This is a genomic window from Crossiella sp. CA198 (assembly GCF_052078295.1).
Lineage (GTDB): Bacteria > Actinomycetota > Actinomycetes > Mycobacteriales > Pseudonocardiaceae > Crossiella.
This window is the reverse complement of sequence record NZ_JBQJIM010000045.1, coordinates 1-47,481: the sequence shown is the minus strand read 5'-3', so window position 1 is coordinate 47,481 and position 47,481 is coordinate 1. Positions and strand designations below refer to the sequence as shown.

Below are 47,481 nucleotides of genomic sequence, written 5' to 3'. Positions count from 1 at the left end.
ACTGGCACGCCAGCGTCGATCATCCTCAGCAGCGTGTCACGGTGCTGGTGAAGGTCCTCCGAAAACGACATGGTCGTTGCAACCCCTCAGATCGAGGTGTTGCAACGACCACGTGAACCCGCCCTGCGCTCGGGGCCGTTGTGTGTTCCGGGTGCGGGCGGGTCAGTGCTGCCCGTCGGCGTTCTTCAGGCGCTCGTAGGAGCGGACGACCTCGGCCTCGGCCTCGGTGCGGCCGACCCAGGAGGCGCCCTCCACGCTCTTGCCCGGCTCAAGGTCCTTGTAGACCTCGAAGAAGTGCTGGATCTCCAGGCGGTGGTACTCGGCGAGGTGGTGGATGTCGCGCAGGTGCTCCGAGCGCGGGTCCGCCGCCGGGACGCAGAGCAGCTTGTCGTCGCCGCCCTTCTCATCGGTCATCCGGAACATGCCGATGGTGCGGGCCCGGATGAGGCAGCCGGGGAAGGTCGGCTCCTGCACGAGCACCAGCGCGTCCAGCGGGTCGCCGTCCTCGCCGAGCGTGTTGTCCACGAAGCCGTAGTCCGCCGGGTACTGGGTGGCGGTGAACAGGGTGCGGTCCAGCTTGATGCGCCCTGTCTCGTGGTCCATCTCGTACTTGTTCCGCACACCCTTGGGGATCTCGATGGTGACGTCGAACTCCACGCGGTTCCTCGCTCGTTCTTCGGATCGGCACGTGCCCCGGCTAGCAGGCGCAGCCGAGCTGTGTCTAGACCCGTCTAGTGTGGACCAAGAGTCGCGCCGAAACCGCTCCGAGCGGGCCTGGGACGGTGTGACATTGACCGAGTTCAGAAGTTCCTTTCTCCATCCGCCGCAGGAGGACACGCGTGACCGGAGGCGAGCAGCCGCACGGCAACGGCCCGGTGCCACCGCCGCAGCAGGGCGCATCACCGCAGGTCAACCCGGGCCTGGACCAGGTGACGGTGCGGCTGCCGGTGCCCGGTGCGGCCCCCGCGCAGCCGGTCAGGGTCGGACCGCCGCCGCCCGCGGCCGCCACCGCAGCCGCGGCGCCACCCAAACCGGGGAAACGTGGCAGGAAACTTCTGCTGCTCGCCGCCGTGCTGGTGCTGGTGGCCGGGCTCGGCGTGGGCGGGGTGCTCGGCGGGCCCTGGATCGCCCAGCAACTCGGCCTCAGCGGTGAAGGCGGGGCAGGCACCCAGCCGCCGCCCGCGCCGCTGAACCCGCAGGCCGCGCTGCGCGCGCTGCCCGCACAAGCCCCCACCCCCAGCCCGAAGGGCGTGGCCGCCGCGCTGGACCCCCTCGCGGGCAACGCCGCGCTGGGTGAGCTGACCGGCAGCGTGCTCGACGCGAGCACCGGCAACGTGCTGTGGGAACGCGGCGCGGGCACCGCGCGCACCCCGGCCTCCACCGGCAAGCTGGTCACCGCGGCCGCGGCGCTGCTCGCCCTGGACCACCAGACCCGGCTCAGCACCACCGTGCTGGAAGGTCCGGAACCGGGCACCGTGGTGCTCGTCGGCGGCGGCGACACCACGCTGTCCGCGCTGCCCGCCACCAAGCCCACCTACTTCTACCCGGACGCCGCGCGCCTGGACGACCTCGCCGAGCAGGTCAAGGCCAAGGCGGGCGGACCGGTCAAGAAGATCGTCATCGACGTGGACCGGTACGCCGGTCCGCCGCTGGCCCCCGGCTGGCTGGCGGTGGACATCGCGGGCGGGCACGTCGCGCCGATGGTGCCGCTGATGGTCGACGCGGCCCGCCGCGACCCGCTGACCTCCACCACCCCGCGTACCGACAAACCGGCTCAGGCGGCAGCCAGCGAGCTGGCCAAACGGCTCGGCGGCAACCCGGCCACCGAGGTCGGCTCCGCGCCCAAGGGCGCGAAGGTGCTGGCCAAGGTCGACTCGCCGCCGCTGCCCCGGCTGGTCGCGGCCTTCCTGTCCACCTCGGACAACATCCTGGCCGAGGCGGTGGCCAGGGAGACCGCCCGCGGCACCGGCAACGAGCCCTCCTTCGCCGGTGCCAGCAAGGCCGCGCTGGATGTGCTCTCCCGCAACGGTTTCGACCTGGCCGGGGTGAAGATGTCCGACGGCAGCGGCCTGTCCACCGAGGACCGGGTGCCTGCCAAGTTCCTCAGCTCGCTGCTGGCCGCGGCCGCCGGCACCGACGCCAAGGCGGCCAAACTGCGCCCGCTGCTCACCGGCCTGCCGGTGGCCGGCGGCACCGGCACCCTGGCCAAGCGGTACGAGAAGGGCCAGAACGCCACCGGCCGCGGCTGGGTGCGGGCCAAGACCGGCACCCTGGACGGGGTGAACAGCCTGGCAGGCGTCGTCACCACCAACGACGGTCGCCTGCTGGCCTTCTCCTTCATGGCCACCGGCGCGGCCAGCGATCCGGCGCGGGACGCGCTCGACTCGCTGGCCGCGGCGTTGCGGCGCTGTGGTTGTGGCTAACTGAACGGCACCGGCCGCGGGTTGGGCGCGCATTCCGCGTCCGCCCGCACCCCCGGCTGCCTGGCAGGCAGCTCACCGCGCAGCAGGAAGGCGTTCAGCGCGGCGTTCACGCAGGCGTTGCCGTTGGGCGTGACGCCGTTGCTGGTGCCGCCCGGCTGGGCCAGCAACGCCGAATTGGGCCAGCGGGACCGGGTTTCCAGGCTGCCGGTGAACGGGCTCTCCGCGTCCAGCGTCTCGGCCAGCAACAGCGTGCGGGTCTGGCCGCCGGTGTTCACCTGCGCGGAAGCCTCCACCGGCCAGCGCAGGCAGGGCGCGTTGAACCACACGTTGCCCCAGGTGGTGTCCGGGGCGACGGTGTGCAGCGCCTGGGCATCCCGGCGCCAGCCGGGGAAGTCGGCTGGCATCTGCGCGTCGGTGCAGATCTGGGCCAGCAGCGCGGCGTAGACGTTGTCGTTGCCGCGGTGCATGACCTGGGTGAACAGCGCCTTGAGCGGTTCGGCCTCACCGGTGCGTACCCAGTCGGCCAGCGCCTGGCCGAACACCGGCCAGCTCGCCTGGTTGTAGGCGGGCACCAGGAAGAAGTCGAGCAGCTCCGACGGCCCGATCGCGCCACCGGCCGGCTGCTCGCTCACCTCGCGGATCTTATTGTCCCACAACGCCTTCAGCTCACCCCGGGTCCGCCCGAGGTGGTAGCTCGCGTCGTGCTCGGCCAGCCAGTCGAACCAGAGCAGGAAGTTGCGCTGCAACGGCTGGGCCAGGTCCACGTTGTTCGCGCCGTACCAGACCCGGCGTGGGTCGGTGCTGCTGTCCAGCACCATCCGGCCCAGCCGGAACGGGTACCGGGTGGCGTAGACCTGGGCCTGGTAGCTGCCGTGTGTCTGGCCGAACAGCGACACCGTCTGCCTGCCGAGCGCCTCCCGCACGTAATCCATGTCCGCGGCCACGTCCACCGCCCGCATGTGCGGCAGCAGCGCCTTGGCCTCCTGGTTGGCGCAGGCCTGCGCGTAGGACCTGGTCCGGTCCAGCCACACCTGCTCGTCCGCGGCCGAGGCAGGCACGTACTTCGGGCGGTTGAAGTCGTGGTAGTCCGGCACACAGCTCAGCGCCGGGCTGCTCGGGGCGAGCCCGCGCCGGGCGAAGCCGACCCAGTCGTAGGCCGCGCCCGCGCCGGGCAGTCTGGCCGCGGTCAGCGGGAACAGGTAACCGCCGCCGGTGAAGGCGTCCGGGGCGACCAGCAGCACCCCGAGGTACGCACTTTCAGGCACCGAATGCTTCACCCGCGATACGGCCAGACTGATTCTGGGGCCGCCGGGGTTCGCGTGGTCCAGCGGCACCGCGAGGTCGGTGCACTCGGCCCCCGCGGCGGCCAGCTGGGCCTCCGCACACGGCTTCCAGCTGATCAACGGCGTGGCGGCGGCGGTGGGCACGGTCAGGACGGACAACAGCATCGCTGCCGCGACCGAGCCTCTGAGCAGTCGTTTCACCCGGATTCCTCTCAGTGAGTCAGGGTCTCGATCGCGACCGTAACCATGCTGTTCACCGGCTGGCCGATGACGATCACGGGGGCTGCCAGGTAGCGTCCTAGGGGTGAACGCGGGATCGGCCGCACGGCCGCTGGATCCGGCTGAGGGGCCGGGGCCTGTCGACTGGGGTGTCGCCACGGCGACCGCTCAGCGGCTGCTCCGCCCTGGGCCCGTCATCGCCCGCGACGCCGCCCAGGCGGCCGTGCGCGGGATGCGGGAACTCTCCGTCGCCGCGGAGAGCCACGTCCGCGAGATCACCGGCCTCGGCGCGGGACTGCCGTTGCTGCCCGGCGATGTGGTCGACCGCCCGGACTGGGTGCGGGCCGCCGTGGACGGCCTGGCCGCGCTCACCGATCACGCGCTGCCCCGTGGCGCAGGCGGCTGGCGCGGTGGTGTGCTGGCCGGGACCGCCGGGGTGCAGGCCGGGATGGTGCTGGCCTACCTGAGCACCAGGGTGCTCGGGCAGTACGACCCCTTCGGCGGCGCGGACGGCGCGGGCAGGCTGCTGCTGGTCGCGCCGAACATCGTGGCCGCGCAACAGGCCCTGCGGGTGCCGGAGGCGGACTTCTGGATGTGGGTGTGCCTGCACGAGTCCACCCACCGGCTCCAGTTCACCGCGGTGCCCTGGCTGCGCGAGCACTTCGCCGCCCAGGTCGGCACCCTGCTCTCCACCATGGACGACGCCACCGCCGGACTGCTCTCCAGGGCCGGTGAGGCACTGCGCTCGGCCCGCCGCAAGGACACCGAGGAACCACCGGTCGCACTGGTCGAGCTGTTGCAGACGCCGAAGCAGCGGGCCGTGCTGGACCGGATCATCGCGCTGTCCACCCTGCTGGAGGGGCACGCCGACCACGTGATGGACGCGGCCGGACCGGCCGTGGTGCCCAGCGTGGCCACCATCCGTTCCCGGTTCACCGTGCGCCGCAACCCGCGCGGGCTGGCCGACCGGGTGCTGCGCGCGCTGCTCGGGGTGGACGCCAAGATCCGCCAGTACGCCCAGGGCTCGGCCTTCACCGGGCACGTGGTCGACCGGGTCGGCATGACCGAGTTCAACCGGGTGTGGACCTCGCCGGAGACCTTGCCCAGCCGGGCCGAGATCGCCGATCCGGACGCCTGGATCCGCCGCGTGCTCGGCTGAGTCGTTGTCCGCGCCCGATCCGGCGGTCTCGCAGGTCCGCACCGCGCTGCGCCGTTTCCTGGACCGCCACCAGGTCACCGGCCAGATCGCGGTGGCCTGCTCCGGCGGCGCGGACTCGCTGGCGCTGGCCGCCGCGACCGTCCACTGTGGACGAAAGCGTGCTCTCGACGTGCACGGCCTGGTGGTCGACCACCGGCTCCAGCCCGGTTCGGCCGAGGTCGCCGAAAGGGCCGCCGGGCAGCTCCGCGAACTGGGCGCCTCGGCCAGGGTGCTCACCGTCGAGGTCACCGGACCTGGCGGGCCGGAGGCGGCCGCCCGCCGGGCCCGCTACGCCGCCCTGCGCGCGGCCGCGCCGCAGGGCGCGCTGGTGCTGCTCGGGCACACCAGGGACGACCAGGCCGAGACCGTGCTGCTCGGCCTTGGCCGCGGCTCCGGGCCGCGCTCGATCGCCGGAATGGCCGAACTGGACCCGCCGTGGGGCCGCCCGCTGCTCGGCCTGTCCAGGGCGAGCACCGCGGCCGCCTGCGCCGCGCTCGGCCTGGTCACCTGGTCCGATCCGCACAACCTCGACCCGGCCTACACCCGCGTCCGGCTGCGCCGGGAGGTGCTGCCGCTGCTGGAGGAGGTGCTCCAGGGCGGGGTGGCCGCCGCGCTGGCCCGCACCGCCGCCCAGCTCCGCGAGGACACCCAGGCCCTGGACGAACTGGCCGCCGCCCTGCTGGCCCAGGCCCGCGACGGCGACGGCCTGGCCGTCGGCGCGCTCAAGGCGGCACCCGCCGCGCTGCGCCGCCGGGTGCTGCGGAGCTGGCTGCTCGGCGCGGGTGTGAGCGAACTCACCGACCCCCAGTTGCGGGCTGTGGACGCCCTGGTGGCGCATTGGCGTGGTCAAGGGGGTGTCGCGCTGCCCGGCGGGTTGGTGGCCGGGCGCGCGCATGACAGGCTGGTCCTCGACCGATCGTTGTGACTGAGGGGAAGCCGCGCCGTGTACGAGGGCGACATTGCCTCCGTGCTCGTTTCCGAGCAGCAGATCCAGGACAAGACCGCCGAGCTGGCGAAGAAGATCGCCGCTGACTACCCGACCGACGGACGCTCCTCGGACCTGCTGATGGTCGGCGTCCTCAAGGGCGCGGTGATGTTCATGGCCGATGTGGCCAGGGCGTTGCCCGTGCCGGTGCAACTGGACTTCATGGCCGTCAGCTCCTACGGCTCCGCGACCTCCTCCTCCGGGGTGGTCCGCATCCTCAAGGACCTGGACCGGGACATCGCCGGGCGGGACGTGCTGATCGTCGAGGACATCATCGACTCCGGCCTGACCCTGTCCTGGCTGCTGAAGAACCTGGCCTCGCGCCGACCGGCCACGCTGGAGGTCTGCACGCTGCTGCGCAAGCCGGACGCGGTCAAGGTGGACGTGCCGGTGAAGTACGTCGGCTTCGACATCCCGAACGAGTTCGTGGTCGGGTACGGGCTGGACTACGCCGAGCGCTACCGGGACCTGCCCTACATCGGCACGCTCGACCCCAAGGTCTACACGACCTAGCAGTTCGGCCGGCAGCGCCGCTGGATCAGCGCGTCCATCAGCACCGCGCGGATGTCAGTGGCCTCCCGCGCCGCGTAGGCCTTGCCGCCGGTCACCTTGGCGACCTGCTGCAACGCGTTGAGATCGGCATCGGGCCCGAGTCCGATGCCGATCACCGGCACCGGCTGGGCCGGGTCGGTCTCCGCGGTCAGCGTCTGCACCAGCCCGCCCAGGTCCAGCCCGGAGCGGTTGTCGTTGGCGCCGTCGGTGATCAGCACCACCGAGTTGATCCGCTTGCTGTCGAAGTCCTTCTTCACCGTGCGCACCGCGGCCAGCAGCGTGTCGTAGAGCGCGGTGTTGCCCTTGACCTTGCCCGGCAACGTGGCCGCCGCGCCCGCCAGCGCGGCCCGCCGGTTGACCCCGGCCATCGGTTCGGCCAGCGGGCCGAGGCTGACCAGTTCGGTCCAGTGCCGGTTCGGCGCGTGGTCGGTGGAGAAGGCCCACAGGCCGATGTGCGTGGTGTCGGGCAGCAGCCCCAGCGCGGTGCCGGCGGCGTCGCGGGCCAGCTCGATCCGGGACTGGCCGTTGCCAGCCTTGGCCGCCATCGAGCCGGAGACGTCGATCACCGCCAGCATCCGGGCGTCCAGGGTCACCGCGCTGTAGGTGCGCAACACCTCGGCGGCCTGGTCCGGGGTGGGCAGCGGCAGCAGCGAGGGCGGGTTCGGGCTCACCCCGGAATCCGCCCATGCCTGGTCCGCGCGGCCGCCGGGATCGCGGAAACCGGCGTCCCGGAACCGTTTGGCGGTGCCGTCGGTGCGCAGGAACCGGCTGAAGGTCTCCGCCGCCTCGGCGGTGCCCGGCGCCTCCTCCTTGCTGGCCACCCTGGTCAGCGGGTAGTCGAAGGAGATCGTGCCCTCGTCCGGGTAGAACGCGGTCGCCTTGACGCCGAGGCCGCGCCGGTTGTGCGCGATCACCGCCTGCTCGGTGGCGGAGAAGGCTGGCGCGGTCTCCGGTTCGGCGGCCAGCTTGTCGAAGCCGTCGCGCACCAGCGGCATGGTGTTGCGGCCCACCCGCAGCAGCGCGGCCACCAGCTCCTGGCGCGGGCTGCCGTCCGGGTTGCCCAGCAGCGAACGGATCAGCATCAGGGTGGCCAGGCCCTCGGTGGTGCCCGCCGGGTCGCCGATCGTGGTGGTCACACCGCCGTCGACCACCCGCTTCCAGGACACAGCCCCGCCCAGCTTCTCGCTGGTCCCGGGGCCTGCCACGATCACCAGCGGCGAACTGGCCAGGGACTGGCCGGGTTCGATCGAGGCCACCGAGCTGGGCGCGGCCGAGGACTCGGCCTGCTTCTTGCCGCGCTGGGCCCACAGCCCGGAGTCCGGGATCCACAGCGCGGGCACCTTCTGCCCGGGGATCACCGGGCCGGTGATGTCGGTGGCGGCCTCGGCGGAGTTCATCGGGCGCACCTCGACCTTGACGCACTTGCCGCCGACCGCGGTCTTCGACTGGTGGAACTCATCCGCGGCCGCCTTGACCACGAGTTCCACCGCGGGCGCGGTGGTCACGTAGAGCGGGAGTTCGCCCGCGCAGCCGCCCGTCGGGTCCCACACCCGCAGCGCGACCACGGTGGCCCCGGCCGCGACGACAACACCGAGCAGCGCGCCGAGGGGGAGTGCGGCCCTCTTGAGACCTGCGCTGGGCCTGGAGAGCTGGTGACGACCAGACATGGCCCTTCGAGACCCTTCCGTATAGAAAATAGTCGACCAACTTCCACCTGATATGGTGAAAGATTTTTCGCACCCCGACGTCTGCGACCACGGAGAATGACATATTCACTCGTCCGTGAAAAGACGGCGACTTCGTACTCACTCGTACGGATCAGTGGGCTCCAGCGTTCAGCGATCAAGGCTCAACCGAACGGGTCAGCTAGAGGTGGCGCTGCTCACACCCGCGAGACACCGGTCACCTGGGGAACCCCAGCGGCCGCCCGACCGTTGGCAAGGCGAAACAGTGCGTGGGCGGCCGGTCCGCTCACCAGGCCGCTACACCATGGGCGGTACGCTGGCCGGACGATGGTTTCCCGCTCCGCGTCAGCGGCGGGTGCTCCGTTGCCCGGCACGCAAGTCAGGGAGGGTGGAGGCCGCCCCGCGGCCGCACGTTAATGGACCGCAAGCGCCTGCTCCGCAACCCGCTGATCTGGATCGTCGCGGCGTTGCTGCTCTACTACGCGTTCAGCGTCCTGCTCGATGACGCACGAGGGTTCTCCCAGGTACCCACGTCCAAGGTCATCGAGCAGCTGAAGAACGGCAACGTCAAGGAAGCGGTCCTCGAGGACAAGGAGCAGCGACTCCGGGTCAGCCTGACCAACGCCGTCGACGGCAAGGACAAGCTGATCACCTACTTCCCCGCGCAGAGCGCGGACGACATCCTGGGCCAGCTGGAGAACGCCAAGGGCGTCACCGGCGGCTGGGATGTCAAGGTCACCCAGGAGTCCGTGCTCCTGCAGGCCCTCTTCTACCTGATCCCGGCCGGTCTGCTGCTGCTGTTGTTCCTCTGGATGATGAACAACGCCCAGGGCGGCGGGAACCGGGTGCTCAACTTCGGCAAGTCCAAGGCCAAGCAGCTCTCCAAGGACATGCCCAAGACCACCTTCGCCGACGTCGCGGGCGCGGACGAGGCAGTGGAAGAGCTGTACGAGATCAAGGACTTCCTGCAGAACCCCGGCCGCTACCAGGCACTGGGCGCGAAGATCCCCAAGGGCGTGCTGCTCTACGGCCCGCCCGGCACCGGCAAGACCCTGCTCGCCCGCGCGGTCGCCGGTGAGGCGGGCGTGCCGTTCTACTCGATCTCCGGTTCGGACTTCGTGGAGATGTTCGTCGGCGTCGGCGCCTCCCGGGTGCGCGACCTGTTCGAGCAGGCCAAGCAGAACGCGCCGTGCATCATCTTCGTGGACGAGATCGACGCGGTCGGCCGCCATCGCGGCGCAGGCCTCGGCGGCGGGCACGACGAGCGGGAGCAGACCCTCAACCAGCTGCTGGTGGAGATGGACGGCTTCGACTCGCGCGGCGGGATCATCCTGATCGCGGCGACCAACCGGCCGGACATCCTGGACCCGGCGCTGCTGCGCCCCGGCCGGTTCGACCGGCAGATCCCGGTGGCCGCACCGGACATGCGCGGCCGCAGGCAGATCCTGCACGTGCACTCCAAGGGCAAGCCGCTGGACCCCGACGTCGACATGGACTCGCTGGCCAAGCGCACCGTTGGTTTCTCCGGCGCCGACCTGGCCAACGTGATCAACGAGGCCGCGCTGCTCACCGCCCGGCACAACGGCAACCTGATCAACGCCGCCGCGCTGGAGGAGTCGGTGGACCGCGTGGTCGGCGGTCCGGCCAGGAAGAGCCGGATCATCTCCGAACGCGAGAAGAAGATCGCGGCCTACCACGAGGCCGGGCACGCGCTGGCCGCCTGGGCCATGCCCGACCTGGAGCCGGTCTACAAGGTCACCATCCTGCCCCGGGGGCGCACCGGCGGACACGCGCTGGTCGTGCCAGAGGACGACAAGGAGCTGATGACCCGCTCGGAGATGATCGCCCGGCTGGTCTTCGCCCTGGGTGGTCGCGCGGCGGAGGAACTCGTCTTCCACGAGCCCACCACCGGCGCCTCCAGCGATATCGAGCAGGCGACCAAGATCGCCCGCGCGATGGTCACCGAGTACGGCATGAGCGCCCGGCTGGGCGCGGTCAAGTACGGCAAGAACGAGGGCGAGCCGTTCCTCGGCCGCTCCATGGGCCACCAGCCCGACTACTCCCTCGAGGTCGCGCACGAGATCGACGAGGAAGTGCGCAAGCTCATCGAGGCCGCGCACGACGAGGCCTGGGACGTGCTCAACACCTACCGGGACGTGCTGGACAACCTGACCCGCGAGCTGATCGAACGCGAGACCCTCCAGCGCAAGGACCTGGAGGTGATCTTCGAGTCGGTGCAGAAGCGCCCGCGGATCACCCTGTTCAACGACTTCGGCGACCGCGTCCCCTCCGACCGCCCGCCGATCAAGACCCCCGGCGAGCTGGCCAAGGAGCGCGGCGAGCCGTGGCCCCCGGTCCAGGAGGAGGCGCCCACCCCGGTCGCCTCGGTGCCCGGCGGCAACGAACTGCCCGGCGGCCCGCCGTACCCGCAGCCGGAACCCGGCCCGAACGGCACTCCCGCCGGTCAGCCGCAGCCGCCCACCGGCTGGAACGCCCAGCCCACCCAGCCGGTTCCGTCGGCGGGCCCGCCCTACTACGGCGCGCCCCCCGGCTGGACCCCGGCCACGGTGCCCGGCGGCCAGCAGTGGCCGACCCAGCAGCCGCCGCAGGGCACCCCGCCCCCGGAGGCGCAGGCCAAGCCGACCGACAACCGGGACGCCACCACCACCCGGCCGATCGACTCCGAGCCGCCGGACGGCAACCGCTGAACACGGACAAGCAGCAGGGACGGCCCGCCTTCGACCACACCAGGGCGGAGGCGGCCGTCCGCGAACTACTCCTGGCCTGCGGCGAGGACCCGGACCGGGACGGCCTCAAGGACACCCCGTCCCGGGTCGCCCGCGCCTACCGCGAGATGTTCGCCGGCCTGTACACCGAACCCGACTCGGTGCTGAACAAGACCTTCGACGAGAGCCACGAAGAACTGGTCCTGGTCAAGGACATCCCGATGTACTCGACGTGCGTGCCGAGCAAGCAGACGGTCAACGCCGTCGGCGGGCGCAAGGCCGCCAGGGATGTCCGCGTCGGCGACCGGTTGTGGACCCTGGCCGACGGACGCGCGCAGCAGACCGAGGTCACCGAGGTCACCGCCCGCCCGGCCCGCGAGCTGGTCGAGGTCACCACCGAGGAAGGCCGCTTCGTCCTGACCCCGGACCACCCCCTGGCAACCCCGGAGGGCTGGCAGGAGGCCAAGGACGTCGGCGGCAGCTACCTTGAGTGGACGCCGCTGGCCGACCTCGGCGCTCAGCTCGCCCGGCCGATGGCGCTTGCCAGTGCCCGGACGCCGGTGCTCGTAGGCAGGGACGACTGGACCCTGCGGCACGGGTTCGCCCAGGACGCGCACCGCACCGAACTGGTCGACTCGCGCTGGACCCGGGTGCTCTCGGTGCGACCGGTCCAGGCGGCCGAGACCGTGTACAGCTTCACCTGCGACCCCCATCCGACCTTCCTGGTCGCCGGTCACCTCACGCACAACTGTGAGCACCACCTGGTGCCCTTCCACGGGGTCGCGCACGTCGGTTACATCCCGAACAGCCACGGCCGGGTCACCGGTCTGTCCAAGATCGCGCGGCTGGTCGACCTCTACGCCAAGCGGCCCCAGGTGCAGGAACGGCTGACCTCGCAGGTCGCGGACGCGGTGGTGCGCAAGCTGGATCCGCGTGGGGTGATCGTGGTGATGGAGGCCGAGCACCTCTGCATGGCCATGCGCGGGATCCGGAAACCGGGGTCGCGCACGATCACCTCGGCCGTCCGTGGTCTGCTGAAGACCTCGGCCTCCTCTCGGGCCGAGGCGCTGGAGCTGATCAAGGGACGGTGAACGTGATGGGAGCGGCGCTGCATCGGCTGCTGCCCGACCCCGGCCGCTGTGTCGTCATGGGCGTGGTCAACGTGACCCCGGACTCCTTCTCCGACGGCGGTCGCTACCTGGACGCCGCGGACGCGGTGGCGCATGGCATCGAGATGCATCGGCGGGGCGCCGACCTGATCGATGTCGGTGGCGAGTCCACCCGGCCGGGTGCGGAGCGGGTGGCGCCGGAGGTGGAGGCCGCCAGGGTGGTGCCGGTGATCCGGGAGCTGGTGGCCGAGGGGGTGCTGGTGAGTGTGGACACCATGCGCTCGGAGGTGGCGCTGGCCGCGCTGGCGGCGGGGGCGAGCATCGTCAACGACGTCTCCGGCGGGCTGGCCGACGAGCGGATGGCCGCCGTGGTCGCCGAGGCCGGGGTGCCCTGGATCCTGATGCACTGGCGCGGGCACAGCGCCGGGATGGACCTGCTGGCCAGCTACCGGGACGTGGTCGCCGACGTGCGCGCCGAGCTGACCGCCAGGGTGGACGCGGCGCTGGCCGCTGGCGTGGCCCCGGAGGCGCTGGTGGTCGACCCCGGGCTGGGCTTCGCCAAGACCGACCGGCACAACTGGGCCCTGTTGCAACATCTCGACCAGCTCATTGATCTGGGCTTCCCGGTGCTCGTCGGGGCCTCCCGGAAGCGGTTCCTGGGTAGCCTGCTCGCTGGACCGCACGGCACGCCGCGCAGTCCGGACGGCCGGGAGGCGGCCACCTCGGCGGTGTCCGCGCTGGCCGCGGCGGCGGGCGCGTGGGGGGTGCGGGTGCACGATGTGCACGGCTCGCTCGACGCGGTGGCGGTGGCCTCGGCCTGGGCTCGTGGCGGGGCACGCGTGGCAGTGGCGGAGAAGGGGGATCGGTGACCGACCGGATCACGCTGACCGGGCTGCGGGTGCGCGGGCACCACGGCGTCTTCGAGCACGAGAAACGCGACGGCCAGGACTTCCTGGTCGACATCACGGTGTGGCTGGACCTGGACGTGGCGGCCGAGACCGACGATCTGGCCGACACCATGGACTACGGCGCGCTGGCCCAGCGGGCGGCCGCGATCGTCGGCGGCGAGCCGTTCGACCTGATCGAGACGGTGGCCGCGCGGGTGGCCGATGACGTGATGACCGACCGGCGGGTGCACGCGGCCGAGGTCACCGTGCACAAGCCGTCCGCGCCGATCCCGCTGACCTTCGCCGATGTCGCGGTGACCGCCCGGCGCTCCCGCCGGGCCCGCGGCAAACCGGCCGGGGACTACTGAGCCGATGAGCGCCGCGGTGCTCTCCCTCGGTGCCAATCTGGGGGACCGGCTCGGTCACCTCCAGTTCGCCGTGAACGGGTTCGGGGCCGCGGTGCGCGCGGTGTCCCCGGTGTATGAGACCGCCCCGTGGGGCGTGACCGACCAGGACGACTTCCTCAACGCGGTGTTGCTGGTCGAAGATCCGGCCACCGACGAGTGGGGGTGGTTGCGCCGTGGTCAGGAACTGGAGAATGCGGCCGGCCGGGTCCGGACCCTGCGGTGGGGGCCGCGGACCCTGGACGTCGACGTGGTGACCGTCGACGGGGTGCGTTCGGACCACCCTGACCTGCTGCTGCCGCATCCGGGCACCCCGGAGCGGGCCACCGTGCTCGCACCATGGCTGGACGTCCAGCCCGCCGCGATCCTGCCCGGCCACGGCCCGGTCGCCGCACTGCTGTCCGCGCTGTCCATGGACGGGGTGCGCAGGCGGGACGACCTCACGCTCACCCTCCCGCAGGCGTAGGAGGCCGAGGTGACGCACCACCGCCCCGGTGAGGCCATGCTGCTCGCCGAGTCCGCGCTGCGCTCGGCGCGGGCGCTGGCCGAGCGGGGCAAGGAGGCCGAGGCGGAGGCGGTGTGCCGGGAGGGCCTGACCGAGCTTCCCGGCCGGCCCACCCCGGAGACCGACCGGCTGTGCGTGGAGCTGCTGGAACTGTTGCTGCTGCTCACCGAACCGCGCTGGAGCCGGAGCCCGGAGTACCGCTCGGCCAACCCGGTGGAGCGCTGGGCCGCCGACGCCGAGGCCGCCGCGACCCGGATCGGCGACCTGCAGCTGCGGATCAGGGCCGCCTCGGTGGCCGGCCGGGTGCTGCACCGCACCCAGGGCGTGGAGGCGGCGCTGGCCGTGCAGCAGCGGGCGGTCGAGCTGGCCAGGCAGAGCGGGGACGCGGTGGTGCAGTTCCTCACCCTGTCCGCCTACGGCCGGGAGCTGACCAAACGCGATCTGCGCGCCGGGCTGGCGGTGCTGCTGGAGGCGGAGAAGCGGGCCAAGGCCAGTCCGGAGATCACCGGCAGCCGCTCCTCGGTGCTGCGCGGGGCGTTCCGGCGGACCGAGCTGGAGATCGGCGTCGGCGAGTTCGACGCGGGCTACCTGGGCATCGCCAAGTCCCGGCTGGAGTTCGCGGTGGCCCGGCTGCGTGGTGAGCCGGAATCCGCGCCGCTGCTGCCGATCGGGCTCAACCACCTGGCCCAGGTGCAGCTCGCGGCCGGGTTGTGGGATCCGGCCGCGGACACCCTGACCGAGGCCGCCGGACTCGGTGACGGCGCCCCGGACCCTTGGCACGCCTACAACCTGGCCCTGTTCGGCCGGTTGCGGGTGGAGCTGGGCGATCTGGCCGCCGGGGTGCATGTGCTGGAGTCGGCCTGGGCGGAGACCGGCCGCACGCCCTCGGTGACCGTGGCCACCCTGGTGTGCAACCTCTACGCCGAGGGCCTGCTGGTCACCGCGGGCCGCCGGGCGGATGTGCTCGGCGCGGCCGAGGAACTGCTCGCGGCGAACCTGGAACGGTGTCAGCGGGCGGCCATGGTGCGCAGCGAGGTCACCGCGCATTCGCTGCTGGCCCGGCTGCACCTGGCCCTGGACGAACTGCCGCAGGCCCAGGCCGCCAGCACCGCCGCGGTGGAGCTGTACGCGCGGCGCGGGCCGCTGCCCACGGTGCGCGGCGAGGAGATCCTGTACTGGCACGCCGAGGTGCAGCGGCGCTGCGGGCGCTTCGACGCCGCGGTGGAGACGCTGGCCAGGGCGCGGCAGCTGGTGCGGACCAAGGCTGGTTCGCTGGACCCGGAGCTGCGCGAGTTCTTCCTCGCGGTGCCACTGAACCAGCGCGTCGCCGCGCCCATGGACGGGGTGGCCGAGGGAATGGGGAGCATATGAGGTTCACCAGGGCCCGTGATCTTGTGGTTCCCGGGCTCGTGCTGGCCGTTGTGGCATATCTCGCACTGCGACTTGCCTACGGCTACGTGCCCAGGGTGCCGGTGCTCGCGGGTGTCACGTTGCTGCCGGTGGCCCTCGGCGAGGTGTGGTGGGCCTTCGTGTTGCGCGGCCGGATCCAGCGCCGCCCGAACGCCCGGCTGCTCGAACCGTTGGTGGCCGCCCGTTCGGTCGCGCTGGCCAAGGCGTCCTCGCTGGCCGGGGCGGTGTTGCTCGGGGTGTGGCTGGGTGTGCTGGCCTACGTGCTGCCGTTGCAAGGTCAGCTTGTGGCGGCGCAGAACGACACCGTGCCCGCCGTGCTGGGCGCTGTCAGCGCGGGCGCGTTGATCGCCGCGGGGCTGTGGCTGGAGCACTGCTGCCGCACGCCGGACCAGCCGGAGGACCGGGACGCACCGTGACCTGTGGTCGCTGTCCGTGGATTTTTTCGTCGCCTGAACGACTTCCTTACCAATCCGGAACCTGACGGACAGGTCTCGAACGGATAACTCCCGGGTACCGTAGGGGCCATGAACGGCCGCAGCGACTCGACCGCCGAGCCTCGCAGCACGGCCCGCGGGAACGGAATCCTGCTGCTCGGAGCCGTATTGCTCCTGGCTGCGACCGCCGCGGTGGTGCTCGTGGTCAGCGACGATGCCCGATGGTTGCGGCTGGGCGTGGTCGCGGCCCTGTGGGCGGCGCTGGTCGGCGCCTTCGCCGCCGCGCGCTACCGGAAGCAGGCAGGCGAGCGGGCCCAGCGCGCCGAGGAGCTGCACCGGGTCTACGAGCTGGAGCTGGAGTGCGAGGTCGCGGCGCGACGCGAGTACGAGCTGGAGGTCGAGGCCAAGACCAGGGAGCGGATCGAGCAGGAGTCGCGCAGCGATCTGGACGAGCTGCGCAACGAGCTGCGCGCGCTGCGGGAGAACCTGGAAGCGCTGCTGGGTGGTGAGGTGCTGGTCGAACGAGTGGCTTTACGCGCCGAATCGACCCGCATGCGCTCACTGCCCGACCAGTCCCGCCGACTGGCCATCTCCGATCGGTCCGACCGGGTCATCGCCTCCGCCGAGGAGCGCTTCCGCAAGATCACCGCGGGCACGGTCGAGCCGGTCCGCGCCCAGGCGACCCGCCAGGAGGAGAGCACCCAGCTCATCCCGGCCGTGCGCGCCGACCGCAAGGAACCCCAGCAGGACGTGCGCGCCGACGCCGCCCGCACCGCGTTCGTGTCCAAGGAGGCCGTGCGCGCCGAGGCGCAGCGCCGGGAGACCCGCCCGGCCGCGCCGCAGCGCCAGCACGTGCCGCCGCGCAAGCAGACCACCCCCGAACCCAGCCGCCCGGACGTGCAGCGGGACCGGGACCGGCAGCAGCCGCGCCGGGAGCCCGAGCGCCGGGAGCCGGAACGCCGGGAGCCGGAACCGGCCTTCGCCGAGACCGCCCGGCTGGCCAGGCAGGCCCAGCCGCAGCCGGTGGTCAAGCAGCAGCCCGCGCAGCGCCCGGAGTTCCGCCGCCCGGAACCGGCCAGCGCCTCGATCGTGGCCGAGCTGGACGGCGGCGCGTCCACCTGGACCGAGACCCCGCCCGCGCGCCCGGCCCGCCCGGAGCCCGCGGTGACCCGAGGCGAGGTGATCGGCAGCGGCCAGGTGCAGCGCCCGGCGCAGCCGTCCCGGCCGGTCGAGCGGCCCGAGGTCTATCCCACTATCGGTGATCGTCACCCCGAGCCGAGTGCACCCGCGGTGATCGACCACACTGAGGTGGTGGCCCGTCGTTACCGCCCCGACCCGGAACCCCACGAGCCCGCCGCGACCCCGTCCTGGGCGTTCGACACCGGCTCTCCCTCAAGTAGTTCCACCCCGTCTTCCTGGCCGGAAGCCGAATCCACCGGCCGCCGCCGCAAGCCGGAATACGAGCCCGAGGAGCCCGCTGGCCCAGGCCGCAGGCGCAAGCCGGAGTTCGAGTTCGAGGAAGCCGCCGAGCCAGCGGGCCGCCGCCGCAAACCCGAACCGGAACCCGAGCCCGAGGCCCCTGGCGGCGGTCGCCGCCGCAAGCCGGAAAGCTCCTGGGACGCCCTGGGCGGCTGGAACCCGGAACTCTCCGACGACGCCAGCCGCTCCCGGCTGGACCCGGACACCGGCGCGCACGGCGGTGGCGGCAAGTCGGTCAGCGAGTTGCTGGCCGCCCACGGCAACACCGAGCCCCCGCGCCGTCGTCGTCGTAAAGACGACTAGGGGTTACTTGTCCACGTCGCCGACGATTACGGCGAAGGACCCCAGTACCGCGGGCAGTGCTGCCACCGGTGTGCCCGGCAGCAGGGCGGCCAGGGCCTGGATGTTGTTGAACGACGGGGTGCGCAGCTTGAGTCGCCATGGTGTTTTCTCGCCGCGGGAGCTGAGGTGCACGCCGGAGACGCCCAGGGGCGCCTCGCCCCAGGTGTAGACCGAGCCTTCGGGGGCCTTGACCGCCTTGGGCAGGCGCAGGTTCACCGGGCCGGGGGGCAGGCTGGTCAGGCACTGGCGGGCCAGTCGCAGGGACTGTTCGACCTCGCCCGCCAGGCAGCGGACCCTGGCCAGGGCGTCGCCCGCGGTGTCCAGCACCGGGGTCACCGCCAGTTCGGGGTAGGCCAGGGTGGGGGAGTCCCGGCGCAGGTCGAAGTCGAGGCCGCTGGCCCGGCCGGCCGGGCCGGTGACGCCGAGGGCCATCGCGTCAGCGGTGCTGAGCACGCCGATTCCCTGGTACGCGGCCACGAACCCGGCTGAGTCCACAGTGGACATGATCGCGGTCAGCGATTCGTCCACAGTGGACAGTGCGGTGGCGGTCTGGCCGGTCCAGCCGGCCGGCATGTCCTCGCGCAGGCCGCCGATGCGGCTGGCCATGAAGTGGATCCGGCCGCCGGAGGCCGCCTCCATCGCGCCCTGGATCGCCTGCGTGCCTGCCTGGGCGGCACTGGTCGCGCTGGTGGACTCGCCTTCGGCCGAGCGGGTCAGCGGGGTCAGGAAGATCAGGTGCGCGAGCAGCCGGTTCAGCTCGCACAGCAGGGTGCGCAGCCACAGCGCGCGGGCCGGGACGTCCATCCCGGTCATCCGCTCCACCGCCTGGGCCACCACCACCTCGTTGCAGAAGGCGGCCAGCCAGTCGTGCCGGTTGGCCAGGGTGAGCACCTGCCGGTAGTCGCGGACCTCGAACAGCTTCTCCGCGCCCCGGTGCAGGTGTCCGACCAGCGGTTCGGCCGCGGTGATCGTGGTGCCGTCCAGGGTGAGCCGCAGCCGGTAGGCCCCGTGTGCGCTGGGGTGCAGCGGGCCGAGGTCGACCACCCGGTCCACCCCGAGGTGGGCCGCGCCCGCGCCGACTCCGACGATCTCCTGCCTGCTCACGCCGGTCATGCTCGCATGAGTTCCGGCGCGGGCGTGCCCGCGGTGCTCTGCAGCAGCCAGTGGAAGCCGCCCAGTCCGGCCGGGTCCAGCAGTTCGTGCGCCCGGCCCGCGGCGGCGGTGGCGCTCAGCCAGCCCGCCGGGTCGGTGGCGGCCAGGCCGGACGGCGGCGCGGTCGCGGTCAGGCCGAGCGCGCGCAGGGCGGCTGACTGCGTGCGCAGCACGGTCGAACCGGCCGCGGCGGCACTCGCGCAGGCGTCCATGGCCACGTGCGCGGTGAGGTCGCAGGAACCGTCCGGCACCGGTCTGGCCTGCCGTCCGGCCCGGTAGCCGGTCAGTGTGCCGTCGCCGGGCCGGTCGCCCGCGAGATGTCCGTAGTCCACCGCCAGCGCCGCCCCGCGCACCCGGGCCAGCGCGGCGGCCCAGGCCGCGTCCCTGGTGGTGCCGACCTCGGCCCGGCTCGCCCCTGGCCACCACCGCCGCAGCCATTCCCGCTCCGCCGTCCCGGCCTCCGGTCCAGGCTCCTCCGCGCCGTGCTCGTCGACCAGCACGCGCCGGATGAGTCCATTGTGGACGGTGACGACCGGGCAGGGGATCGCGTCCAGCCACTCGTGCCCGACCAGCAGGCCGACAATGTGTTCAGGCAACTCGTGAAACCATTGAACTCCAGGTATATCCCGGCTGGGACCCAGGTCCACGGCGGTCACCCGCAGTCGGCTGGACAGCCTCGGCGGAGCCAGTCGGAGCACCGCCTCGGCCAGCTCGCCGCCACCCGCTCCCAGGTCCACGAAGTCCACTGTGGACGGTCGGTCCAGGCCGTGGTCCACCCGGTCCAGCAGCACCAGCAGGGCCTCGGCGAGTTCCGGTCCGACCAGCGGCGCGGTGCGGAAATGCCCGGCCGGACGCTCCCCACGGGTAAAGAACCCCCCATTGGAGTACAACGCATTCCACCAGGCGTCCTGCCAGTCCCGCATGTGCTGACCGTAAAGTCTTGATCGTGACCGCGCCTGAAGCCCCCGTGTCGCCTCGACTCGACCAGTTCGCCCGGCGCCGCCGGGCGGTGATCGGCTCGGTGCTCGGCCTGACCGTGCTGGGGGTGTCCGGCCTGGTGTTGCTGGGTGTGGCCACCGCGCGGGTCGGGTTCGAGGCCGTGCTGGTCGGCGCGCTGGCCGCGCTGCTGCCGGTGATCCCCGTCATCGGCGCCTTCCTGTGGGTGGACCGCTGGGAGCCCGAACCGGCCCGGCTGCTGCTGGCCGCCTTCCTCTGGGGCGCCTGCGGGGCCACCGCGAGCGCGCTGCTGGTCAATGACACCGCCCAGCACCTCGGCGAGATCCTGCTCGGCCACGGCGAGGGCGACCTGATCACCTCGGTGATCTCCGCCCCGCTGGTGGAGGAGGCGGGCAAGGGCCTGTTCGTGGTGGCCCTGCTCTGGCGGCGGCGGCACGAGTTCGACGGGATCGTGGACGGCATCGTCTACTCCGGCATGGTCGCGGCCGGGTTCGCCTTCACCGAGAACATCTTCTACTTCGGCCGCGCCTTCGCCGAGTACGGCCTCGGCGGCATCAGCAGCGGCGTGATCGCGGTGTTCATCCTGCGCGGCGTGCTCTCCCCGTTCGCGCACCCGCTGTTCACCGTGATGCTGGGCATCGGCGCGGGCATCGCCGCCTCCACCGGCAACCGCGCGCTCAAGGTCCTGGCGCCGCTTGTGGGCTTCCTGCTCGCGGTCACCCTGCACGCGCTGTGGAACGGCGCGGCCACCTTCGGCGGCGGGCTGGGCTTCCTCAACATCTACTTCGCCATCATGTTCCCGATCTTCATCGCCACCGTGGCGCTGGTGATCTGGCAGCGCCGCCGCGAGCAGCGGGTGATCACCGGCGAGTTGCCGGAGATGGCCAGCAACGGCTGGATCGCGCCCAGCGAGGTCAAACTGCTGGCCACCCTGCCCGGCCGCCGCTGGTGGCGCAGCGCGGTGCACAAGCGCTCCGGCGAACGCGCTTCCCGGGCGGTGGCCGAGTACCAGGTGGCGGTCACCGAACTCGCCTTCCTGCGGCACCGCATCGGCCCCGGCCCGGCCCCGCGCGAGCTGGCCGACCGCCATTCGGAACTGCTGGTCGCGCTGACCAGGGCCAGGGAGATCGCCAGCGGCTCACCGGGCTGAGCGCGACTGGTCACATTGAGCTGCCGGAGGGCTGGCCCGGGGTTACGGTGCCCAGGTCGTCCGGTACCCGCAGTGGAGCGGGACTGGAACGCCGGAAGAGGACACCATGACCGACCGCCCAGCCCGACTCGCCGTCGGCGTTGTCTCCGCCGGCCGGGTCGGCGCAGTGCTCGGCGCCGCGCTGGCCAGAGCCGGACACCACGTGGTCGCGGCCGCGGCCGTGTCCACCGCCTCCCAGCGCCGGGCCGAGGCGCTGCTGCCGGAGGCGGCCATCCTGCCGCCCGATCAGGTGGCCGAACGCGCCGATCTGGTGCTGCTCGCGGTGCCCGACGACGAACTGCCCGGACTGCTCCGCGGCCTGATCGCGACCGGTTCGCTGCGCGGCGGCCAGATCGTGGCGCACACCTCCGGCGCGCACGGCTCCGCGCTGCTGGCCCCCGCCGCCGACCTGGGTGCGCTGCCGCTGGCCCTGCACCCCGCGATGACCTTCACCGGCCGCCAGGAGGACCTGCAGCGCCTGGTGGCCTGCCCGTTCGGGGTGACCGCGCCCGACGGCGAGGAGATCGCCTGGAACGTGGCCGAGGCGCTGGTGGTGGAGATGGGCGCGGAACCGGTGCGCATCCCCGAATCCGCGAGGGCGCTCTACCACGCCGCGCTCGCGCACGGGGCCAACCACCTCATCACCCTGGTCGCCGAGGCCGCGGACCTGTTGCGCGGGGCCGGAGTGGCCGATCCGGGCCGGTTGCTGGGCCCGTTGCTCTCCGCCGCGCTGGACAACTCGCTGCGCCTAGGCGACCGGGCCCTGACCGGTCCGGTGGCCCGCGGCGATGTCGGTACGATTCGCACGCATCTGGGCGTGCTGCGGGCGGCGGCGCCCGAATCGCTGTCCGCCTATCGGGCGCTGGCCCACCGCACCGCCGAGCGCGCGGTGGCCGCGGGTCTGCTCCGGCCTGGTCAGGCCGAGGCGGTCCACTTCGAACTCGACGAGGAGCAACCATGACCGGGCAACGGCCCTACACGCCCGGCGAGCTGACCGTGCACCACTCGCCGGACGAGCTGGGCAAGGTCACCAGGGCGCTGCGGGCCACCGGCCGCAAGATCAACCTGGTGCCCACCATGGGCGCGCTGCACGAGGGGCACCGCACGCTGATCCGCCGCGCCCGCCGGGTCCCCGGCACGGTGACCGCGGTGTCGATCTTCGTGAACCCGCTGCAGTTCGGCCCGGACGAGGACTTCCACCGCTACCCGCGGCCGCTGGAAACCGATCTGGACGCCTGCCGGGCCGAGGGCGTGGACCTGGTCTTCAACCCCTCGCCGGAGGCCATGTACGGCACCGGCGCGAGCACCACCGTGCACCCGGGTCAGCTGGGCGCGGAGCTGGAGGGCGCGGTGCGGCCCGGCCACTTCGAGGGCGTGCTCACCGTGGTGGCCAAACTGCTCAACATCGTCCGGCCCGACTTCGCCTACTTCGGGGAGAAGGACTACCAGCAGTTCGTGCTGGTCAAGCGGATGGTGACGGATCTGAACCTGGAGAGCGCGATCGTCGGCGTGCCCATCGTGCGCGATGCCGACGGCCTGGCGCTCTCCTCGCGCAACGCCTACCTCAGTGAGGACGAGCGCCGGGCGGCGCTCGCGATCCCGGCGGCGTTGGCGGCGGGTGCGATGGCCGGTCCCGGCGGCCCGGCGGCGATCCTCGCCGCGGCCAGGGCGGTCATCGAAGCCGAGTCCGGGCTGAGCCTGGACTACCTGGAGCTGCGGGCCAGGGATCTGGGCCCCGCACCGGAGAACGGCAAGGCGCGGCTGCTGATCGCGGCCCGCGCCGGGCGGACCCGCCTGCTCGACAACATCCAGCTCGTGGTCGGTCACGGAGTCGACGAGAACGACGACACCTACAACCCGGCCGCTGGGCTCCCTGCTCGGGAACGGTGAACGGGAGGCATCGCCATGTTCCTGACCATGCTCAAGTCCAAGATCCACCGTGCCACGGTGACCCAGGCCGACCTGCACTACGTCGGCTCGGTGACCGTGGACGAGGACCTGATGGACGCGGCCGGTCTGCTGGCCGGCGAGCAGGTCGCCATCGTGGACGTCAGCAACGGCGCCCGGTTGGAGACCTATGTCATCCCCGGCGAGCGCGGTAGCGGCGTGCTCGGCATCAACGGGGCCGCCGCGCACCTGGTGCACCCCGGCGACCTGGTCATCCTCATCGCCTACGGGCTGATGGAGGAGGCGGAGGCCAAGGCGTACAAGCCCAAGGTCGTCTTCGTCGACGCGGAGAACCGCATCGTCGAACTCGGCGGCGACCCGGCGCACGCGCCGGAGGGCTCGGGGCTGTCCAGTGGCGCGGTCACCGCCGAGGCCGACGGCGCGCCGCAGTCGGAGACGGTGGACGCGGCGCGGCTGGACGCGCTGCTCCAGGCCGAAAACTAGAGAGGACAACGCGGGTGCTGCTCGCCATCGACGTCGGCAACACCAACATCGTGCTCGGGCTCTACGAGGGCTCAGGGGACGATGCGAAGCTGGTCCGGGACTGGCGGATGCGCACCGACGCCCGGATGACCGCCGACGAGCTGGCGTTGACCATGCGCGGCCTGCTCGGCGAGCACGCCGGGCAGGTCACCGGCGTCTCCGCGCTCTCGACGGTGCCCTCGGTGCTGCGGGAGCTGCGGGTGATGCTGGGCCGCTACTTCGACTCGGTGCCCAAGGTCATCGTGCAGCCCGGCGTGCGCACCGGGGTGCCGCTGCTGGTGGACAACCCGAAGGAGGTGGGCTCGGACCGGGTGATCAACACCCTGGCCGCGCACCACCTGCACGACACCGCCTGTGTGGTGGTCGACTTCGGCACCTCCACCAACATCGACGTCATCTCGGCCAAGGGCGAGTTCCTCGGCGGCGTGTTCGCCCCCGGCATCGAGATCTCGGTGGACGCGCTGGCCGCCCGCGCCGCCCAGCTGCGCAAGGTCGAGCTGGTCCGCCCGCGCTCGGTGATCGGCAAGAACACGGTGGAATGCCTCCAGTCCGGCATCCTGTACGGCTTCGCCGGGCAGGTCGACGGGCTGGTCCGGCGGATCATCGAGGAGCTGACCGCCGACGGCGAGGAGAAGATCACCGTGATCGCCACCGGCGGCCTGGCCACCCTGGTGCTCGCGGAGTCGGCGACCATCGAGCACCACGTCCCGGACCTGACCCTGCTGGGCCTGCGCCTGGTCTACGAGCGCAACCTGCGCTGAGCTGTATCGATTGGCGTGCTCCGCACGCGGGATTTTTCGCTCTCAGTCGCCTCGTCGTGCATCCGCCGCACGCGAAGCAAGCTTCGGATGCGTCGGACGCACGACAAGGCAACGCGAAAAATCGGTACCCCGCCGCTGGTGAAGGGCCCGCCGTGTCGCTGCGCGCCACGCCTGTTTCGCAACAAGTTGTGGTGGTTGCGTTGGCTACTTGGTGACTACTGCCCTGGAGACTGTGGTTACCAGGGGTAGCTCGAACTCGCCGCCTGCGGTGGCGGGGTTGGTGTCCAGGTAGGCGCGCACCCGGCTGAGTAGGGCCTGCTGTTCGTCCGGGGTGCGGACCAGGGTGGGGGAGTGGGTGCCGACGGTGGCGGTCAGCGAGGCGGCGGTACGGGGCTGTTTGTGGCTGAACTCGCGTAGTTCCTGCTCCTGGAAGTCGGGGTGCGCCGGGATGCTGCGGCCGGCGCGCAGGCTGTAGCGCACGCTCAGCCCGGCGATCTCGGCGAACTCGGCCACCCAGTCCACCCGGTCGTCGTCGAGGTTCCACAGCGCGGCCAGCACCCCGCCGGGATTGAGCACCCTGGCGATCTCCGGCAGGGCCCGGTCCAGGTCGAACCAGTGCAGGGCCTGGCCGACCAGCACCGCGTCCACCCGGTTGTCCGGCAACGGGATGGCCTCGGCCGAACCGGGCAGCGCGACCACCCCGCGCAACCGGCCCACCAGCTCATCGCGCATGGCCGCGTCCGGTTCGACCGCGATCACGTCCAGGCCCGCGCGCAGTAGCGACTCGGTGAGCTTGCCGGTGCCCGCGGCCAGGTCCAGCACCCGCAGCGGGCGGAGGCCGGCCACCGGGGCCAGCGCGAAGGTCACCGCGGCCGCCGGGTAGTCCGGGCGGTGGTCGGCGTAATCGGTCGCGGCGGCGCCGAAGGAACGGGCCCGGCGCGCGTGTTCGGTGGCGAGGCGATCGCTTGGGGTGAAGTCCGGCACAGCGAGAACCTATCCCGTTCGCATTACTCTCCGGGTACTCCGTAACCTGTGTTGCCGTGACAGAGCAGCCGCGGCACCAGCCCGTAACCAGCGACGACGACCTGCCGGAGCAGATGCGCGTCCGGCGCGAAAAGCGGGAGCGGCTGCTGGCCGAGGGCAAGGCGCCCTATCCGGTCGTACTGGACCGCACCCACTCGCTCACCGAGATCCGGGCCGCCTATCCCGATCTTCCGCCGGACACCCCCACCGGGGAAATCGTCGGTGTGACCGGTCGGGTCATGTTCCAGCGGAACACCGGAAAGTTGTGTTTCGCCACTCTCCGCGAGGGTGACGGCGTCGAGCTGCAGGCGATGCTGAGCCTGGACAAGGTGGGCGCGGAAGCGCTGGCCGGGTGGAAGTCCGACGTCGATCTCGGTGATCACGTGTTCGTCCGCGGCGAGGTGGCCACTTCGCGGCGTGGGGAACTGTCGGTCATGGTCACCGAATGGCAACTCGCCGCCAAGACGTTGCGCCCGTTGCCGGTCGCCCACAAGCAGCTCTCCGAAGAGACTCGAGTGCGGCAGCGTTATGTCGACCTGTTGCTCCGACCGGAGGCCAGGGACGCGGTGCGTATCCGCGCCGGTGTGATGCGTTCGCTGCGGGAGTCCTTCCACCGCCGGACTTTCACCGAAGTCGAGACGCCGATGTTGCAGACGCTGCACGGCGGTGCCAGCGCTCGTCCGTTCACCACGCACTCCAATGCGTTCGACATCGACCTTTACCTGCGGATCGCACCCGAGCTGTACCTGAAGCGCTGTGTGGTCGGCGGGATCGAGAAGGTCTTCGAGATCAACCGGAACTTCCGGAACGAAGGTTCGGACTCCTCGCACTCACCAGAGTTCGCGATGCTCGAGGCGTACGAGGCATACGGTTCCTACGACACGATTGGCAAGCTCACCCGGGAGTTGGTGCAGGAAGCCGCGGACGCCGTTTTCGGTAGTCGGACAGTCACCCTCGCGGACGGTTCGGAGTACGACCTGTCCGGCGAGTGGACCACACTGACTATGTACGGCTCACTGTCCGAGGCACTCGGTGAGGAGATCACCCCGGCGACACCGGTTGAGTTGTTGCGCAAGCACCTGGAATCTCGCGGACTGGAAGTTCACCCGGCTGCCGGAGGAGGAAAGTTGGTGGAGGAGCTGTGGGAACACCTCGTTGGTGATCACCTGCACGCACCCACCTTCGTGCGTGACTTCCCGGTCGACACCTCCCCGCTGACCAGGGAACATCGCAGCGAGACCGGCATCGCGGAGAAGTGGGACCTCTACATCCGCGGTTTCGAGCTGGCCACCGGATACTCGGAGTTGGTCGACCCCGTTATCCAGCGGGAACGCCTCGAGGCGCAGGCCCGGCTGGGCTCGGCTGGCGACGTCGAGGCGATGCGTCTCGACGAGGACTTCCTGCGTGCGCTGGAGTACGGAATGCCGCCCAGCGGCGGTATGGGAATGGGTATTGACCGGCTCTTGATGGCGCTCACCGGTCTTGGTATCCGGGAGACGATCCTGTTCCCGCTAGTCCGGCCTGAATGACGTTCACCACTTTGAGACCGTGTGGTGAGTGTTCGTCAAGCTGTTAGTGCGCTAATCTTCCGCGTAGTCTCTACAGACGAACTACACGCCGGGAGCTTCGCCGGCAGCCACTGGGGTTTCAGGAAGGAACAAGCGCATGGCGGAGAGAGTCGTCCGAACCCTGGTCGACGACCTGGACGGTTCGGAAGCGGAAGAGACCGTCGAGTTCGCTGTCGACGGGGTGTCCTACGAGATCGACCTTTCCGGGGACAACGCGACGAAGCTTCGGGACGCGCTCGCGTCCTATGTCGCAGGCGCCCGCCGGACTGGTGGCCGTCGGCGCACGACTTCGGCGCCCGGGCGTTCCGGTGCTGTCGGTGGACGGGCGGCCGGCCGGGTCGCTTCCGCCGATCGCGAGCAGAACCAGGCGATTCGTGAGTGGGCCCGCAAGCGGGGCATGAAGGTTTCCGACCGGGGCCGCATCCCGGCGGACGTGCTGCAGCAGTTCCACCAGGAGAACTGACCGGCACAAAACGGCCACCACTTGGACATTTCAATACGGGACGGGACCCGCCACCGGTTTGTAGCCGTGCGGCGAGTCCCGTTCTGTGCTATATGGCGTGATCACTTACCGGGATCGACGCCGAAAGCCTTCGCCAGGTCGTCCAGCACCACGTGCGCGCCTTGCAGGCTCACCGAGGAGATCCAGGTGGTATCCGAAACTTCATGCACCTGGCCCTTCAGCTGCGCCCACAGCGGATTGGCCTGGAACTTCTCCTTCGCCTTCGCCGAGCCGCCCTTCGGATCCGGGAAGGCGGTCACGAACACCTGGTCGCCATCGGCACGCAGGATGTTCTCCGGGCTCAGCTCCACGAAGATCTGCGCCGCGTTCGGGTCGTTCTGATCCGCTGGCCTGCCCAGTCCGGTGTCCTTGAGCACGATCCCGATGAAGCTGTTCATCGAGTAGGCCCTGGTCGGCCCGTCCACAAAACGGACAACCGAGACAGTCGGCGTCTTGCCAGCCTTGGCCTTGATCGCCGCGCCGAGCTTGGCCGCCCGGTCCTCATATGCCTTGATCTTGGTCTCGGCCAGCGCTTCCTTGCCGAGGGCCTTGCCTGCCAGCCGGATGTTGGCCTTCCAGGTCTTGCCGGTCTCCGCGCTGAACACGGTCGGCTTGCGCGCGGAGAGCACGCCATAGAGGTTCTCGTGCCGGACCTTGGCCGAAAGGATCAGATCCGGCTCGGCCACCAGGACCTGTTCCAGCTTGGTCTGCTCCAGCTCACCCACCGGCTTGGCGTTCCTGGCGTACTTGTCCGCCTCGGCCTTGAGGTAGTCCGGGAACTTCTCCCCGCTGGCCGGGAACAGGGTGTAGGCGGCCAGCTGGGTCTCCAGCGCGAGCACCGCGTCCACGTAGGAGCTGTCCAGCGCGGCCACCTTGACCGGCTGCTTCTCGATGGTGGTCTTGCCCATGGCGTGCTCGACGGTGCGCGGGAACCCGGCGGCCGACTCCCCGGCGGACGTCGGGCCGGTCTGCGGGGTCCCGCCACCGCCGCACGCGCCGACGAGCAGGGCCGTGGCGGCGAGGACGGCGAGCACCCTCGGTGGCCTGGTCATAGCGGTCCTTCCGTTCGGTTAGGCTTGCCTCAGTAGAGGATAGGAGCCGCAGCATGACCCGTGCCGCGATCGCGCCCGGGTCCGCCGTTCCGGCCCCGGTCCGCCGACGCCGACGTGTGCTCGGCCTCCTGCTGCTCGCCCTCGCGCTGGGGCTCGCACTGGTGGCCAGTGTGGCCATCGGCGCCAAGCCGGTCCCGCTCGGCGACGTGTGGCACGCGCTGACCGCCCCGACGGGCAGTGAGAACGACCTGATCGTGAACTCGCTGCGGATCCCGCGGACCATCCTCGGCCTGCTGGTCGGCCTGGCGCTGGGCATCGGCGGCGCGCTGCTGCAGGGCCACACCCGCAACCCACTGGCCGATCCCGGCCTGCTCGGGGTCAACCAGGGCGCGGCGTTCGCGGTGGTGCTGGCCATCTTCACCTTCGGCTTCACCGACCTGTTCACCTTCGTCTGGTTCGGCTTCGCCGGGGCGCTGCTGGCCACCGTGATCGTCTTCGCCATCGGCTCGGCGGGCACCAGCGGCCGCGGCGGGCCGACCCCGGTGACGCTGGCCCTCTCCGGCGCGGCGGTGTCCGCCTTCCTGTACGCGCTCAGCTCGGCGCTGATCCTGCTGGACGCGCAGAGCCTGGAGACCTTCCGGTTCTGGCGCAGCGGATCACTGGCAGGCCGCGATCCGGAGATCATCCTGCAGGTGCTGCCGTTCCTGCTGGCCGGACTGGTGCTGGCACTGGCCAACGCGCCGGGCCTGAACGCGGTCTCCCTCGGCGAGGACGTGGCCCGCTCGCTCGGCCAGCGGATCTGGCTGACCCGCGCGCTGGGCATCGCCGCGGTGACCCTGCTGACCGGGGCCGCGGTGGCCGCCTGCGGGCCGATCGGCTTCGTCGGGCTGATCGTGCCGCACCTCGCCAGGGCCATCACCGGCCCGGACTACCGCTGGCTGCTGCCGTATGCCGGCCTGATCGGCGCGGTGCTGGTGCTGGCCTCCGACGTGCTCGGCCGGGTGCTCGCCCGGCCCGGTGAGCTGCAGGTCGGCATCATGCTGGCGTTGGTCGGCTCGCCGTTCTTCGTGGTGCTGGTGCGCCGCCGGAATCTGGTGAGCCTGTGACCGCCAAGACCGAGCCCCGGGTGCCCGGCCGCCCCGCGCTGCGCCTGGCCGGGGCCTCCTGGACGTTGCGGCTGCGTGCGGTCGCGGTGCCGGTGCTCGGCCTGGCCGTGCTGGTGTTCGTGCTGGCGCTGAACCTGACCCTGGGCGATTTCCCGATCAGCCTTGGCGAGGTCTTCGCCGCGCTGCTCGGCGGCGGGGACGAGGCGCACCGGTTCATCCTCTACGACCTGCGGCTGCCAAGGGCGCTGACCGGCGCGCTGGTCGGCGCCGCGCTCGGCCTGGCTGGCGCGATCACCCAGGCCATCGCGCGCAACCCGCTGGCCAGCCCGGACCTGCTCGGGGTGAGCGCGGGGGCGGGCGCGGGCGCGGTGTTCGTGGTGATGTTCGGCGGCAGCGCCGGCGGGCTCAGCGGCTACCTGGCCGCGGTCGGCCTGCCGATCGCCGCGCTGCTCGGCGGCCTGCTCGCGGCCGCCGTGGTCTACCTGCTGGCCTGGCGGCGTGGCATCGAGGGCTTCCGGCTGGTGCTGGTCGGCATCGGCGTGCACGCGGTGCTGTCCAACGTGACCTTCTGGCTGCTCACCCTCTCCGACGTGGCCGACGCGGGCCGGGCCATGGTGTGGCTGACCGGCAGCCTCAACGCCCGCGGCTGGGACCACGTGCTGCCGGTGGGCATCGCGCTGGCCGTGCTGGTCCCGCTCACCCTCTTCGGCGCGCGCACCCTGGGCGCGCTGCAGTTCACCGACGACACCGTGCGCGGACTCGGCGTGCGAGTCGAGCTGAGCCGCTCGCTGCTGGTGCTGGCCGCGGTCGGCCTGGCCGCGGTGGCCACCGCCTCGGCCGGTCCGATCGAGTTCGTCGCACTGGCCGTGCCGCAGATCGCGCTGCGGCTGACCGGCCTGGCCCAGCCGCCGCTGCTGGCCAGCGCGGTGCTCGGGGCCGCGCTCACGGTCACCGCCGACGTGCTGGCCCGCACCGCCTTCGGCTCGGTCGAACTGCCGGTCGGGATCGTCACCGCGATCCTCGGCGCTCCGTACCTGGTGTTCCTGCTCGTCCGACGTTATCGGGAGGTACGCGGATGACCGCGCTGCCCACAGCCGCCCCAGCGATCCGCCTGGCCGCCAGCGAGCTGACCCTGGCCTACGGCGACAACGTGGTCGTCGACGGACTGGACTTCGAGGTGCTCGACGGCACCGTCACCGCGGTGATCGGCCCCAACGGCTGCGGCAAGTCCACCCTGCTGCGCGCGCTGGGCAGGCTGATCAGCCCGCAGCGCGGGCACGTGCTGCTGGACGGCAAGCGGATCGACAAGACCCCGACACGCGAGGTCGCCAAGGTGCTCGGCGTGCTGCCGCAGACCCCGACCGCGCCGGAGGGCCTCACCGTCGCCGACCTGGTCGCCCGCGGCAGGCACCCGCACCAGTCCTGGTACCGGCAGTGGTCCAGCGACGACGAGGACACGGTGGCCGAGGCGCTGCGGATGACCGGCATGCTGGAGTTCGCCGAGCGCACCCTGGACCAGCTCTCCGGCGGTCAGCGCCAGCGCGCCTGGATCTCCATGGCGCTGGCCCAGGGCACCGATTTGCTGCTGCTGGACGAGCCCACCACCTACCTGGACCTGGCCCACCAGGTCGACGTGCTGGACCTGGTCCAGCGCCTGCACGCCGAGGCGGGCCGCACCGTGATCATGGTGCTGCACGACCTGAACCTGGCCGCCCGCTACGCCGACCGCCTGGTCGCCATGCGGGCAGGCAAGATCGTCGCCCAGGGCCCGCCGGCCGAGGTGCTCACCGAGGACCTGCTGCGCGAGGTCTTCGAGCTGGACGCCAAGGTGATCCAGGACCCGATCGCGGGCACCCCGCTGGTGGTGCCGGTGGGCAGCAGGCACAAGGTCTAAGCGGTGCGGCGCAGCAGCGCGAGGTACTCGTGGTGCTCGCGCAACAGCCCGGCCAGGCCGGGGTGCGGTCCTGGCGGCAACTCCGTTTCGCCGAGCACCAGCCCGGTCAGCGCCAGGCCGGTCCCGGTGAGCAGCAGGGACAGATCGGCCGGGGTGTAGCAGCGCAGGGTCTGGGTGAGTGTGCGCGCCGGGTCCGCGGTGTCCCACCAGGTGTCGGTCGCGGTGCAGGTCACCGGGTCGAAGCTGGTCCGCTCACGCAGTTCGTGCCGGTAGCCCCGGTCCGGATCCGGCAGCAGGTGCTCCTCGTCGCCGTCCCAGCCCGCCCAGACGAACGGGTTGAACACGTCCACCATGGCCACCCCGCCCGGCCGCAGCCAGCCCGCGATCCGGGCCAGCAGCCGCCGTTGATCAGCGTCGGAGCCGACCCCGAAGCCGTTCCAGTAGCAGACCGCGTCGAACCCGCCGGGCAGCTCGATCTCGAAGAAGTCCGCCTGATGGGCGGTGAGCGCGCCCGGTGGCAGGTCCGCGGCCAGTTCCGGCACGGCCAGCGCCCGGTCGCTGATCTCCACCGCGGTCACCGCGTACCCGGCCCGCGCGGTGGACACCGCGGTCGAGCCGTAGCCGGAGCCCAGTTCCAGCACCCGGCCGCGCGCCGGGCCGTGCGCCCGCAGCAGCGCCACCCGGCGTTCGTCCCGCTCGCTCACCCGCGCGTCCGCCGCGGCCCACCACGCGCCGGTCCTGGAGTAGAAGTCCCGCACCCAGTCCACGCCCGCAGTCAACCGGGTCAGGGCTGCGCCAGCACCCGCTTTTCCCGCTCGGCCGCGGACACCCGAGGGCAGGTCACGCAGGCGGTGCCACCGTCGAGGGCGAAGTGGAAGCAGCAGCTCTCCCGGCGCCGGGTCCACACCGTCCGGCCCTCGCCGTGCACCGGGTACAGCCGGGAGGCCGAGGTGAACGGTTCGATCCGCGCCGGCAGCACCAGCGCGGCCTGGGCCACCCCGGCGCCCTCGTCGCCGAACATCCGGCCGGTGTTCCACAGCGCGCTGTCCAGCGCGTCGGTGGCCGCGCCCCAGAGCATGTGCCTGCCCAGCCGGACGGTCGGGCCGTAGGCGGCGACGAACTCGCGGGCGTGCCCGGCGTAGCGCGCCCGCAGCACCCCGGCCAGCGCGGCCTCGTCCCTGACCACGGTGGCCTCCGGCGTGCCTGCCGCCGGGTCGTCCGGCAGGCAGACGAAACCGGCAGAAAGCAGCGCGATCCCATCGGGGTGCCGACGATCACCCGAAAGGCGGAAAGCAAGATCGGCAGGCCGCAGCCAGGGCACCCGGCGCGCGGTGTGGAACAGGATCGCGCCCAGGTAGGCCGGGATCTGCAGGTACCAGGCCAGCACGTACCCGGCGGTGGTGCGGTCCGGAATATTTCCGTCGTGCCGTTCGTTGAGCCATTCGGCGAGGTCCTTGCGCCAGAGGTCGAAGCGGGCCGGATCGGCCAGCAGTTCGGCGCAGTTCCGCCAGGAGTCGTCGGGGGTCCCGAAGCGCACGGTCACGTGCCCGCGCGAGGTGTCGGCACTGGCCAGCGAGTCGGCCAGGGCGCTGCGCGCCAGACGGACGGTCACGCACGGCTCCTCGGTTGTTGGTCAGGCTTGCCTAACCTAACCTAGGGTAAGCGCGTATTGCGCCATCGGGGTGATCTCGTCGCCGGGAGGTGGTTTGTTCGCGCTTAGCGGACACCGCCGATCCGGTGGAATTGTGTCCACCTCACACTCGTTGTGTCGGTCAGTAGCGAGAGTGTGAGAACAGAAGGAAGAAGTCGGGCCGACTAGAGTGGCCCTACGGTGCCGACCCGGGAGTGAGACGCGGGGTCGAGGGCCGCCGGCGCAGCAGTCAGGGAGTGCGAATGTTCGAAAGGTTTACCGACCGCGCGAGGCGGGTGGTTGTCCTGGCCCAGGAGGAAGCCAGGATGTTGAACCACAACTACATTGGCACCGAGCACATCCTTCTGGGCTTGATCCACGAAGGTGAGGGTGTCGCCGCCAAGGCGCTGGAGTCGCTGGGCATCGCCCTTGAGGGCGTGCGCCAGCAGGTCGAAGAAATCATCGGTCAGGGCCAGCAGGCGCCGAGCGGGCACATCCCGTTCACGCCGAGGGCGAAGAAGGTCCTCGAGCTGTCCCTGCGGGAGGCTCTCCAGCTCGGCCACAACTACATTGGCACCGAGCACATCCTGCTCGGCCTGATCCGCGAGGGCGAGGGCGTGGCCGCCCAGGTCCTGGTGAAGCTGGGCGCCGACCTGAACCGGGTGCGGCAGCAGGTGCTGCAGCTGCTCTCCGGCTACCAGGGCAAGGAACCCGCCGAGTCCGGTGGCAGGGGCGAGGGCACTCCCTCCTCCTCGCTGGTGCTCGACCAGTTCGGCCGCAATCTCACCTCCTCCGCCCGCGAGGGCAAGCTCGACCCGGTCATCGGGCGCGAGAAGGAGATCGAGCGGGTCATGCAGGTGCTGTCCCGGCGCACCAAGAACAACCCGGTGCTCATCGGTGAGCCCGGCGTCGGCAAGACCGCGGTCGTGGAGGGCCTTGCCCAGCGGATCGTCAAGGGCGAGGTGCCCGAGACGCTCAAGGACAAGCAGCTCTACACCCTCGACCTCGGCTCGCTGGTGGCCGGTTCCCGCTACCGCGGTGACTTCGAGGAGCGCTTGAAGAAGGTGCTCAAGGAGATCCGCACCCGCGGCGACATCATCCTGTTCATCGACGAGATCCACACCCTGGTCGGTGCGGGCGCCGCGGAGGGCGCGATCGACGCCGCCAGCATCCTCAAGCCGATGCTCGCCCGAGGTGAGCTGCAGACCATCGGCGCCACCACGCTGGACGAGTACCGCAAGCACGTCGAGAAGGACCCCGCGCTGGAGCGCCGCTTCCAGCCGATCCAGGTCGGCGAGCCCTCGCTCGAGCACACCATCGAGATCCTCAAGGGTCTCCGCGACCGGTACGAGGCGCACCACCGGGTCTCGATCACCGACTCCGCGCTGGTCGCCGCCGCCACCCTGGCCGACCGGTACATCAACGACCGCTTCCTGCCGGACAAGGCGATCGACCTGATCGACGAGGCCGGCGCCCGGATGCGCATCCGCCGGATGACCGCGCCGCCGGACCTGCGCGAGTTCGACGAGAAGATCGCCGACGTCCGCCGGGACAAGGAATCCGCGATCGACGCGCAGGACTTCGAGCGCGCGGCCAAGCTCCGGGACGCGGAGAAGCAGCTGCTGGGCCAGAAGGCCGAGCGGGAGAAGCAGTGGAAGGCCGGTGACCTCGACGTCGTCGCCGAGGTCGACGAGGAGCAGATCGCCGAAGTGCTGGCGAACTGGACCGGCATCCCCGTCTTCAAGCTCACCGAGGAGGAGACCTCGCGTCTGCTCCGGATGGAAGACGAGCTGCACAAGCGGATCATCGGCCAGTTCGAGGCGGTCAAGTCCGTCTCGCAGGCGATCCGCCGTACCCGCGCCGGTCTGAAGGACCCGAAGCGCCCCTCCGGCTCGTTCATCTTCGCCGGCCCGTCCGGTGTGGGTAAGACCGAGCTGTCCAAGGCGCTGGCCGAGTTCCTCTTCGGCGAGGACGACGCGCTCATCCAGATCGACATGGGCGAGTTCCACGACCGCTACACCGCCTCGCGGCTCTTCGGCGCGCCCCCCGGGTACGTCGGCTACGAGGAGGGCGGTCAGCTCACCGAGAAGGTGCGGCGCAAGCCGTTCTCCGTGGTGCTCTTCGACGAGATCGAGAAGGCGCACCAGGAGGTCTACAACACGCTGCTCCAGGTGCTCGAGGACGGCCGCCTGACCGATGGTCAGGGCCGCACGGTGGACTTCAAGAACACCGTGATCATCTTCACCTCGAACCTCGGCACCCAGGACATCTCCAAGGCCGTCGGCCTCGGCTTCACCGCGAAGGTCGGTGAAGGGTCGAACTACGACCGGATGAAGCAGAAGGTCAACGACGAGCTGAAGAAGCACTTCCGCCCCGAGTTCCTCAACCGGATCGACGACATCATCGTCTTCCACCAGCTCACCGAGGAACAGATCATCCGCATGGTCGACCTGATGATCAACCGGGTGGAAACCCAGCTCCGCAACAAGGACATGTCGCTGGAGCTGACCCCGAACGCGAAGAAGCTGCTGGCCAAGCGCGGGTTCGACCCGGTGCTGGGCGCGCGGCCGCTGCGCCGGACGATCCAGCGGGAGATCGAGGACCAGCTCTCGGAGAAGATCCTCTTCGGCGAGATCCAGCCTGGGCAGATCATCATCTGCGATGTCGAGGGCTGGGACGGCGAGGGTCCGGACGACAAGGTGAAGTTCACCTTCCGCGGTGAGGCCAAGCCGACCCGCGTGCCGGACGCGCCGCCCGTCGACCTGGCCGGTCCGGCCGGCGGTGACGAGCCCGAGTCGGGCACCGGCACCAACGGCTGATCCGAGCGCACGAGCAGAAGGGCAGGGCACCACTGGTGTCCTGCCCTTTTCGCGTGTGCCGACCCCCGCGCGGATGATCAGGCACTCTGGTGGGGTGAGCTATCCGCGGATCGAGGCAGACACGACGCCGCTGACGCGTCGGCCCGCACCGCCCCGGCCGCCGGAACCGGCGGAACCCAAGCGGCGGCGGCGTGGCGGGAAGTTCGCCGGGGTGACGCTGTTGCTGCTGGCCCTGCCGGTCATCGCGCTCACCGGGTTGCGCGCGGCCGGCTTCGACCAGCAGAAGCACGCGGCCGCCGCGATCGCGCTGACCCCGTACGCGCTGCCGGCCGCGGCCCTGCTCGCGGTGCTCACGCTGCTGTTCCGGCGCTGGCTGCTGGCCATCGTGCTGGTGCTGTGCACGGTGCTGCTGGCCTTCATCGTGCTGCCGAGGGCGTTCGTGAAGGCGCGGCCGATCGCGGTCGGCGCGCAGGTCCGGGTGCTGTCGGTGAACCTGCTCTTCGGCCGGGCCGATCCGGCGTTCGTGGTGAACCTGGTGCGCAACACCAAGGCCGACGTGCTCAGCCTGCAGGAACTCACCCCGGAGTCGGTGACCGCGCTGGCACAGGCCGGGCTTGACCAGGAGTTGCCGTTCCGGGTGCTGGAACCGGCCGCCGGGGCCGCGGGCACCGGCATCGCCTCCCGGCACCCGTTGTCCCGGATCGTGCTCGGCCGCCCGCCGGCGCCCGGCGCGTTCGCCCAGCCCGCCGCGCTGGTCAACCTGCCCGGCCCGCGCAGCCTGGAGATCATGGCGGTGCACCCGCGCATCCCGGTCGGCCCCGAGGGCGCTGACCCGTGGCTGCGGGATCTGGGCACGCTGCCCGAACCCCGCACCGAGGGCCCGGCCCGGGTGCTGGCCGGGGACTTCAACGCCACCCTTGACCACTCGCCGCTGCGCCGCCTGCTCGGCCAGGGCTACCTGGACGCCGCCGACCAGGCGGGCGCCGGACTCACCCCGACCTGGCCGGGGGTCGGCGCCGGGCTGATCCCGCCGCCGGTGACCCTGGACCACGTGCTGGTGGACCAGCGCTGCCCGGTGGACCGCTTCGACGTCTTCGAGATCCCGGGCAGCGACCACCGCGCGATCCTGGCCACCCTCACCGTGCCCAGCGCGGGTCCCTAGATCAGCTCATCCAGCTGTTGCAGGGCGTCCAGGCAGGTCAGCGGCAGGGCGATGCCGCGCCCGTGCCGGAGTTGTGGCTCCCGCGGGTTGATCCGGATCAGTCCGCCGCCCGCCGCGCTGGCCAGTTCGGCCTGCCGTCGCACGGTGGGCACGGCCTGACCGGCGCCGATCTCGACCACCACCAGGTTCGCCCCGCGCAGTTCCCGCCGCCAGCGGGTGTAGTCCGCCAGCTGGGCCTGGCTGCGCCGCCCGGCCCAGTCGTAGTCGCCGAACATCAGGATGTTCGGCCGGGCCAGTCCGCCGCAGCCGGGACAGCCCGGCAGTTCGCCGACGGCCCGCATGGTGTCCGGGTCGACCTCGACCTGGAGGTCCGCGGCCGGCCAGATGTCATCCGAGCAGCCGCCCGCGCACTGCAGCCAGTGGATCGAGCCGTGGCATTCGGCCACCCGGTCAAAACCGGCCAGCTGGAACTGGCCGTCCACGTTGGAGGTGAACACCCACTGCCCGCGCGGCCGGGACTCACCCCACTTGCGCAGCAGGGCGAACCCGGCATGCGGCACGGTCGCCCGGTACAGCGCGATCCGGTGCCCGTAGAAACCCCAGGCCAGCGCCGGATCCTCGGCGAAGTGCACCGGGTCGGCCAGCTCCTCGAAGCGCAGGCCGAGTGCCGCATACGGCGGATAGGCCCGCCAGAAGCCCGCGTCACCGCGGAAGTCCGGCAGGCCGCTGTCCACGCCCATGCCCGCGCCCGCGCACACCAGCAGCGCGTCCGCGCCGCGCAGCAGCTCCGCGGCGCGGGTGAGATCAGTCCTGGACGCGAGGTCCGGCACTGAGCACGACCTCGAACTCCAGCAGGCTGGACCCGGTGCCGACCGGCTTGGCCCGCTCACCGGAGTGCGCGGCCTTGGCCGAACCGTTCATCCATGCCTGGAAGTGCTCTTCGGTCTCCCAGCGGGTGTAGATGAAGTAGCGCTGCTCGCCCGCCTTCGGGCGGAGCATCTCAAAACCGAGGAAACCCGGCTCGCCCTCCACCGCGCCCAGACGCGCGGCGAACCGCTTCTCCAGCTCCGCGCCGGAGCCATCGGGTACCTCGATCGCATTGATCTTCACAACGGCCATGCGGCCAGCCTAGCCTGACCGGCATGCGTGACGGCGTGCTCGACTTCGGTGGCGAGGGACCGGGAATCCTGTTGCTGCACGGGCTGATGGGCCGGGCCAGCACCTGGTGGTCCACCGCCCAGTGGCTGCGCCGCTACGGCCGGGTGGTGGGCTTGGACGCCCGCGCGCACGGCCGCGCCACCAGGGACAAGCCCTGGCGCACCGAGACCTTCGCCGACGACGCGGCCGAACGGATCCGGCAGCTGGAGCTGGGGCCCGCGATCGTGATCGGCCACTCCATGGGCGGCCTGCACGCCTGGGCGCTGGCCGCCCGGCATCCCGAGCTGGTGCGGGCGGTGGTCTCCGAGGACATGGCCCCGGACCAGCGCGGCAAAAGTGTCGAGGACTGGCGGGACTGGTTCGCGGCCTGGCCGATGCCGTTCCAGTCACTGGCCGCGGTGCGTGAGTTCTTCGGCGCGGACCGGACCGATGTCGGCGACTACTTCATCGAGTGCTTCGAGGAGACCCCGGACGGCTACCGGCTCACCGCCGATCTGGCGGACCTCTACGAGATCGCCGCGGAATGGGGCGAGCGTGAGTACTGGTCCTTCGTCGAGGCGGTGCGCTGCCCGCTGCTGGCCATCGAGGCCGGGTACTCGGGCATGCCACCCGGCCAGATCGCCGAGGTGGCCCGGCGGGCCCAGGACGGCCGCTACTTCCTGGCCGAGGGGGCAGGGCACGTCGTGCACTACGAGGCCCCCGAGCTGTACCGGGGCGCGGTGGAGGCTTTTGTCAGCGAGGTGCTGGGCCGCTAGGCGGACCACAGTTCGTCGGCCTCGCCGGTGCGGGTGTCCACCACACCGATCGCGGCCACGTTCGCCCGGATCGGCTCGTACGGGTGCAGCGCGGTGAATCCGGCGGCCAGCTCGGCCCCGGTCACGCCCTGCGCGAGCGTGCAGTGCGGCACCCAGGACCCAGGCAGGTAGTAGGCCGAGGGGTGCTTGACCCGTCCGGCCAGCACATCGTGCACGGCCGAGTGCACCGCGAGCAGTTCGGCGTCCACCACCGCGGCCAGCATCAGCACGTTCTCGCTGGTGGCGAAGGCCCCGACATTGTGCAGCCAGAGGCCGGGCATGGACAGTAGCGCCAGGTCCGCGCGCAGTTCCGCCCTGGCCCTGGCCGGGATCTGCGCGGCCACCGCCAGCGAGACGTGCGGCTGGTGCCGCCGGTGGGTCAAGGTGGCCAGGCTGGGCGCCCCGGCCTGCTCCAGCCTGCGCCACAGCCCGCGCACCGCGGTGTCGGCCTCGGGGTCGAAGAACATCTCCAGAGCGTCAGCCACTCGCGCATCGTGCCGCACGTGACCTACTAGGAAAATCGGAGCACACTGATCGCGGCACATTCCATCTGGCCCACCTGGAGCCGTCATGAACACCGTGCTGTGGATCCTGCAGATCGTGCTCGCCGCCGCCATGCTCGGCGCCGGCGCGGCCAAGCTCAGCCAGGGCCGCGAGAAGCTACTCGACAAGATGTCCTGGGCGGAGTCCTACTCCGACCCGGCCTTCCGGGGCATCGGCGCCGTGGAGGTGCTCGGCGCACTCGGCCTGATCCTGCCCGCGGTCACCGGCATCGCGCCGATCCTGGTGCCGGTAGCCGCCACCGGACTGGCCATCACCATGCTGGGCGCGGTGCTCACGCACGTCCGGCGCAAGGAGTTCGGCCAGCTCGCGCCCTCGGCGGTGTTCCTGGTGCTGGCCGTGGTCATCGCCTGGGGACGGTTCGGCCCGTACCCGCTCTGACCCCGCCCCGGCCGGAGACGCTGCGGAAACACCCGGTCGGCGACCCTTGGGGCCATGCGGGTTCCGAGGGCCGAGGACGCACTCGCCGACACCGTCGGCGGCTTCAACCTGGGCGCTGACGACTACCTGGCCAGGCCGTTCCGCTTCCCCGAGCTGGTGGCCAGGGTCCGCGCTCCGCGGTGCCGCGCCCAGGACCGGTGTTCGCCGGTCCTGGACGCGGACGGGGTCCGGCCATGACCATCCGCACCCGGATCACGCTGCTCTACGCGGGCACCGCCACCGCGCAGCGCCGCTTCGCCGCCAACGTCGCGCACGAGCTGCGCACCCCGCTGGCCACCGGCCGCACCCTGCTGGAGGTCGCCGCCGCACACCCGGAGCGCTGCGACCTGCCGGAGCTGCGCACCGTGAACGAGCGCGGCGCCGAACTGGTGGACGCGCTGCTCGACCTGGCCCGCGCCGGGCACGGCCTGACCAACCCGGTGCCCACCGACCTGGCCGTGGTCACCGCACAGGCCCTGGCCAACCTGGACCCCGGCGGCCGGGCCAGCGTCACGGTGGCCGACGGCAGGCTCACCGTGACCAACACCGGCCCGCTGATCCCGGCCGAGCTGACCGGGCGGCTGTTCGAGCCGTTCGTCCGCTCCGCCGGGCGTACCAGGCCTGCCGGGCACGGCCTGGGCCTGACCATCGCGCGGGCGGTGGTCACCGCGCACCACGGCACGATCACCGCCAGCCCGAACCCGGACGGCGGCCTGACCGTGGACGTGCGTTTCTAGCCCTCGCCAGGTAGCGCGAACAGGCCGTTGTCGGTCTGCTCGACCAGGCCGTCCACCAGCAGCGAGTGCAGGCACCGGTCCCGTTGCCCTGACTCGTCCCAGGCCGCGTCCAGCGCCGCCCTGGACACCGGCCCCGGCGCGCCACGCAGCACGTCCAGCAGCCGCCCGCGCACCTGCCGGTCGGTGCCGGCGAACTTCTGTACCACCTTGGCCGGACCCGCGTAGGCCGGTCGCCCGGCCCGCTGCCAGGCGCAGTCGGCGTAGACCGGGCAGGCCGCGCAGCGCGGGGTCCTGGCCACGCACACCACCGCGCCCAGTTCCATCAGCGCCGCCGAGTACCGGGCCGCCCGCGCGGGTTCGCGCGGCAGCAGCACCTCGACATCGGCCAGGTCCCTGGTGGTCGAAGGTGGTCCGGCGTCCGCGGCCCCGTGCACCGCGCGGGCCACCACCCGGCGCACGTTGGTGTCCACCACCGGGGCGCGCTGCCCGTAGGCGAAGGCGGCCACCGCCCGCGCGGTGTACGCGCCGATCCCGGGCAGGCCCAGCAGGGTGTCCACGTCCGAGGGCACCACATCGCCGTGCTCGGCCGCGATCGCGGTGGCCGCGGCGTGCAGCCGCAGCGCCCGGCGCGGGTAGCCCAGCTTGCCCCAGGCCCGCAGCACCTCGCCCTGACCGGCCGCGGCCAGCGCCGAGGGCACCGGCCAGCGCGCCATCCAGTCCAGCCAGATCGGCTCCACCCTGGCCACCGGGGTCTGTTGCAGCATGACCTCGCTGACCAGCACACCCCAGCCGGTGCGGTCGGGGTCCCGCCAGGGCAGGTCGCGGGCGACCCGGTCGAACCAGCCGAGCACGGCCCCGGGATCCAGGGAAGAAACAGTCGCCATAGCGTGCACAATCCTCGCACCTGCCCCGGACGCGGAGGAAACATGGCCACCCGCTCTGCCCCACCCTCGGACAACCTGCTGGCCAGGATCGCGTTGCGGTTCACCGCGTTCACCGAACGCTGGCTGCCGGACGCCTTCGGCTTCGTGCTCGTGGGCACGATCATCGTGCTGCTGCTGGGCCTGGCCACCGGTCAGTCGCCGACCGCGCTGATCGACGGCTGGGGCAAGGGCGTCTGGAGCCTGGTCACCTTCACCCTGCAGATGGCGATGATCATCATCGGCGGGTACGCGCTGGCCACCGCCCGGCCGGTGGCCAGGGTGATCGCCTGGCTGGCCACCATCCCGAAGACGCCGCGGGCGGCGATCACCTTCACCGCCGCGGCCTCGATGATCACCTCGTACCTGAACTGGGCGTTCAGCCTGATCTTCGCCGCGATCCTGGCCAAGGAGATCGCCCGGCTGGTGCGCGGGGTGGACTACCGGGCGCTGGGCGCGATGGCCTTCCTCGGCCTGGGCACGGTGTGGGCGCAGGGCCTGTCCGGCTCGGCCGCGCTGCAGGTGGCCAGCGCCGAGTCCAGCCCCAAGGCGGTGCAGGAGGTGATCAAGGCCGGGCGCGGCACCGGGCTGATCCCGCTCACCGACACCATCTTCCTGTGGCAGGGCATCGTGGCCACGCTGATCGTGTTCGTGGTCGCGGTTATCACCGCCGCGCTGATCGCGCCCTCCGGTGAGCGCGCCAAGACCGCCGCCGACCTGGGCATCGAACTGAAACCGCTGCTCGCCCCGGCCGAGGCCGAGCCCAAGGGCAGACCGGGGGACTGGCTGGAGCGCAGCCCGGTGTTCTCGGTGCTGATCTTCGCCATCGGCGCCTGGTACCTGGTGCGGCACTTCGTCAACGCCACCGGCAGCCCGCTCAACGCGCTGGACCTCAACACCATCAACCTGATCCTGCTGCTGCTCGCGCTGATCCTGCACTGGCGGCCGTACCGGCTGGTCGCCGCGGTGCGCGCGGGCGCGCCGGCCGCGGCCGGGGTGCTGCTGCAGTTCCCGCTCTACGGCGGCATCTTCGGCATGATCGCCTTCACCGGTCTGTCCGCCACCATCGCAGGCTGGCTGGTGGACATCTCCAACCCGGTGCTCTACCCGGCGCTGATCGCCATCTACTCCTGCGTGCTGGGCGTGTTCGTGCCCAGCGGCGGCAGCAAGTGGGTGATCGAGGCCCCGTACGTGCTGGACGCGGCCAACCAGCTCCAGGTGCACCAGGGCTGGATGGTGGTGGTCTACGACCTGGGGGAGGCCAGCGCCAACCTGCTCCAGCCGTTCTGGATGCTGCCGACGCTGGCCGTGCTCGGACTCAAGGCCCGCGACATCATGGGCTACACCTTCGCGATGTTCCTGGTCTGCTTCCCGACCGTGCTCATCGTGGTGACCCTGTTCGCGCGGACCTTGTCCTTCCCCTAGATGACCTCGTGCAACAGCGCGGTGGAGACGTCGTAGACGAAGCCGCGGACCTGGTCGGTGTGCAGCAGGAAGGGGCTGCGCCGCACTCGCTGCACGGACTGCCGGACGCTGTCCTTGACCTCGCGGAAGGCCTCCAGGGCCCACGGCGGGCGCAGGCCGGTCGTGCGTTCCAGCTCGTCCTTGAAATCGTCCTCGGTGAAGGTCGCCAGGCCGCAGCTGGTGTGCTGCATGACGATGATCTCCTGGGTCTCCAGCTTGCGCTGGGAGATCGTCAGCGAGCGGATCATGTCGTCGGTGACCACGCCACCGGCGTTGCGCAGGATGTGCGCCTCGCCGTGCCGGAGGCCGAACACGTCGAACACCTTGATCCGGGCATCCATACAGGTGACGATCGCCAGGTGCAGGGAGGGCTTCGGAGAGGGGATCTCCGGGTGGCCCAGTTCGCCTGCGACGGCGTTGCGCTGGAGCAGTTCGTCGATCGCGGTCATGACACACTCCTCAAGGCACGACAGCATCCGGGTGTCTGAGGGGGTTGCCCTACTCCCTTGATGAGAACCCGAGGATGTGAACAGGGCAAGACTCGTTTGAGGAAACTCACGCGTCCGGTCCACTCTTGGTTGCGCACGCAACACGCCCGAACGGTCCAACGGCCAATTACGTCATTCGGAGCAACCGGGGCGTTACCGTCTGCATGTGCTGGATCCGGTGGGACCTCACCCGCCGTCGGTGTACTGGCGCCGGCGCGCGGTAGCCCTTGGCGCGTTCGTGCTGGTCTTACTCCTCGGAGTGTGGGCGGTCGGCCTGGCCTTCGGCGGGAGCGAGGACACCGAACGCGAGCTGGCCGAGCTGCGGGCCGCCGCGGCCGCGCGCAGCCTGGCCGCGACCGGCACGAGTGCGCCGGGCAGTCCCTCGGCGCTGCCGCCGCCGAGCAACCCTGGTCCGCCCCCTGACCAGCCTCCGCCACCACCCCCACCACCGCCGCCCCCTGGGCCGCCGCAGCCCTGCCCGAACCAGGTCACCAAGGTCACCGCCGAGGTCGGCGCGCCCGAGTACCGGGTGGGTCAGCGGCCGGAGTTCCGGCTGGTGGTGACCAACACCGGCCCGGTGCCGTGCACCCGCGAACTGGATCCCCGGGTGCAGGAGATCCTGGTCTTCGGCCTGGACGGCGCCCGGCTGTGGTCCAGCAACGACTGCTACCCCGGCCGCAACCCGGATCTGCGCACCCTGGAACCCGGCGGCATGGCCGTGTTCCGGCTGGCCTGGCACGGCCGCACCTCGGCGCCGACCTGCGCTGGCAAGCGCAAGGCCGTGCTCGCCGGGGAGTACACCGTGGTGGCCAAGGTCGACGACCTGGCCAGCCCACCGGCTCCGTTCCGGCTGCGCTGATCAGCCGTAGCGGTCCACGATCGAGGATTCGGCCAGCCGGGACAGTCCCTCGCGGACCATCCGGGCCCTGGTGTCGCCGACCCCGTCCACGGTCTGCAGGTCGTCCGCGGTGGCCGCGAGCAGTGCCTGCAGCGAGCCGAAGTGCTCCACCAGCCGGTGCTGCACCGGCGCGGGCAGCCGCGGCACCCTGGCCAGCAGCCGGTACCCGCGCGGGCTGACCTGGCCGTCCAGCGACTCCGGTCCGGCCGGGAAGCCGAAGGCGGCCGCGATCGCGGCCACGTTCAGCAGTTCGGTGCCGTCCAGCGCGTCCAGCGCGGCCACCACCGCACCGGTGCTCGGCGCGCCCGGCTCCTCCACCAGGTAGTCCATGATCACCAGCTCGCGGTCCAGCTCGACCCCGCCGACCAGCTCGTCGAGCTGCAGCTCGATCAACCGGCCGTCCGCGCCCAGCTCGACCACGTGCCAGCCGATCTCGTCCGCGATGCGCTGCACCATCTCCAGCCGCTGCACCACGGTCATCGCGTCCTTGAGCGTGACGAAGTCCTCGATCTCCAGCGCGGACAGCGCCTGCGCCACCTCGTCAAGGCGGGCCTTGTACCGCTCCAAAGTGGACAGCGCCTGGTTCGCTCGCGACAGGATGGTGGCCGAATCGGTCAGCACGTGCCTGCGCCCGTCCACGTACACGCTGACGATGCTCATCGACTGGCTGACCGAGACCACCGGGTGTCCGGTCTGGATCGCGGTGCGCTCGGCGGTGCGGTGCCGGGTGCCGGACTCCTCGGTCGGGATGGTCGGATCCGGCACCAGCTGCACGTTGGCCCGCAGGATCTTGCCCGCGTCGGTGGAGAGCACCAGCGCGCCGTCCATTTTGGACAGCTCGCGTAACCGGGTGGCGCTGAACTCCACGTCCAGCCGGAAGCCACCGTCGCAGATGGACTCCACCGCCTCGTCGTGGCCGAGCACGATCAGCCCGCCGGTGCGGCCGCGCAGGATCCGCTCCAGGCCGTCCCGCAGCGCCGTGCCGGGCGCGAGCCGGGCCAGGGTAGCCCGCACCAGCTCCGACTGCGTCCGCTCGCTCACGATGCCCCTCCTGCCCGATCCGACACCGGAGTCTACGTTCGGCCACGAACGCGTGAACGCCTCGACCTCCGGCGGACAACACAGGTTGTGAGGACGATGACCGAACGCCGGGCCGGGGCGCCGCCCCCTGCCGAGGCCGAGCACCCCGACCTGTCGTGCCCGCAACCGGCCGCGGTGTTCGGGCGCCTGTTCGACGCGCACGCCGCCGCGCTGCACCGCTACCTGGCCCGCCGGGTGGGCGCCACCGCGGCCGATGACCTGGTCAGCGAGACCTTCCTGGTCGCGCTGCAACGGCGGCACAGCTACGACCCGGCCCGCGCCGCGGTGCGTTCCTGGCTGTACGGGATCGCCACCAACCTGCTGCGCGGCCACCTGCGCGCCGAGGTCCGCGGCTACCAGGCCACCGCCCGCGCGGCAGGCGCCGACCGATCGCAGGAGGACGGTCACGACGGGCGCGTCGCGGCCAGGGTGGACGCCGAGACCGCCACCCGCGGCCTGGCCGCGGCACTGGCCGGACTGGCCCCCGGCGACCGGGACGTGCTGCTGCTGACCTCCTGGGCGGGCCTGGACTCCACCGAGGTGGCCCACGCCCTGGACATCCCGGTCGGCACCGTGCGCTCCCGGCTGCACCGGGTCCGCCGCGGCCTGCGCGCCCAGACCACCAACCCCAGCGAGGAGGACACCCGATGACCGAGCACCGCCTGTGCGGCGAGGACGAACTCGACGCCGCCCTGGACCGGCTGCGCCCGGAGGTGTCCCCGGCCCCGGAAGCCCTGGCCGCCGCCCGCTCCCGGCTGCTGACCGCGGCCCAGACCCCGGCTCCGACCGCGATCCCGGCCCAGACTCCCGCTCCAGCCCAGCTCCCGGCTCCGGCCCGGCCGCGTCGTGCCGCCCGGCGCTGGCTGGTGGCGGCCGCCGCGGTCGCGCTGGTCAGCACCGGCGCGCTGCTGGCCCAGCCCTTCTCCGGCGGCGGGACGGCCGACGCCCGGGACGTGCTGGCCACCGCCGCCAAGGCCGGTGACGGCGACCGCCCGCTGCACCCCGGCGAGTACCGCTACGTGCTCACCCGCTCCTGGGACGCCGCCAGCTGGGACCGCGACGGCAAGACCTACAGCTACCTGGAGGAAACCCTCCGCGAGACCTGGATCCCCTTCGACGAGAACGGCGAGTGGGTGCGGCGGGAACGCCTGACCGGCAACCGGCAGTGGACCCTGGGCGTCAGCGAGGCCGGGTACCGGGCCGCCGGGCTGCCGCTGGAGCCCACCGGCCAGGTCACCGAGAAGCGGGCCCCGCGCGGGGAATTCAGCCAGGCGGGTGAGCTGACCCGCTGCGAGCAGGCGCCCTGCCCGATCCTGCCGCCCGAGGCCGTGCACGCCCGCGACCGCGCCGGTGCCTGGCACAACCCCACCCAGAGCTGGCAGAACGCGCTGCCGAGTGATCCGCAGGGGCTCTACGCCGCACTGCGTGCGCCCGATCCGGCGGGCATCGGCGAGTCCGTGGCGCTGGACAACGCCCGCGCCGCGCTGCGCACCGGCAGGCTGCGCACCGAGGTCCGCAACCGGGTCTATGCAGCCCTGCGCCTGTTGCCCGGCATCAGGATCAAGGACCACGCGGTGGACCTCGGCGGCAGGCACGGCGTCTCACTCGGCGTCGAGGACGACCGGACCGGCACCGAGATCATCATCGAGCCGTCCTCCGGCCGGTTCCTCGGCGAGCGCACGGTGGTGCGCCAGGACAGCGCGTACTACCCGAGGGGCACCGCCATCGAGCACAGCACGGTGAGCACGGCCATCGCAGCTCAGGCGGGGATTGCGCCGTCCCGGTGAGCAATGGGTGACCGCGCGTGACACACCCCAGGGGGGAGGGGGTATTGTTACCGCGTTCACTCCTCAGCCATCGAGTTGGTGGACACGAAATCAAGTGTTGTGGCCAGTCGGGATTCGGGGTCCGGGCTGTGCTTGCTGGAAGAGGGCCCGCACACCGCTCGGGGCGGTTTCAAGGGGTCGTTGCAACACCGCTGTGGTTTAGGCGGTGAGTAGATCACGCAGACGCTCGGCTGGGGTGGCCCAGCCGAGCGTTTTGCGTGGACGGCCGTTGAGTTCCTGAGCGACGTG

The 47,481-nt window shown here is 71.6% G+C and carries 46 protein-coding genes and 2 pseudogenes; 33 read left to right on the top strand and 15 right to left on the bottom strand.

The window, feature by feature from the left end; all coding sequences use genetic code 11:
* Positions 1-162: 162 nt before the first annotated feature.
* Positions 163-657 carry an inorganic diphosphatase gene (locus ACTOWY_RS42465; RefSeq protein WP_185001289.1) on the bottom strand — a complete coding sequence of 165 codons (495 nt, stop codon included), beginning with the start codon at positions 655-657 and terminating at the stop codon, positions 163-165.
* Positions 658-839: 182 nt separating this feature from the next.
* Here ACTOWY_RS42465 and dacB point away from each other — a divergent pair, with 182 nt between their 5' ends.
* A complete protein-coding gene (gene dacB, locus ACTOWY_RS42460; protein ID WP_441315250.1) occupies positions 840-2,423 on the top strand; it encodes a D-alanyl-D-alanine carboxypeptidase/D-alanyl-D-alanine endopeptidase in 1,584 nt (527 codons plus the stop codon).
* Here dacB and ACTOWY_RS42455 read toward each other — a convergent pair.
* Positions 2,420-3,907 carry an alpha/beta fold hydrolase gene (locus ACTOWY_RS42455; protein ID WP_441315248.1) on the bottom strand — a complete coding sequence of 496 codons (1,488 nt, stop codon included), beginning with the start codon at positions 3,905-3,907 and terminating at the stop codon, positions 2,420-2,422. The two genes, dacB and ACTOWY_RS42455, sit on opposite strands and share 4 nt — an antisense overlap.
* Positions 3,908-4,010: 103 nt before the next feature.
* On the opposite strand from ACTOWY_RS42455, the gene ACTOWY_RS42450 reads away from it, so the two are divergent.
* From ACTOWY_RS42450 to hpt, 3 genes are read left to right on the top strand one after another with little or no spacing between them, the layout of a single operon-like run.
* Positions 4,011-5,084: a zinc-dependent metalloprotease gene (locus ACTOWY_RS42450; protein WP_441315247.1), complete on the top strand. Its 1,074-nt coding sequence runs from the start codon at positions 4,011-4,013 to the stop codon at positions 5,082-5,084.
* A gap of 4 nt (positions 5,085-5,088) precedes the next feature.
* Positions 5,089-6,048 carry a tRNA lysidine(34) synthetase TilS gene (gene tilS, locus ACTOWY_RS42445; RefSeq protein WP_441315246.1) on the top strand — a complete coding sequence of 320 codons (960 nt, stop codon included), beginning with the start codon at positions 5,089-5,091 and terminating at the stop codon, positions 6,046-6,048.
* An 18-nt stretch (positions 6,049-6,066) separates the two neighbouring features.
* On the top strand, positions 6,067-6,621 hold the full coding sequence (hpt, locus tag ACTOWY_RS42440) for a hypoxanthine phosphoribosyltransferase (protein WP_441315245.1): 555 nt from the start codon (positions 6,067-6,069) through the stop codon (positions 6,619-6,621).
* Here hpt and ACTOWY_RS42435 read toward each other — a convergent pair.
* Positions 6,618-8,327, bottom strand: a complete 1,710-nt coding sequence (locus ACTOWY_RS42435) for a substrate-binding domain-containing protein (RefSeq protein WP_441315244.1) — start codon at positions 8,325-8,327, stop codon at positions 6,618-6,620. The two genes, hpt and ACTOWY_RS42435, sit on opposite strands and share 4 nt — an antisense overlap.
* 434 nt (positions 8,328-8,761) lie before the next feature.
* Here ACTOWY_RS42435 and ftsH point away from each other — a divergent pair, with 434 nt between their 5' ends.
* From ftsH to ACTOWY_RS42390, 9 genes and pseudogenes are all read left to right on the top strand, one after another.
* The gene (ftsH, locus tag ACTOWY_RS42430) at positions 8,762-11,053 is read left to right on the top strand and encodes an ATP-dependent zinc metalloprotease FtsH (protein WP_441315243.1); all 2,292 of its coding nucleotides are present in this window, start codon (positions 8,762-8,764) and stop codon (positions 11,051-11,053) included.
* Positions 11,050-11,307 (top strand): annotated as a pseudogene (locus ACTOWY_RS42425) (GTP cyclohydrolase I); the annotation flags it as partial. The gene ftsH and the pseudogene ACTOWY_RS42425, both read left to right, overlap by 4 nt.
* Positions 11,308-11,820: 513 nt before the next feature.
* Positions 11,821-12,162, top strand: a pseudogene (gene folE / locus ACTOWY_RS42420) (GTP cyclohydrolase I); the annotation flags it as partial.
* A 5-nt stretch (positions 12,163-12,167) separates the two neighbouring features.
* Entirely contained in the window at positions 12,168-13,049 is an 882-nt protein-coding gene (gene folP, locus ACTOWY_RS42415; RefSeq protein ID WP_441315242.1) for a dihydropteroate synthase, read from the top strand.
* The gene (gene folB, locus ACTOWY_RS42410; protein WP_185001297.1) at positions 13,046-13,435 is read left to right on the top strand and encodes a dihydroneopterin aldolase; all 390 of its coding nucleotides are present in this window, start codon (positions 13,046-13,048) and stop codon (positions 13,433-13,435) included. Before folP ends, folB begins: the two co-directional genes overlap by 4 nt.
* A gap of 4 nt (positions 13,436-13,439) precedes the next feature.
* Positions 13,440-13,937: a 2-amino-4-hydroxy-6-hydroxymethyldihydropteridine diphosphokinase gene (gene folK / locus ACTOWY_RS42405; RefSeq protein WP_441315241.1), complete on the top strand. Its 498-nt coding sequence runs from the start codon at positions 13,440-13,442 to the stop codon at positions 13,935-13,937.
* Between the two features lie 9 nt (positions 13,938-13,946).
* On the top strand, positions 13,947-15,347 hold the full coding sequence (locus ACTOWY_RS42400; protein ID WP_441315240.1) for a hypothetical protein: 1,401 nt from the start codon (positions 13,947-13,949) through the stop codon (positions 15,345-15,347).
* The gene (locus ACTOWY_RS42395; protein WP_441315239.1) at positions 15,344-15,802 is read left to right on the top strand and encodes a DUF3180 domain-containing protein; all 459 of its coding nucleotides are present in this window, start codon (positions 15,344-15,346) and stop codon (positions 15,800-15,802) included. The genes ACTOWY_RS42400 and ACTOWY_RS42395 overlap by 4 nt, the downstream gene beginning before the upstream one ends.
* Positions 15,803-15,910: 108 nt before the next feature.
* The gene (locus tag ACTOWY_RS42390; RefSeq protein WP_441315238.1) at positions 15,911-17,602 is read left to right on the top strand and encodes a DUF6779 domain-containing protein; all 1,692 of its coding nucleotides are present in this window, start codon (positions 15,911-15,913) and stop codon (positions 17,600-17,602) included.
* A 3-nt stretch (positions 17,603-17,605) separates the two neighbouring features.
* Here the strand turns inward: ACTOWY_RS42390 and ACTOWY_RS42385 are convergent, their stop codons facing one another.
* Together ACTOWY_RS42385 and ACTOWY_RS42380 are read right to left on the bottom strand one after the other, a co-directional pair.
* Positions 17,606-18,745 carry an NADH-quinone oxidoreductase subunit D gene (locus ACTOWY_RS42385; RefSeq protein ID WP_441315237.1) on the bottom strand — a complete coding sequence of 380 codons (1,140 nt, stop codon included), beginning with the start codon at positions 18,743-18,745 and terminating at the stop codon, positions 17,606-17,608.
* Positions 18,746-18,750: 5 nt separating this feature from the next.
* The gene (locus ACTOWY_RS42380) at positions 18,751-19,716 is read right to left on the bottom strand and encodes an SAM-dependent methyltransferase (protein WP_441315236.1); all 966 of its coding nucleotides are present in this window, start codon (positions 19,714-19,716) and stop codon (positions 18,751-18,753) included.
* A 23-nt stretch (positions 19,717-19,739) separates the two neighbouring features.
* Between ACTOWY_RS42380 and ACTOWY_RS42375 the strand changes: the two genes are divergently transcribed.
* From ACTOWY_RS42375 to ACTOWY_RS42355, 5 genes are all read left to right on the top strand, one after another.
* Entirely contained in the window at positions 19,740-20,900 is a 1,161-nt protein-coding gene (locus ACTOWY_RS42375; RefSeq protein WP_441315235.1) for a PrsW family intramembrane metalloprotease, read from the top strand.
* 106 nt (positions 20,901-21,006) lie between these two features.
* The gene (locus ACTOWY_RS42370) at positions 21,007-21,900 is read left to right on the top strand and encodes a Rossmann-like and DUF2520 domain-containing protein (protein WP_441315234.1); all 894 of its coding nucleotides are present in this window, start codon (positions 21,007-21,009) and stop codon (positions 21,898-21,900) included.
* On the top strand, positions 21,897-22,829 hold the full coding sequence (panC, locus tag ACTOWY_RS42365; protein WP_441315233.1) for a pantoate--beta-alanine ligase: 933 nt from the start codon (positions 21,897-21,899) through the stop codon (positions 22,827-22,829). The genes ACTOWY_RS42370 and panC overlap by 4 nt, the downstream gene beginning before the upstream one ends.
* Before the next feature lie 15 nt (positions 22,830-22,844).
* Positions 22,845-23,330: an aspartate 1-decarboxylase gene (gene panD, locus ACTOWY_RS42360; protein ID WP_441315232.1), complete on the top strand. Its 486-nt coding sequence runs from the start codon at positions 22,845-22,847 to the stop codon at positions 23,328-23,330.
* A 14-nt stretch (positions 23,331-23,344) separates the two neighbouring features.
* On the top strand, positions 23,345-24,130 hold the full coding sequence (locus ACTOWY_RS42355; RefSeq protein WP_185001307.1) for a type III pantothenate kinase: 786 nt from the start codon (positions 23,345-23,347) through the stop codon (positions 24,128-24,130).
* 204 nt (positions 24,131-24,334) lie between these two features.
* Here the strand turns inward: ACTOWY_RS42355 and ACTOWY_RS42350 are convergent, their stop codons facing one another.
* Complete coding sequence (locus ACTOWY_RS42350) at positions 24,335-25,114, bottom strand: class I SAM-dependent methyltransferase (protein WP_441315231.1); 780 nt, start codon at positions 25,112-25,114, stop codon at positions 24,335-24,337.
* Positions 25,115-25,227: 113 nt separating this feature from the next.
* Here ACTOWY_RS42350 and lysS point away from each other — a divergent pair, with 113 nt between their 5' ends.
* Together lysS and ACTOWY_RS42340 are read left to right on the top strand one after the other, a co-directional pair.
* Positions 25,228-26,682: a lysine--tRNA ligase gene (gene lysS / locus ACTOWY_RS42345; protein WP_441315251.1), complete on the top strand. Its 1,455-nt coding sequence runs from the start codon at positions 25,228-25,230 to the stop codon at positions 26,680-26,682.
* Between the two features lie 136 nt (positions 26,683-26,818).
* Positions 26,819-27,184, top strand: coding sequence for a histone-like nucleoid-structuring protein Lsr2 (locus ACTOWY_RS42340; RefSeq protein ID WP_247761301.1), 366 nt, complete (start codon positions 26,819-26,821; stop codon positions 27,182-27,184).
* Positions 27,185-27,285: 101 nt separating this feature from the next.
* On the opposite strand, the gene ACTOWY_RS42335 is transcribed toward ACTOWY_RS42340, so the two are convergent.
* Positions 27,286-28,275 (bottom strand): ABC transporter substrate-binding protein, encoded by a 990-nt coding sequence (locus ACTOWY_RS42335; RefSeq protein ID WP_441315230.1) that lies wholly within the window; start codon positions 28,273-28,275, stop codon positions 27,286-27,288.
* Positions 28,276-28,328: 53 nt separating this feature from the next.
* Here ACTOWY_RS42335 and ACTOWY_RS42330 point away from each other — a divergent pair, with 53 nt between their 5' ends.
* From ACTOWY_RS42330 to ACTOWY_RS42320, 3 genes are read left to right on the top strand one after another with little or no spacing between them, the layout of a single operon-like run.
* The gene (locus tag ACTOWY_RS42330) at positions 28,329-29,381 is read left to right on the top strand and encodes a FecCD family ABC transporter permease (protein ID WP_441315229.1); all 1,053 of its coding nucleotides are present in this window, start codon (positions 28,329-28,331) and stop codon (positions 29,379-29,381) included.
* Positions 29,378-30,460 (top strand): FecCD family ABC transporter permease, encoded by a 1,083-nt coding sequence (locus ACTOWY_RS42325; protein WP_441315228.1) that lies wholly within the window; start codon positions 29,378-29,380, stop codon positions 30,458-30,460. Before ACTOWY_RS42330 ends, ACTOWY_RS42325 begins: the two co-directional genes overlap by 4 nt.
* Positions 30,457-31,275, top strand: coding sequence for an ABC transporter ATP-binding protein (locus tag ACTOWY_RS42320; RefSeq protein WP_247761309.1), 819 nt, complete (start codon positions 30,457-30,459; stop codon positions 31,273-31,275). The genes ACTOWY_RS42325 and ACTOWY_RS42320 overlap by 4 nt, the downstream gene beginning before the upstream one ends.
* Here the strand turns inward: ACTOWY_RS42320 and ACTOWY_RS42315 are convergent.
* Positions 31,272-32,042 (bottom strand): class I SAM-dependent methyltransferase, encoded by a 771-nt coding sequence (locus tag ACTOWY_RS42315; protein ID WP_441315227.1) that lies wholly within the window; start codon positions 32,040-32,042, stop codon positions 31,272-31,274. The genes ACTOWY_RS42320 and ACTOWY_RS42315 overlap by 4 nt on opposite strands.
* A gap of 17 nt (positions 32,043-32,059) precedes the next feature.
* On the bottom strand, positions 32,060-32,887 hold the full coding sequence (locus tag ACTOWY_RS42310) for a (2Fe-2S)-binding protein (RefSeq protein ID WP_441315226.1): 828 nt from the start codon (positions 32,885-32,887) through the stop codon (positions 32,060-32,062).
* Between the two features lie 281 nt (positions 32,888-33,168).
* Between ACTOWY_RS42310 and ACTOWY_RS42305 the strand changes: the two genes are divergently transcribed.
* Positions 33,169-35,724, top strand: coding sequence for an ATP-dependent Clp protease ATP-binding subunit (locus tag ACTOWY_RS42305; protein WP_441315225.1), 2,556 nt, complete (start codon positions 33,169-33,171; stop codon positions 35,722-35,724).
* A gap of 94 nt (positions 35,725-35,818) precedes the next feature.
* Positions 35,819-36,886, top strand: coding sequence for an endonuclease/exonuclease/phosphatase family protein (locus ACTOWY_RS42300; protein ID WP_441315224.1), 1,068 nt, complete (start codon positions 35,819-35,821; stop codon positions 36,884-36,886).
* Here the strand turns inward: ACTOWY_RS42300 and ACTOWY_RS42295 are convergent.
* Together ACTOWY_RS42295 and ACTOWY_RS42290 are read right to left on the bottom strand one after the other, a co-directional pair.
* Positions 36,883-37,716, bottom strand: a complete 834-nt coding sequence (locus ACTOWY_RS42295) for an SIR2 family NAD-dependent protein deacylase (RefSeq protein ID WP_441315223.1) — start codon at positions 37,714-37,716, stop codon at positions 36,883-36,885. The genes ACTOWY_RS42300 and ACTOWY_RS42295 overlap by 4 nt on opposite strands.
* Entirely contained in the window at positions 37,691-38,005 is a 315-nt protein-coding gene (locus ACTOWY_RS42290) for an antibiotic biosynthesis monooxygenase family protein (protein WP_441315222.1), read from the bottom strand. Before ACTOWY_RS42290 ends, ACTOWY_RS42295 begins: the two co-directional genes overlap by 26 nt.
* A gap of 23 nt (positions 38,006-38,028) precedes the next feature.
* Between ACTOWY_RS42290 and ACTOWY_RS42285 the strand changes: the two genes are divergently transcribed.
* A complete protein-coding gene (locus tag ACTOWY_RS42285) occupies positions 38,029-38,799 on the top strand; it encodes an alpha/beta fold hydrolase (RefSeq protein ID WP_441315221.1) in 771 nt (256 codons plus the stop codon).
* Here ACTOWY_RS42285 and ACTOWY_RS42280 read toward each other — a convergent pair.
* The gene (locus ACTOWY_RS42280) at positions 38,796-39,323 is read right to left on the bottom strand and encodes a 2'-5' RNA ligase family protein (RefSeq protein WP_441315220.1); all 528 of its coding nucleotides are present in this window, start codon (positions 39,321-39,323) and stop codon (positions 38,796-38,798) included. The two genes, ACTOWY_RS42285 and ACTOWY_RS42280, sit on opposite strands and share 4 nt — an antisense overlap.
* Before the next feature lie 85 nt (positions 39,324-39,408).
* Between ACTOWY_RS42280 and ACTOWY_RS42275 the strand changes: the two genes are divergently transcribed.
* The 3 genes from ACTOWY_RS42275 to ACTOWY_RS42265 are packed head-to-tail and all read left to right on the top strand — an operon-like array spanning position 39,409 to position 40,556.
* On the top strand, positions 39,409-39,780 hold the full coding sequence (locus tag ACTOWY_RS42275; RefSeq protein WP_441315219.1) for a DoxX family protein: 372 nt from the start codon (positions 39,409-39,411) through the stop codon (positions 39,778-39,780).
* 54 nt (positions 39,781-39,834) lie between these two features.
* Complete coding sequence (locus tag ACTOWY_RS42270; RefSeq protein WP_441315218.1) at positions 39,835-40,017, top strand: hypothetical protein; 183 nt, start codon at positions 39,835-39,837, stop codon at positions 40,015-40,017.
* Entirely contained in the window at positions 40,014-40,556 is a 543-nt protein-coding gene (locus ACTOWY_RS42265) for a sensor histidine kinase (protein ID WP_441315217.1), read from the top strand. The genes ACTOWY_RS42270 and ACTOWY_RS42265 overlap by 4 nt, the downstream gene beginning before the upstream one ends.
* On the opposite strand, the gene ACTOWY_RS42260 is transcribed toward ACTOWY_RS42265, so the two are convergent.
* The gene (locus tag ACTOWY_RS42260) at positions 40,553-41,440 is read right to left on the bottom strand and encodes an A/G-specific adenine glycosylase (protein ID WP_441315216.1); all 888 of its coding nucleotides are present in this window, start codon (positions 41,438-41,440) and stop codon (positions 40,553-40,555) included. The genes ACTOWY_RS42265 and ACTOWY_RS42260 overlap by 4 nt on opposite strands.
* Before the next feature lie 42 nt (positions 41,441-41,482).
* Here ACTOWY_RS42260 and ACTOWY_RS42255 point away from each other — a divergent pair, with 42 nt between their 5' ends.
* Positions 41,483-42,901, top strand: coding sequence for a short-chain fatty acid transporter (locus tag ACTOWY_RS42255; RefSeq protein WP_441315215.1), 1,419 nt, complete (start codon positions 41,483-41,485; stop codon positions 42,899-42,901).
* Here the strand turns inward: ACTOWY_RS42255 and ACTOWY_RS42250 are convergent.
* Complete coding sequence (locus ACTOWY_RS42250) at positions 42,898-43,389, bottom strand: beta-class carbonic anhydrase (RefSeq protein WP_185001324.1); 492 nt, start codon at positions 43,387-43,389, stop codon at positions 42,898-42,900. The two genes, ACTOWY_RS42255 and ACTOWY_RS42250, sit on opposite strands and share 4 nt — an antisense overlap.
* A gap of 238 nt (positions 43,390-43,627) precedes the next feature.
* Here ACTOWY_RS42250 and ACTOWY_RS42245 point away from each other — a divergent pair, with 238 nt between their 5' ends.
* A complete protein-coding gene (locus ACTOWY_RS42245) occupies positions 43,628-44,287 on the top strand; it encodes a hypothetical protein (RefSeq protein ID WP_441315214.1) in 660 nt (219 codons plus the stop codon).
* Here ACTOWY_RS42245 and disA read toward each other — a convergent pair whose 3' ends face one another.
* A complete protein-coding gene (gene disA / locus ACTOWY_RS42240; protein WP_441315213.1) occupies positions 44,288-45,367 on the bottom strand; it encodes a DNA integrity scanning diadenylate cyclase DisA in 1,080 nt (359 codons plus the stop codon).
* 96 nt (positions 45,368-45,463) lie between these two features.
* Here disA and ACTOWY_RS42235 point away from each other — a divergent pair, with 96 nt between their 5' ends.
* Both ACTOWY_RS42235 and ACTOWY_RS42230 read left to right on the top strand, forming a co-directional pair.
* On the top strand, positions 45,464-46,057 hold the full coding sequence (locus tag ACTOWY_RS42235) for an RNA polymerase sigma factor (protein ID WP_441315212.1): 594 nt from the start codon (positions 45,464-45,466) through the stop codon (positions 46,055-46,057).
* Positions 46,054-47,193 (top strand): hypothetical protein, encoded by a 1,140-nt coding sequence (locus ACTOWY_RS42230; protein ID WP_441315211.1) that lies wholly within the window; start codon positions 46,054-46,056, stop codon positions 47,191-47,193. Before ACTOWY_RS42235 ends, ACTOWY_RS42230 begins: the two co-directional genes overlap by 4 nt.
* Positions 47,194-47,481: the final 288 nt, after the last annotated feature.

Bases quoted from the DNA above. Each gene is read 5' to 3' on its own strand.
- ACTOWY_RS42435 (WP_441315244.1), bottom strand. From the start codon at position 8,327: ATGTCTGGTCGTCACCAGCTCTCCAGGCCCAGCGCAGGTCTCAAGAGG.
- ftsH (WP_441315243.1), top strand. From the start codon at position 8,762: ATGGACCGCAAGCGCCTGCTCCGCAACCCGCTGATCTGGATCGTCGCG.
- folP (WP_441315242.1), top strand. From the start codon at position 12,168: ATGGGAGCGGCGCTGCATCGGCTGCTGCCCGACCCCGGCCGCTGTGTC.
- folK (WP_441315241.1), top strand. From the start codon at position 13,440: ATGAGCGCCGCGGTGCTCTCCCTCGGTGCCAATCTGGGGGACCGGCTC.
- ACTOWY_RS42395 (WP_441315239.1), top strand. From the start codon at position 15,344: ATGAGGTTCACCAGGGCCCGTGATCTTGTGGTTCCCGGGCTCGTGCTG.
- ACTOWY_RS42390 (WP_441315238.1), top strand. From the start codon at position 15,911: ATGAACGGCCGCAGCGACTCGACCGCCGAGCCTCGCAGCACGGCCCGC.
- ACTOWY_RS42380 (WP_441315236.1), bottom strand. From the start codon at position 19,716: ATGCGGGACTGGCAGGACGCCTGGTGGAATGCGTTGTACTCCAATGGG.
- ACTOWY_RS42370 (WP_441315234.1), top strand. From the start codon at position 21,007: ATGACCGACCGCCCAGCCCGACTCGCCGTCGGCGTTGTCTCCGCCGGC.
- panC (WP_441315233.1), top strand. From the start codon at position 21,897: ATGACCGGGCAACGGCCCTACACGCCCGGCGAGCTGACCGTGCACCAC.
- panD (WP_441315232.1), top strand. From the start codon at position 22,845: ATGTTCCTGACCATGCTCAAGTCCAAGATCCACCGTGCCACGGTGACC.
- lysS (WP_441315251.1), top strand. From the start codon at position 25,228: ATGCGCGTCCGGCGCGAAAAGCGGGAGCGGCTGCTGGCCGAGGGCAAG.
- ACTOWY_RS42340 (WP_247761301.1), top strand. From the start codon at position 26,819: ATGGCGGAGAGAGTCGTCCGAACCCTGGTCGACGACCTGGACGGTTCG.
- ACTOWY_RS42335 (WP_441315230.1), bottom strand. From the start codon at position 28,275: ATGACCAGGCCACCGAGGGTGCTCGCCGTCCTCGCCGCCACGGCCCTG.
- ACTOWY_RS42330 (WP_441315229.1), top strand. From the start codon at position 28,329: ATGACCCGTGCCGCGATCGCGCCCGGGTCCGCCGTTCCGGCCCCGGTC.
- ACTOWY_RS42320 (WP_247761309.1), top strand. From the start codon at position 30,457: ATGACCGCGCTGCCCACAGCCGCCCCAGCGATCCGCCTGGCCGCCAGC.
- ACTOWY_RS42305 (WP_441315225.1), top strand. From the start codon at position 33,169: ATGTTCGAAAGGTTTACCGACCGCGCGAGGCGGGTGGTTGTCCTGGCC.
- ACTOWY_RS42290 (WP_441315222.1), bottom strand. From the start codon at position 38,005: ATGGCCGTTGTGAAGATCAATGCGATCGAGGTACCCGATGGCTCCGGC.
- ACTOWY_RS42285 (WP_441315221.1), top strand. From the start codon at position 38,029: ATGCGTGACGGCGTGCTCGACTTCGGTGGCGAGGGACCGGGAATCCTG.
- ACTOWY_RS42275 (WP_441315219.1), top strand. From the start codon at position 39,409: ATGAACACCGTGCTGTGGATCCTGCAGATCGTGCTCGCCGCCGCCATG.
- ACTOWY_RS42270 (WP_441315218.1), top strand. From the start codon at position 39,835: ATGCGGGTTCCGAGGGCCGAGGACGCACTCGCCGACACCGTCGGCGGC.
- ACTOWY_RS42265 (WP_441315217.1), top strand. From the start codon at position 40,014: ATGACCATCCGCACCCGGATCACGCTGCTCTACGCGGGCACCGCCACC.
- ACTOWY_RS42260 (WP_441315216.1), bottom strand. From the start codon at position 41,440: ATGGCGACTGTTTCTTCCCTGGATCCCGGGGCCGTGCTCGGCTGGTTC.
- ACTOWY_RS42255 (WP_441315215.1), top strand. From the start codon at position 41,483: ATGGCCACCCGCTCTGCCCCACCCTCGGACAACCTGCTGGCCAGGATC.
- ACTOWY_RS42250 (WP_185001324.1), bottom strand. From the start codon at position 43,389: ATGACCGCGATCGACGAACTGCTCCAGCGCAACGCCGTCGCAGGCGAA.
- ACTOWY_RS42235 (WP_441315212.1), top strand. From the start codon at position 45,464: ATGACCGAACGCCGGGCCGGGGCGCCGCCCCCTGCCGAGGCCGAGCAC.
- ACTOWY_RS42230 (WP_441315211.1), top strand. From the start codon at position 46,054: ATGACCGAGCACCGCCTGTGCGGCGAGGACGAACTCGACGCCGCCCTG.